This is a genomic window from Microbacterium sp. LWH11-1.2 (assembly GCF_038397745.1).
Lineage (GTDB): Bacteria > Actinomycetota > Actinomycetes > Actinomycetales > Microbacteriaceae > Microbacterium.
Map to the genome: position 1 here is coordinate 3688590 of NZ_CP151636.1, position 54871 is coordinate 3743460.

Below are 54871 nucleotides of genomic sequence, written 5' to 3' on the forward strand. Positions count from 1 at the left end.
CTCGTCGCGACCGACGTCGCCGCCCGCGGCGTGCACGTCGACAACGTCGACCTGGTCGTCCACGTCGACCCGCCCGTCGAGCACAAGGCGTACCTGCACCGCTCCGGTCGCACCGCTCGCGCCGGCGCCGCCGGAACCGTCGTCACGGTCGTGCTCCCCGAGCAGCGTCGCGACGTCAAGGACCTGCTGCGCAAGGCCGCGATCGACGCACCGCTCGAGAACGCGACGCAGGATGCCATCACCGGTCTCGTGCCCGAGCGCGCGGCTCACGTGCGTCCGGCTCCCGTCCAGGCGCAGCAGCCGCAGCGTCAGGCCAAGCAGCGTCCGGCCGGCGGAGAGCGTGCCGGCGCCTCCACGCCCCCGGCACGTCGCCGTCGTCCCCGCTCCGGCCAGGGCGGACAGGGCCAGGGCGGCCAGGCCCGTCAGGGCGGCGCCTCGCGCCAGGGCCAGGGCGGTCGCGGCTACCAGGGACGCTGAGTCTCCCCCACCTGATCCGCTCGCAGATCAGGTGACGCGAAAGGTCGCCGCGCATTCGCGCGGCGACCTTCTGCGTCCCCGTGGCCGGGCGTCAGCGCCGCACCGCATCCAGGACCACCGGGTCGGAGCACCCGCGGACGAAGCCCGCGAGACGTCGCCGGATCTCGAAGCCGAGCACCCGCGCGCCGAGCCACTCGGCGATCGGTGCGAGCCAGACCGGTCGGCAGGAGAAGTTGTACTTCCACACGGCCAGCGTGCCGCCTGCCACGGCCGTGAACCGCCACCCGCCGCCGAGCTTCTCGAAGAACCACGGCCCCGTCTCCATCACCATCCCGACGTTGGTCGGCGGCGCATAGGAGACGTAGCTGCTCACCATGGCGAAGCCGAGGCGCTGCCGGGTGAAGGTGCGCACACCCTTGGCCGGAGCATCCGCCTCGTCCAGGAAATGCTGTTCGCTGATGAACGGATCCCAGCGTCGACGGATCGCTCCCGTCGTCTGCGAGACGGCGAAGGCCGTCGCCGGGTCCACCGGCACGACGGCTTCGGCGCTGACGACGGGCATCGGACGCCGGTGTCAGCGGGTCTGGAACGTGCGCTCCGGAGACCCCGTATACAGCTGCTGCGGGCGACCGATCTTCGTCTGCGGGTCGAGCTGCAGCTCGCGCCACTGCGCGAGCCAGCCCGGCAGCCGGCCGATCGCGAAGAGCACCGTGAACATCCGGGTCGGGAAGCCCATCGCCTTGTAGATGACGCCGGTGTAGAAGTCGACGTTCGGGTACAGACGGCGCTCGCGGAAGTAGTCGTCGGCGAGCGCGAGCTCCTCGAGCTCCTTCGCGAGGTCCAGCAGCGGGTCGGTGACGCCCAGCGAGGACAGCACCTCGTCCGCGGCCTCCTTGACGAGCTTGGCGCGCGGGTCGTAGTTCTTGTAGACCCGGTGCCCGAAGCCCATCAGCTTCACGCCCTCTTCCTTGTTCTTCACCCGCTCGACGAAGCGCGAGACGCTCTGACCGGAGTCGCGGATCTGGCCGAGCATCGTGAGGACGGCCTCGTTCGCCCCGCCGTGGAGCGGACCGGAGAGGGCCTGGATGCCCGCCGAGATCGACGCGAACTGGTTCGCGCCCGTGGAACCCACCAGGCGCACGGTCGAGGTCGACGCGTTCTGCTCGTGGTCCTCGTGGAGGATGAGGAGCAGCTCGAGAGCCTTGGACATGACCGGGTTGATCTCGTAGGGCTCCGAGAGCACGCCGAAGTTCAGCTTGAGGAAGTTCTCCACGAACCCGAGCGAGTTGTCCGGGTAGAGGAAGGCCTGGCCGACGCTCTTCTTGTGCGCGTACGCCGCGATCACCGGAAGCTTCGCGAGCATGCGGATCATGTTCAGCTCGACGTGCTCGGGATTGTGCGGGTCGGTCTGGCCCTCGTAGTAGGTCGAGAGCGCGGCGACGGCCGAGGACAGCACCGACATCGGGTGCGCGGTGTGCGGCAGGGCCGAGAAGAACCGCTTGAGGTCTTCGTGCAGCAGCGTGTGACGACGGATCTTCTCGTCGAACTCGGCGAGCTCGGAGGCCGACGGCAGCTCACCGTAGATGAGGAGCCAGGCGACCTCGAGGTAGCTCGTGGAGTTGGCCAGCTGCTCGATCGGGTACCCGCGGTAGCGCAGGATGCCCTTGTCTCCGTCGATGAAGGTGATGTCCGACTTGGTCGACGCGGTGTTGACGAATCCGTAGTCCAGACCGGTGTAGCCGGTCTGCCGGGTCAGGGTCGAGAAGTCGATGCTGTCGTGGCCTGCCGTGCCGCGCACCAGCGGGAATTCGGCGGTCGTGTCGCCGATCGTCAGCTTCGCCGTCTGGTCTGCCGCTGCGCTCACGCGGACCTCCTCCTGGTGTCCGACCCCCGCTCGTCGCGTCGGTGTCGGACAAGATCTTGATCAAGCCGGAACTGGCGATCTCACGGCGCTGAGGCACCAGGTCGGTACCCGACCGAATCGCCTTTACAGCCTAGTAGGCACGCAGGCCTACTGTGACATCCGCCAAACGGACGGCGGATTTGACGAGGGAATCTACAGCTTTCCTTCATTCAGGCGTCGCGCGGCCTCCAGGACGCGGTCGGTCGCCGCGGTCAGCGCCAGCCGCACGTGCTGCCCGGACGCCGTCCCGTAGAACGGACCAGGACCCGCGAGGATGCCGAGATCGGCGAGCCGCCCCATCGATTCCCAGGCATCCCGCCCCTCGGTCGCCCAGAGGTACAGCCCCGCCTCGGAGCCGTCGATGCGGAAGCCCGCGGCCTCCAGCGCCGGACGCAGCGCATCGCGGCGTTCACGGTAGAGCTCCTTCTGGACCGCGACATGCTCGTCGTCGCCGAGTGCCGTCGCCATGGCGTGCTGCACGGGCGCAGGCGGCATCAGCCCCAGATGCTTCCGGGCCGTGAGGAGATCGCCGACGATGTGGGCGCAGCCCGCGACGAAGGCGGCGCGATACCCGGCGAGGTTCGACTGCTTGCTGAGCGAGTACACGCTGAGCAGGTTCGACCGCCGTCCGCCCGTCACGCGCGGGTCGAGGATCGACGGGATGGGCTCGGTCGCCCACGGCCCGTCCCAGCCCAGCTCCGCGTAGCACTCGTCGCTCGCGAGCACCGCGCCGAGCTCACGCGCACGCCGAACCGCCGCGGCCAACTCGTCGACGGTCCAGGTGCGTCCGTCGGGGTTGCCCGGCGTGTTGATCCAGATGAGCTTCGCACCCTCGGGCCACTCGGCGGGGTCGTCCGCGGCGACCGGCTCGGCACCGACCACGCGGGCACCGACCTCGTAGGTCGGGTAGGCGACGCGCGGATGCACGACGATGTCGCCCGCGCCGAGCCCGAGCAGCGTGGGCAGCAGGGCGACCAGCTCCTTGGAGCCGATCGTCGGGAGCACGTTGTCGACCGTGAGGTCGGGCACGCCGCGCCGACGCGCGTACCAGGTGACGATGGCCTCGCGCAGCGAGGGCGTGCCGAGAGTCTGCGGGTACGCGTGCGCGTCGGTCGCCTCGGCCAGAGCCCGGCGGATGATCTCCGGCGTCGGATCGACGGGAGAGCCGACGGACAGGTCGACCAGACCACCCGGATGCTGCGCGGCGCGGTCGCGGAACGGCACCACGGCGTCCCACGGGTAGTCGGCGAGGTCGCGGACGCTCACAGGGGCGCCTACTCGCCCTGAGGCGGCAGAGCGGCGATGATCGGGTGGTCGAACGTGTACACGCCGACCTTCGCGGCGCCGCCGGGCGATCCGATCTCGTCGAAGAACTCGACGTTGGCCTTGTAGTAGTCCTGCCATTCGTCGGGCAGGTCGTCCTCGTAGTAGATCGCCTCGACCGGGCACACCGGCTCGCAGGCACCGCAGTCGACGCACTCGTCCGGATGGATGTACAGGGAGCGTTCACCCTCGTAGATGCAGTCAACGGGGCACTCGTCGATGCAGGCGCGATCCTTGACATCGACGCACGGGAGGGCGATCACATACGTCACTCCCCCAGTCTACGACTCGCGGGCGACCGCTTCCTCCGCAGCGGGGGTCTCCGTGCGCACGGGAAGCCGCGAGAGCGACGGCCAGGCGACCACGAGCAGCACGAGGCCGGCGACCAGATAGGTCCAGATCCGTCCCGCGAGCGAGTCGGCCACGACGACCGAACCGCCGGGTCCGACGCCGGAGATCAGCACGAGCATCCCGATCATGCCGAGGCCGGCGGCGACGGCGGCGCCCCGATCGTGGGTGAGCGCGCGGACCGCGATGAGGATCGCCGCACACGCGATCGCCCCGACGATCAGCCCGACCGGGATCGGTCCCCACATGAGGCTGTGCCCGATCGTCCCGGCGACACCGTAGACGCCGCCCACGAGGGCGGCAGCGACCCACGACAGGACTCTCGACACCCAGCTCACACGCACCCCTCGATCCTACCGGCGAGGCCTGTGGATCCGGAGTGGGGCCTCGGCTTCACGCCGCGAGACCGAAGAGCCGCAGGAGCGCCGCGACGAGCGCGGCCGTGACCACGACGACGAGGAACGACTGTCGCAGCCAGAGGAGACCGCCGGCGACCAGCAGCGCGGGCACGCGCGCATCCACCGTGATCGCCTGGCCGTCGCCGAGAGTCTGCACCGCCACGAGAGCGGCGAGCAGTGCGACCGTCAGCAGATCCGAGATGCGCGCGGGCCGCGGCGCTTCGAGCAGCTTCGGCGGGACGAGGTACCCGACCGCCTTCAGCGCGAGACAGATCAGCGCGGCGAGCAGGATCGCGCTCCACAGGCTCATACGCCCTCCTCCGCTCCGGAGTCCGCCACGGGTGTCTGCTGCGGCGGGCGTCCGAGCCAGTTGAACCAGCCGACGACGATGGCCACCAGGGCGGCGATGAGCACAGGCAGCCCCGGCATGAGGAACGGGGTGAGCGCTGCCGCCACGACGGCGGCCGCCACGCCGACGGCGATCGCCTGGCGCTGCTTCAGTCGCGGCCAGAGCAGCGCGAGGAAGGCGGCGGCCGCCGCCGCATCCAGCCCCCAGGTGCGGGGGTCGCCGAGCACGTCGCCGACGAGCGCGCCGACCAGCGTCGTGATGTTCCAGCCCACGAAGATGCCGATGCCGGTCACCCAGAAGCCGACCTGCCGCAGGCGCGGGACGGTCTGCGAGATCGCCACTGCCGTCGACTCGTCGATCGTGAAATGCGCAGCGGCGGCTCGCCGCACGGGTCCGCCTCCGACGAGGGGCGACATGCGCATCCCGTAGGCGACGTTGCGCACCCCGAGCAGCGCGGCGGAGGCGACGGCCGAGGGCAGCGCGGCCAACCCGCCGGCGGTGAAGACCCCGACGAACGCGAACTGCGATCCGCCCGTGAACATGAGCAGACTCAGCACGCAGGTCTGCCAGACATCGAGACCGGATGCCACGGCGAGCGCCCCGAACGAGATGCCGTAGGCGCTCGTCGCCAGCACGACGCCGAGAGCTTCCCGCCAGACCTCACGCTCGGCGGTCATCGCGCCGATCCCAGGCTCGTTCGATCTGGTGAACACATGCCTATCATTCTGAACACCGAAGAACGGATAGTCAAGCGAACGATCGTTTGACATGATGAACACATGGAGGATCTCCGCACCCGCATCTCCCGCACTCTCCGCCGCGAGCGCGAGACCGTCGGCCTCTCGGTCTCCGAGCTCGCGCGGCGCGCCGGCGTGTCCAAGGCGACCGTGTCCCAGCTCGAGAGCGGTGCGGGCAACCCCAGCGTCGAGACGCTGTGGGCTCTCGGCGTCGCACTCGGCGTCCCCTTCGCGGTGCTCGTCGACCAGCAGTCCAACGCGCCGACGCTGATCCGTGCCGACGATCTCGCCGGCGTACCTTCGTCCGCCGCGGCCTACAGCGCGACGCTGCTGTCCGCCAGCCCTCCGGGGGCCCGCCGCGACGTCTACCTGATCCAGGCCGAGCCCGGCGACCCGCGGCTCTCCGACCCGCATCACGCCGGGACCATCGAGCACGTCATCCTGATCGCCGGACAGGCACAGGTCGGGCCGGTGACGGAGCCGATTCTGCTGAACCCCGGCGACTACCTGACGTACGCCGGCGACGCGCCGCACATCTTCGAGGCGACGGCATCCGGCACGAGCGCCGTGCTCATCTCCGAGCTGCGCTGATCGTCGCCTGCTCCCCACTCACTCGGCGCCGCCCGCGGGCGAGGGATCGGGGATCTCGTGCGGCCGGTACTGCGGCAGCCGCGACGCCGGGAGGATCGCGAGAGCGCTGATCCCGGCCAGCAGGAGCAGGCCGAGCTTGAGCGTCCCCAGGCGCGCCTCCTCGTTGACGACCACGGCCGCATCGACCTGCTCCGGCGTCGCATCCGTCGCTTCGAGCGCGGTCCGGAGATCGTCGTTGCTGACGAAGTTGAGGTTGTCCATGTCGACCTGGGCCACCAGCGCCGGCGGAAGCTCCGGATGCTCGACGACCGCGCGTCCGATGCTGAGACCGAGCAGCGACACCAGCAGGGCCCCGGCCAGCGCGGTTCCGACCGCCGAGGCGAGGTTCTGCGTGGTGCCGCGCAACGAGCCCACATCGCCCGCCAGCTCAGCGGGAGCCGCCGTCACCAGCACGTTGAACACCAGGGTCACGAGCGCTCCCTGGCCGATGCCGAACACGATGAGGCCGAGGATGGTCGGCAGCGTCTCCCAGTTGTTGCTCACGACGAACGAGAGCCAGACCAGAGCCGCCGTGGTGAGGATGAAGCCGAAGACGCCGATCGTGCGCGGCGGGAACCGCCTGTAGAACCGCACCACGAGCGTCGCCGTGATGAAGACGGTGAGGTTGAACGGCATCATGGCGATCGAGGTGTCGAACGGCGTGCGCCCCTGCACGATCTGGATGTAGAGCGGGATCGTGAAGTTCACGCACGCTTCCAGGGCCACGACGATGAACATCGCGTACACCGCGGCACGCTCCCGCGAAGAGCCGAGCACGCTCAGGTCGATCAGCGGGACCTTGCCCTCCGCCATCCGCTTCCTCGTCCACAGGAAGAAGCCCTGTCCGAGCACGAGACCGACGACGACGAAGACCGGAGCCGGCGAGAGCCCGACGATGCTGAAGGGTGCCGCGTCCGTCGCCGCGACCGCACCCCACGCGTTCAGGTTGTTGAACCCCAGCGTGAGCAGCACGATCGCCGCGCCGATCAGCAGCGAGGCGATCAGGTCGATGCGGATCGAGGCGTCGCCGCGGTCGCCACGCAGCGTGAAGCTGAGCGCGAAGACCAGCACGGCGATCCCGAGCACGATGAAGAACATGGGCCGCCACCCGACGAGGGTTCCCAGCGTGCCGCCGATCAGGAAGGCGCTGACGCCGGAGATCGCCCGCGCCGAGCCGATGGCGCCGATCGCGGTCGCCTGCTGCGCCCCGCGGTAGTTCTCGGCGATGAGGGCGACGATCGACGGCACGATGATCGCCGCAGCGGCCCCCGCGACCGCCTGACCCGCGATCGCCCATCCCACGGTCGGCGCGACCAGCATCATGATCGAGGATGCCGCGAACAGCGCGATCACGATCCGGAAGATGAGGACCCAGCCGATGCGCTGGCCGAGCTTCGCGCCCGTCATCACCAGTGCGGCCACCGCCAGGCCGTACATCACGATGGTCGTGCTCGCGACGGTCGGAGGCACCCCGAAGTCGCTCACCATCCCGCCGAGCGAGATCGGCAGTGCGGCCACGTTGAACGACATCAGCACCTGCGCGAGGAACAGGCTGACCATCGGCAGCCAGGAGGTCTTGGTCTCGGGCTGCTCTGTCTGCGTCATGGCTTCTCCTGCTCGGGGGATCGAGGAACAGCGGCGGAATGCTCCGGCGCGGGAGCCGAGGCGAAGAGGTTCAGACCGAGCGCTCGCGACAGGTAGCCGATCGCCATCTGCGCTCTCACGGAGTTGCCGGCATCGTCGAGTCGCGGCGAGAATCCGGCCACCGCGCCCTTGCCGGGTGCGACGGCCACGATCCCGCCGGCGACGCCGGACTTCGCCGGAAGCCCGATCTCGAAGAGCCAGTCCCCCGAGCGCTCGTAGAGCCCGCTCGACGCGACCACGGCGAGCGTGTCCCGGCACACCTCCGCCGAGACCACGCGCTCCCCCGTCACCGGGTTCACGCCGCCGTCGGCCAGCGTCGCCCCCATCACGGCGAGGTCGTGGGCGGTGACGCCGAGCGCGCACTGACGCGTGTAGACGTCGACGACCTCGTCGGGATCGCCGCTGAGCCGGCCGTAGCTGCGCAGCAGCCACCCGAGGGCGCGGTTGCGCTCGTTCGTCGCGGCCTCGGAGGCGTACACGACGCCGTCCAGGCTCAGCGAGCGCCCCGCGAAGGCCGAGAGCCCCTCGCGGACGCGCTCCCACTGCTCGGCCGTCGTCGATCCGGGCATCAGCGCGGTCGTCGCGATCGCCCCGGCGTTGACCATGGGATTCATCGGATGCCCGTCGTTGAGCTCGAGCGCGACGACGGAGTTGAAGGCGAGCCCCGTGTTGTTCACCCCGACGATGTCGCGCACACGCTCATGCCCGTGCTCCTGGATCGCCAGGGCATAGACGAACATCTTCGAGATCGACTGGATCGAGAACGGATGCAGCGCGTCGCCGGCGTCGTGGAGACCGCCGCCCACCTCGATGACCGCGAGGCCGAAGAGATCGGGGTCGGCCTCCGCGAGCACCGGGATGTAGTCGGCGACGCGTCCGCCGTGCTCACCGGAGAACCGGGAGTGCGCCTCTCGGACGATGTCCTCGACGCGGTCCCAGCCGGGCAGCGTGCCGGTGGACACCTGTTGCGGGACGTCGAGCCAGGCGGCGGGGTCGAGCACGTGTCCTCCTCGGATCGGAGACGTCCCCAGCCGTCAGTCACACCGTAGCGTTCGTGGGGCCCTCCGACCAGAGGATCAGTACCAGTTCGTGGCCTGCGAGTGCCCCCAGGCGCTGCACGGAGTGCCGTAGACGGACGAGATGTAGCCGAGACCCCAGGCGATCTGGGTCGTCGCGTTCGTCTCCCAGTCGCTGCCCTCCGACGCCATCTTGCTGCCGGGAAGGGCCTGCGGGATGCCCGTCGCGCCGCTGGGGTTGTACGCCTGGTAGTTCCAGCCGGACTCCTTGTTCCAGAGCGACTCCAGGCAGGAGAACTGGTCGCCTCCCCAGCCGTAGCGGCTCGACATCATCTGCTGCGCCGTGGCCTTCGCACCCTCGACCGTGTTCGCGGAGGCGAGAGCCGCGGCGGCGGCCTCTGCTTCGGCGGCGGCCGCGGCGGCGGCGTCATCCGCGGCCTTCTTCTCCTGCGCAGCGGTGAAGGCGCCCTGCAGCGCCACGGTCGCCGTGGCGAGCGCCTTCGTCTCGGCTTCCACCTCGCCCGCGAGGACCGTGACGACCAGGGGCGACATCGCGTCGCGGTCCTCGAGCGCGTCGATGTCGTCCTGCAGCTCCGACACGTCGACGGGCGGGGCGGCGCTCACGTCGAGACCCGAGGCGGTCACGTCGTACGTCAGGGCCTGCGCGCTGAGCACGGCATCCTTCGCATCGACCAGCGGCACCGCCGCGTCGTCCGCGACCTTCGCGTGGGGCTCGGTGCCGGCGACCAGCTGCGCGACGGCGGCAGTCGCGTCCGGCATCTCGGCGCCGGCGGCCGGGGCAGACACGATGCCGGCGGTGAGGGTGATGCCGAGGAGAGCGGCGGCGGCGGTCCCGAGGATCATCATCGGACGGCGGGCCGTGGCGCGGGCGGATGCCGCGGCGGAGGCGCGCCGAAGCGCACGGGTTTCATGGAGCATGGTTCGACTTTCGGGTCGTCGTACGCCCAATACAGGAGACTCATCGGGAGCTCGTCCCAGGCGCAAGTGTTCGAGCCTGCCATGCCTTCCTGAACGAAAATTGTGCCTCATCTGGGATTTACATGAGAAGAGGGCCCCGCACGCGCCTTTCGGCGGTGCGAGGCCCTCTGCAGAGCACTCTCGAACGAGGGTCAGGCGTTCGCGTCCTGACGCTTGATGCGGGCGGTCTCGCGAGCACGGGTGTTCTGATCCAGGTTCACCTTGCGGATGCGAACGACCTCCGGCGTCACCTCGACGCACTCGTCGTCACGGGCGAACTCGAGGCTCTCCTCGAGCGTCAGCTGACGCGGCGGAGTCATCGACTCGAACGTGTCGGAGCTCGCTGCACGCATGTTGGTGAGCTTCTTCTCCTTGGTGATGTTCACGTCCATGTCGTCGGCGCGCGAGTTCTCGCCGATGACCATGCCCTCGTAGACCTCCTGCGTGGGCTGCACGAAGAACGACATGCGCTCCTGCAGGGCGATCATCGCGAACGGGGTCACGACGCCCTGGCGGTCGGCGACGATCGAGCCGTTCTGGCGCGTGGTGATGTGTCCGGCCCACGGCTCGTAGCCGTGCGAGATCGCGTTGGCGATGCCGGTGCCACGGGTCGTGGTGAGGAACTCGCTGCGGAAGCCGATGAGGCCGCGCGACGGGACGATGAACTCCATGCGCACCCAGCCGGTGCCGTGGTTCGTCATGTTCTCCATGCGACCCTTGCGGCCGGCGAGCAGCTGCGTGATCGCGCCGAGGTGCTCCTCGGGCGTGTCGATCGTGAGGTGCTCGAACGGCTCGTGCGTCTTGCCGTCGATCTGCTTCGTGACGACCTGGGGCTTGCCCACCGTGAGCTCGAAGCCCTCGCGGCGCATGTTCTCGACGAGGATCGCGAGCGCGAGTTCGCCGCGTCCCTGCACCTCCCACGCGTCGGGGCGGCCGATGTCGACGACCTTGAGCGAGACGTTGCCGATGAGCTCGCGGTCGAGACGGTCCTTGACCATGCGGGCGGTCAGCTTGTGGCCCTTGACCTTGCCCATGAGGGGCGAGGTGTTCGTGCCGATCGTCATCGAGATGGCGGGGTCGTCGACCGTGATCGCCGGAAGCGGGCGGACGTCCTCGGGGTCGGCGATCGTCTCGCCGATCGTGATGTCCTCGAAGCCTGCGATGGCGACGATGTCACCGGGGGCCGCCGACTCCGCGGGGTAGCGCTCGAGGGCGCGGGTCTTCAGGAGCTCGGTGATGCGGGCGTTGCTGGTCGAGCCGTCGGCACGGACCCAGGCGACCGTCTGCCCCTTCTTGAGCGTGCCGTTGAAGACGCGGAGGAGAGCGAGGCGACCGAGGAACGGGCTCGAGTCGAGGTTCGTGACCCAGGCCTGCAGCGGGGCCTCGTCGTCGTAGGACGGCGCCGGGATGTGCTCGAGGATGGCGCCGAAGAGCGGCTCCAGGTTCTCGTTGTCCGGCAGCGTGCCGTTCTCGGGGCGGTTCAGCGATGCGGCACCGGCGCGGCCGGAGGCGTACACGATCGGCACGTCGAGCAGCGCGTCGACGTCGAGATCCGGCACGTCGTCGACGAGGTCGGACGCGAGACCCAGGAGCAGGTCGTGGGCCTCCTCCTCGACCTCGGCGATGCGCGCGTCGGGACGGTCGGTCTTGTTGACCAGCAGGATGACGGGCAGCTTCGCCTCGAGCGCCTTGCGGAGCACGAAGCGGGTCTGCGGGAGCGGGCCCTCGCTGGCGTCGACGAGCAGCACGACGCCGTCGACCATGGAGAGGCCGCGCTCGACCTCTCCGCCGAAGTCGGCGTGACCGGGGGTGTCGATGACGTTGATCGTCACCTCGCCGTCGGTGGCGTGCACGCCCTTGTAGGTGATCGCCGTGTTCTTGGCGAGGATCGTGATGCCCTTCTCACGCTCGAGGTCGTTCGAGTCCATGGCGCGTTCGTCCACGTGGGCGTGTTCGCCGAAGGAGCCCGTCTGACGCAGCATGGCGTCGACGAGAGTGGTCTTGCCGTGGTCGACGTGCGCGACGATTGCGACGTTGCGGAGGTCAGAGCGGAGGGCGTGCGCCATGCAGAAGTCCTAAAGAGGTGTGGGATTGCGCCGGGAAGCCGACGTTCCAGGATAACGCAAGCTGAGGGTCTGTTCCTGAGCGGACGTCGTAGCATCGGGATCGTGACTTCCCGACCTGTCCCGGACCCCCTCCCCTGGGACCCTCCTGCACCCTCCCGCGGCCGGATCGGGTGGGAGATCGCGATCGTGCTCGCGCTGGGCCTCGGTCAGTCCGCCGTGTACGCGATCGTGCAGCTCGCCTACCGGCTCACGGATGAGACGCCGCTGGCGGATCAGACCGCGACGCTCAACCCGTCGCGCAGCGACCGCGAGCTCTTCGATCTCATCTATCAGGTGCTGTCGATCGGATTCTCGCTCGTGCCGGTGCTGCTGGTGTGCTTCCTCCTCTGGCAGTCGCGCCGTCCGCACCTGGGCAGGCTGGGGCTGGACGGCACGAGGGTCGCAGCGGATGCCGGGCGCGGCATGCTGCTCGTCCTCGCCATCGGCATCCCCGGTCTGGCGCTCTACATCGCCGGACGCGCCTCGGGGCTCTTCGTTGCGGTGAATCCGGCGGGACTCGACGCGTACTGGTGGACTGTCCCCGTCCTGCTGCTCGCCGCCGCGCGGGCGTCGCTGCAGGAGGAGTTCGTCGTGCTCGGGTATCTCTTCGCGCGCCTCCGGCAGCTCGGATGGAGTCCGTGGACCATCATCGTCTCCACCTCGGTGCTGCGTGCGAGCTACCACCTGTACCAGGGGCCCGGCGCGTTCATCGGGAATCTGGCGATGGGGCTGCTGTTCGGCTGGCTCTTCCAGCGCAGCGGTCGTCTGCTGCCGTTCCTCGTCGCGCACTTCCTGATCGACGCGACCGTGTTCGTCGGCTATCCCTGGGCGGCGGCGACCTGGCCGGAGCTCTTCGGACTGCCGAGCTGAGACGGGGTCAGCCGGCGTTCGCGATGAACACGGCCACCGCGGCCCAGACCAGGATGACGGCCAGGGCGAGGAGAGCGGGACGATCCCAGCTCCGCCGGATGGGAGCATCGGCGGCGGGATCGGACGCCTCCCAGCGATCGCGGATGTCGGTCAGATCGCGCAGGCTGGTCGGGGCTTTGCGCTCCTCGTCCTGCCGACCCGCGGCGCGCCGCTGCCGCGCCCTGGCCGGCCCGCCGTAGCACGTGACGTCGCTGCCGTCATCGAGCGAGAAGACGAGCTGCCAGCGCAGATCGATGTCACGCACACGACGCCACCCGAAGGTCGTGCGTCGCAGCATGTTCTGCACGGTCGCCTCCGCGTCGTCAATGCGGACGAACGAGACGAAGGCGACCTCGTACACGACCCACAGCCCGAGGAGGATCCACGGTGCGAGCAGCAGCGCCTGCCCCCACCCCGCGCGCACGACGGCATCGCCGAGCAGGAACAGCGCGAGCAGCGAGCAGAGGACGAGGAAGACCGGACCGGAGGCCGCACGGAAAGTCCGTGCGGCCCCCGATCCTGGATCGGTCGGCACGTTCAGCGCCCGCCGAGCGGGATCGACGCCCCGGGGATCGCCTTGAGGAGCCGGTCGGTGTACTCCTGCTGGGGGTTGGCGAAGATCTCGTCGACAGTCCCCTGCTCGACGACCTTCCCCTTCTCCATGACGCAGACGAGGTCGCTCGACACGCGCACGACAGCGAGGTCGTGCGTGATGAACAGGTACGTCAGGTTCAGCTCCGACTGCAGCTCGGCGAGCAGCTTCAGGATCTGATCCTGCACCAGCACGTCGAGCGCCGAGACGGCCTCGTCGAGCACGACGATGTCCGGCTTGAGCGCGAGCGCCCGGGCGATCGCGACGCGCTGCCGCTGTCCGCCGGAGAGCTCGTTCGCGTATCGGGTCGCGAGCGTCCTCGGCAGCGCCACCTGGTCGAGAAGCTCCTCGACGCGTTCGCGCTGCGAAGCCCGATCCCCCACACCGTGGATCTGGAGCGGCTCGGAGATCGTGTTCCCGATGTTGCGCAGCGGGTCCAGCGATCCATACGGATCCTGGAACACGGGCTGCATGCGGCGGCGCAGCCCGAACGCCTGCGCGTTCGAGAGCTTCGACACATCCTGACCGTCGATCTCGATGGTGCCGCTCGTGGGCTCCTCGAGCTTGAGCACCATCTTGGCGACCGTCGACTTGCCGGAACCCGACTCGCCGACGAGGGCGAGCGTCTTCCCGCGCGGGATGTCGAAGGAGACGTCGTCGACCGCACGGAACGCCTCGCTGCGGAAGTTCCCCTGACGGATCTTGTAGTCCTTCGTGAGTCCCGCCACCCGTACGGTCGGCGGGATGTCCGCGAGGTCCTCGAGCGTCTCGATGCCGCGGTCCTCGACGACGGCCTGGATGCGCTGCGAGGCGACGCTCGGGGCTGCACCCACGAGTCGCTGCGTGTACGGATGCTGCGGATTCTCGAGGATCTGCCTGCTCGGGCCGGCCTCGACGATGTTGCCGTTGCTCATCACGATGATCTTCTCGGCGCGCTCGGCCGCGAGGCCGAGGTCGTGAGTGATGAGGAGCACCGAGGTGCCCTTGTCACGCGTGAGCGTCGCCATGTGATCGAGGATGACCCGCTGCACCGTCACGTCGAGCGCCGAGGTCGGCTCGTCGGCGATCAGGAGCTTCGGGTCGGCGGCCAGTCCGATGCCGATCAGCGCACGCTGGCGCATGCCGCCGGAGAACTGGTGCGGGAACTGGTGCAGGCGTCGCTCGGCGTCGCCGAGTCCTGCCTGCTGCAGCACCTCGATCGCCCGCGCCTTCACATCCGCCTTGCCACGGGCGATCCCGTTCGCGCGGATCGCCTCCTTGACCTGGAAGCCGATGCTCCACACCGGGTTGAGGTTCGACATCGGATCCTGCGGGACGAAGCCGATCTCGCGGCCGCGGACGGTCTCGATCTCGTGGCGCCCGAGCGTGGTGAGCTCGCGGCCGTCGAGGGTGATCGATCCGCCCGTGATCGTTCCGGTGCCGGGAAGCAGGTTCACGATGGCACTGGCGGTCGTGGACTTGCCCGAGCCGGACTCGCCCACGATGGCGACGGTCTCGCCGGGGAAGATGTCGAAGCTCGCGCCGTGCAGGACCTCGCGGAGACCCTCCTGTGTGCGGAACGCGACCTTGAGGTCGCGCACGCTCAGCAGCGGCACCTGTTCGGGAGTGCGCTCGCTCATCGGCGTGCCCTCGCTCTCGGATCGATGGCGTCTCGGATGAGCTCGCCCAGGGTCACGAACGCGAGCACGGCGAGCGTGAGCGCGATCGACGGATAGATGAGCGCCATCGGCGCCACCCGGAGCGACGACTGTGCCGCGCTGATGTCATTTCCCCACGACATGGTGTCGCTTCCCAGGCCGACGCCGAGGAACGACAGGGTCGCCTCGGCGACGATCGATGCCGCGAGCGACAGCGTCGAGACGACGAGCAGCGGCGCCAGGGCGTTCGGGATGACGTGTCCGACGAGCGTGCCGAACTTGGAGCGTCCGAGCGCACGAGAGGCGACCACGAAGTCCGCCTGACGGACCCGGAGGACCTCCGCACGCACGACACGCGCGGTGGACGCCCAGGCGAAACCACCGATCGCGAACGCGAGGACCGGAACGGAGCGGTACTGCGAGAAGACCGTCATGACGACCACGGCGGCGAGGATGTAGGGAATCGCGAAGAAGATGTCGCCGATGCGCGACAGCAGCGAGTCCAGCCATCCGCCGTAGAAGCCGGCGAGCGCACCCATGATGAGGCCGACGATCGAGCCGATCGCCGTGGCCAGCAGACCGACGGCGAGCGAGGTCTGCGCGCCCCAGACGATGCGGGCGTAGATGTCGCAGCCCTGGAACGTGAATCCGAGCGGATGCCCGTCCGTCGGTCCGGCATTGCTGTTGCCCAGTTCGCACCCGCTGTTCGGCGGGGTCGATGTGAACAGCGTCGGCCAGAGCGCCATCACCAGGAAGAAGAGTGCGAGCACGACCGAGAACCAGAACAGCGGACGCCGCCGGAGGTCGGTCCACGCATCGCGCCACAGGTTGCGCGGCTTCTCCGCGATGCGCACGGCGTCGACGGAGATGCTCTCCGTCTCGACGGGCGCGACGAAGTGATTCTGCGAGTTGGGGTCATGCATAGCGGATCCTTGGGTCGAGCAGACCGTAGAGCAGGTCGATGACGAGGTTGACCAGGACGTACAGGATCACGAACACCGTGACGAAGGAGACCACGGTGGGGCCCTCGTTGCGGATCGCGGCCTGGTACAGCGTGTTGCCGACGCCGGGGACGTTGAAGATCCCCTCGGTCACGGTCGCTCCGACCAGCAGCACACCGAAGTTGGTGGCCGAGTTGGTGATCACGGGGATCAGCGAGTTGCGCAGCACGTGCACCGGGATCACCCGACTGCGCGAGAGCCCCTTGCTGTAGGCGGTGCGCACCCAGTCCTGGTTGAGCGTGTCGATCACGGAGCTCCGCATCAGACGCATGCTGACCGCGAACAGACTGAAGCCGAGCACGATCGCCGGCAGCCACAGGCCGCCCCAGTCGTTGTCGGAGCCCACTGTGGGTTTGAACCAGCCGAGCTGGATCGCCAGGAAGTACTGCGCGAGGAACGCGACCACGAAGATCGGGATGGCGATGGCGACGAGGGCGATGCCGAGCATCGCGTGATCGAAGACCTTGCCCTTGCGCAGCGCCGAGATCGTGCCGATGACGATCGCGAGCGTGAACTCGATGGCGATCGCCATGACCGCCAGGCGCCCTGTGACCGGGAGGGTCTCTGCGAGGACCTCCGAGACCGGACGGCCGGAGAACGTGTTTCCGAGGTCGCCCTGGAACACACCGGTGATGTAGTACCAGTACTGCACGATGAACGGATCGTTCAGGTGGTACTGCTCACGCAGCTGCTCCACGACCGCAGGGTTCGGGGTGCGGTCGCCGAACAGGGCGAGGATCGGATCGCCGGGCATGGCGAACACGAGGAAGTAGATGAGCAGGGTGGCTCCGAAGAAAACCGGAATCACCTGCAGAAGACGTCTGAGGATGTAGCCGAACATCTGTGGTCCCGTTGCGAGGAGGCGGAAAAGCTTGTCGAACACAGCCCGCGAGGCGGTGACGACGAATCGTCACCGCCTCACAGGTGAGTGCCGTCCGGCTTACTCGCCGTCCTTCGTGACCTGGTAGAGGATCGGCCAGGTGTCCCAGCCGAACTCGACGTTGTCGACCGACTCGCCCCAGGCGCCCATGGCGTTGGTGTACCAGAGCGGGATGGCGGGCAGGTCCTTGAACAGGATCTCCTGCGCCTCCTGGAACTTCGTGATGCCCTCTTCGACGTCGGCAGCGGATGCGCCCTCATCGAGGAGTGCGTCGAACTCGGGGTTCGAGTAGTCGCCGTCGTTCGAACCGGCACCGGTGCCGAAGAGCGGGCCGAGGCCATTGAACATCGACGGGTAGTCGAACTGCCATCCGGTGCGGAAGGCGGTGGTCGACTGACGCTCGGTGATCAGCGTGCGGTGCTCGGCGAAGGTCGGGATCGGGTTGCCGGAGGCCTCGATGCCGAGGTTGTTCTTCAGCTGGTTGGCGATGGCGTCGACCCAGCCCTGGTTGGGGCCGTCCGCGTTGTACTGGATCTGGAACGATCCGGTCCACGGTGCGATGGCGTCGGCCTCGGCCCACAGCTCCTTCGCCTTCTCGGGGTCGAACTCGAGCACCTCGGAACCGGGGATGTCCTCGGAGTAGCCGTCGATCACCGGAGAGGTGAAGTCCTTCATCGGGGTGCGGGTGCCGCTGAAGACCACATCGGTGATCTCCTCACGGTTGATCGCGTGCGAGATCGCCGCACGTCGCAGCTGACCCTCTTCACCGCTGAAGTGCTCGAGGCGCTCCGGGATCGTGATGGTCGCGTTGGCCGCTGCCGGCTGGTTCACCGTGCGACCCTCGAAGTCGCTCTCGAACGTCTGCAGGGCGCTGTCCGGGATCTCCTGGAGGATGTCGAGGTTGCCGCCCTGGAGGTCGGCGTAGGCGGCATCGGTGCTGGCGTAGAGGATCATGTCCACGCCGCCGTTCACCGCCTCACGGGGACCGGTGTAGTCCTCGTTCTTGATGAGGTCGATGCTCTCGTTGTGCTTCCACGCGCCCTCTTCGGCGAAGACGTACGGGCCGTTGCCGATCGGGTTCTCGCCGAAGGCCTCGAGGTCGTCCCATGCCGCTGCGGGGAGCGGGAAGAACGCCGTGTAGCCGAGGCGCAGCGGGAAGTCGGACTCGGGCTGCTTCAGCTTCACCGTGAAGGTGAGGTCGTCGACGACCTTGAGGCCGGAGAGCTCCGGGACGTTCTCGTCGTAGGAGAAGCCCTCGATGGACTCGAAGAAGTAGCTCGAGAGCTGCTTGTTGTCGAGCGCCGAACCGTAGTTCCAGGCCTTGACGAACGACTCGGCGTCGACCGGGTCGCCGTTCGCGAAGGTCTGGTCGGCCTTGATCTTGATCGTGTAGGTCTGCGCGTCGTCGGTCTCGATGGACTCGGCGAGGTCGTTGTGCACGGCGCCCTCGGCGTCGTAGTACACGAGACCGGCGAAGATGCTCTGCAGCACGAGGCCGCCGCCGACCTCGTTGGTGTTCGTGGGGATCAGCGGGTTCTGCGGCTCGGTGTTGTTGACCGAGATGATCGCCGTGGCGTCACCGGACGACTCCTCGGCGGGCTCGTTGCCCCCGCCGCTCGCGCAGCCCGCGAGAGTCAGGGCCCCGATCAGGAAAAATGCGCTGCCCGCGAGGGCGATCTTGTTGCGCTTCACTTTGTGTCCTCCTGGACTGTTACTCAGACTGCGCGCTCACCGTTGAACACGTAGGGATAGTCGAGCGTAACCCGGGGTCGGGCTCGCGAACGCACTCAGCTAACGAACTGTTACTGAGTGGTGACCATCCGTAACATCCGCGAAACACCCGGAAAGACGCGACGGAGCCGCGCTCCCCGGCGAGGAGCGCGACTCCGTTCAGATGGGTCGATCCGGTGTCAGGCGAAGGCCTCCACGGGCGGGCAGGCGCAGACGAGGTTGCGGTCGCCGTAGGCCTGATCGATGCGGCGCACCGGCGGCCAGTACTTGCCGGCGACGAGCGCGTGCACGGGGTACGCGGCATCCTCCCGGGTGTAGGCGTGCGTCCACTCCCCCGCGATCAGCGAGACAGCGGTGTGCGGCGCGTGCACCAGGGGGTTGTCGTCGGCGGGCCAGCGCCCTGCCGCCACGGCATCCGCTTCCGCCTTGATCATGATCATCGCCTCGATGAAGCGGTCGATCTCGCCGAGGTCCTCCGACTCCGTCGGTTCGACCATGAGTGTCCCCGCCACGGGGAACGACATGGTCGGGGCGTGGAAGCCGTAGTCGATCAGGCGCTTGGCGACGTCGTCGACCGTGATGCCCGTGGCCTCCTTGAGCGGGCGGAGGTCGAGGATGCACTCGTGCGCCACTCGGCCGTTCTCGCCCGTGTAGAGCACGGGATAGTGCTCGCCCAGGCGGGCGGCGATGTAGTTCGCCGACAGCACGGCGGCCGCGGTCGCGCGCCGCAGGCCGTCTGCCCCCATCATGCGCACGTACGCCCAGGAGATCGGCAGGATGCCCGCCGACCCGTACGGCGCGGCCGAGACGGCTCCGCCCTCGAACGTGAAACCGCCGAAGTGCTCGCTGCGCTGCGCGAGCGGATGCGACGGGAGGAACGGCGCGAGGTGCGCCTTCGCCGCCACGGGTCCGACACCGGGTCCGCCGCCGCCGTGCGGGATCGCGAACGTCTTGTGCAGGTTGAGGTGCGAGACGTCGCCGCCGAGATCGCCGAAGCGCGCGTACCCGAGCAGAGCGTTGAGGTTGGCGCCGTCGACGTACACCTGGCCGCCCGCGTCGTGCACCGCGGTCGTGATCTCCACGACGTCGTGCTCGTACACGCCGTGCGTGGACGGGTAGGTGATCATGAGCGCCGACAGGGTGTCGGCGTGCGCGGCGATCTTGGCGCGGAGGTCGTCGAGATCGACGTTCCCGAGCTCGTCGCAGGCCACCACGACGACCTTCATGCCCGCGAGCACGGCGGATGCCGCGTTCGTGCCGTGCGCCGACGACGGGATCAGGCAGACGGTGCGCTGCGCGTCGCCGTTGGCGAGGTGGTAGCCGCGGATCGCCAGGAGCCCCGCCAGCTCGCCCTGCGAGCCGGCGTTCGGCTGCAGTGAGACGGCGTCGTACCCGGTGACCTCGGCGAGCCAGCCCTCGAGCTGCTCGATGAGATCGAGATAGCCCTGCACGTCGGATGGCGGCGCGAACGGGTGGATGCCGGCGAACTCGGGCCATGTGATGGCGGCCATCTCGGTCGCGGCGTTGAGCTTCATCGTGCAGGACCCGAGCGGGATCATGCCGCGGTCGAGCGCGTAGTCGCGGTCGGCGAGGCTCTTCAGGTAGCGCATCATGGCGGTCTCGCTGCGGTGCGCATGGAAGACCGGGTGGGTCAGGTACTCGTCCTGCCGGATGAGCGCGCCGGGAAGAGCGTGGTCGCCGTCGCCGAATCCGAAGACCCGCTCCTTCGTGCCGCCGAAGACGTGCGCGACCTGGTGCAGCTCCGCGGTCGTCGTGGTCTCGTCGACCGCGATGCTGAGCGTGTCGGCATCGACGACGTGGAGGAGGAGACCCGCACCGTCGTGCGCCTGGTTCGCGAGTTCGTCCGCACGGCCGGGGACACGCACGGAGACTGTGTCGAAGAAGGCGTCGTGCACGACCTCGGCTCCGGCCTCGACGAGCCAGTCGCGCAGCAGCGCGGCCTTCGTCGCGACCTCCGACGCGATGGCTTCGAGGCCGTCGGGCCCGTGGTACACCGCGTACATGGAGGCCATGACGGCGAGCAGCACCTGTGCGGTGCAGATGTTCGATGTCGCCTTCTCGCGACGGATGTGCTGCTCGCGGGTCTGCAGCGAGAGGCGGTAGGCGGGCTTGCCGTCAGCGTCCACCGAGACGCCGACGAGGCGCCCTGGCAGCTGACGCTCGAGGCCTGCGCGCACGGCCATGTACCCGGCGTGCGGACCGCCGAAGCCCATCGGCACACCGAAGCGCTGCGTCGTGCCGACAGCCACATCCGCGCCCAGCGAACCGGGCGACGCGATCAGGGTGAGGGCGAGGAGATCGGCGGCAGCGACCGCGAGACCGCCGGCGAGGTGTGCGGCGTCGATGACGGCCGAGGGGTCCCAGACCCGACCGGATGCTCCCGGATACTGCACGAAGACGCCGAACAGCTCCGCCGGGAGCTCCTCGCCCGCGGCGAAGTCCACGGAGACGAGCTCGATGCCGACGGCATCCGCACGGGTGGCGAGCAGCGCCTTCGTCTGCGGGAAGGCATCGGCGTCGACCGCGAAGACGTTCGACGCCGACTTCGAGGCACGCCGGGCGAGCAGCATGCCCTCCACGACCGCGGTCGACTCGTCGAGCATCGACGCGTTGGCGGTCGAGAGCCCGGTGAGCTCGGCGACCATCGTCTGGAAGTTGATGAGCGCTTCCAGACGGCCCTGCGAGATCTCGGGCTGGTACGGCGTGTAGGCCGTGTACCAGGACGGGTTCTCCAGTACACCCCGCTGGATGACCTGCGGAGTGATCGTGCCGTAGTAGCCGAGGCCGATCATCGGCCGGTTCACCGCGTTGCGCGACGCGAGGGCGCGCAACTCGGCGAGCGCTTCGGTCTCGCTCGCCGCTGCCGGGATGGTCGAGTCGAGCGAGCCCGTCGGTCCGGTGAAGATCGAGGACGGGACCGCCTGGCGCATCAGCGCCTCGACGGCATCTCCCTCCTGGGTCCCTGAGCTTGCCCCCTGGGTCCCTGAGCTTGCCCCCTGGGTCCCTGAGCTTGTCGAAGGGTGGATGCCGAGCGCGTCCAGCATGGTCCGCTGGGCGGCGTCGGTGGGTCCGATGTGACGATCGGCGAAGGAGACCACGGGTGGATCAGCCCTCCGTCAGTGCGACGTACGCGTCGCGGTCGAGCAGGCCGTCAGTGGCGCCGTCGGCCACGGCGACCTTGATCAGCCAGCCGCCCTCGAAGGGCTCGGCGTTGACGAGCGACGGGTCGTCGACGACGGCGTCGTTGATCTCGACGACCGTGCCGGCGACCGGGGCGTAGAGCTCTCCGACCGACTTCGTCGACTCGATCTCGCCGACGACCGCACCTGCGGTGAGCTCGGTGCCGACGGCGGGGAGCTCGACGAAGACGACGTCACCGAGCTTCTCGGCGGCGTAGTCGGTGATGCCGATGCTCACGGTCTGGGTTCCCGAGCCCGTCGAAGGACCGGTCGCGATCCACTCGTGCTCTTCGGTGTACTTCAGTGCGCTGAGGTCGGTCATTTGGTCCTCCGGTAGAAAGGCAGGGCGGTCACGGTCGCGGGGATCTTCGTCCCCCGCACATCAAGGAATACTGCTGTTCCCTCTTCCGCGGAAGAAGGATCGACGTAGGCCATCGCGATCGGGTGGCCGAGGGTCGGGCTGAGGGCGCCGCTGGTGATCTCGCCGAGCACCGTGCCATCGGCATCCACCACGGCGTAGCCGGCGCGCCCGGCGCGCTTGCCCTCGGCGGCGAGTCCGACGAGGACGGGAGCTTCCGGGGCCGCGTCGACGGCGTCCTTCCCGATGAAGCTCTCCTTGTCCGCCACCACCACTCGACCGAGGCCGGCCTGCGCCGGTCGGGTCTCGAGGGAGAGCTCGTGCCCGTAGAGCGGCATCCCGGCCTCGAGGCGGAGCGTGTCGCGAGCGGCGAGGCCTGCGGGAACGAGGCCGTGCGGCTCTCCGGCGGCGAGCAGGGCGTCCCACAGCGCGGGTGCGAGTGTGCTGGGGACGAGCAGCTCGAAGCCGTCCTCGCCGGTGTATCCGGTCCGGGCGAGGAGCAGGGGCTCACCGTGGAAGCGGGCGTCGGCCCAGGCGTAGTACCTCTGCTCGGCCCAGGGCGTACCGACCTCGGTGATGCCCTCGGTCGCCGCGACGATGGCCTCGGCCGCGGGGCCCTGGACGGCGAGGAGGGCGAAGGAGTCCGAGACGTCCTCGACGTCGACCCCTCGGTCGCCGAGGAACCCGGCGAAGCTGCGCTCCTCCCCTTCCGCCCGGGGAGGCCCCTCGCGTTCGATGAGGGACGGGAACGACCGCACGCGCGAGGCGAAGGCCGCGTCGACGTAGCCGCGGTTGCCGGCGTTCGCGATCACCAGATAGCGATCGTCGGCGAGCCGGTAGACGATCACGTCGTCGACGATCCCTCCGGACTCCGACAGGATCAGCGAGTACTTCGCCTTGCCCACGGCCATCGAGGACAGGCGACCCGCGAGCGCGTAGTCGAGGAACTCCGCGGCGCTCTCACCCGTGACGAGGAACTCCGCCATGTGCGAGATGTCGAAGAGACCGGCCGACCGGCGGACGGCGTGGTGCTCCGCGAGGTCGGAGGTGTAGCGCACCGGCATCTGCCAGCCGCCGAAGTCGGTGAACGACGCCCCGAGCGCCTCATGGCGCTCGCGGAGCGGGGTGTAGCGGGGGTCGGACATGGAGTTCTCCCGTGCGGATTCGGGCGGAACGACGACGTCGACGTTCCTCGGAACTCCCCCTCTGTCATGGGCCTGAGAGCTTCGCCCGCGCGGGGGCTTTCACCGTCGGCGGATCTCGAGCTTCGCTCGAGATCGCTTTTCAGAGTGGCCGGAACCGCGCGGTACGCGTTACCTGAGAGATTGGCGGGGAGGCTTGCTCCTTCGGTGCCCGGCTGCATTCGCCGGGGCTCTCCCGCGGGGGTCATTCGGCCTGTCTTCAGTTGTGGGGTTCAGTCTAGCCGGAGCCCTTCAGGATCGGATGCCGAGTTCGGCGCGGACCTCGTCACGGAGGCGTCCGAGGTTCTCGGGCTCGGGGGCCGCGCCGAGGAGCGTCTTGGTGTAGTCGTGCTGGGGGTGGAGGATGACCTCGTCGGCGGGTCCGCGTTCGACGACGTCACCCTTGTAGAGGACCATGATCTCGTCGGAGAAGTGCCGGGCGGTCGCGAGATCGTGCGTGATGTACAGCACCCCGAGGTTCTCCTCACGCTGCAGCTCGGCGAGGAGGTTCAGCACGCCGAGGCGGATCGACACGTCGAGCATCGACACCGGCTCGTCGGCGACGATGAACCGCGCCCCGGGCGCGAGCGCCCGGGCGATCGCGACACGCTGCCGCTGCCCACCCGAAAGCTCGTGCGGACGACGCTCCGCGAAGCTCTCCCCCGGTGTCAGCCGCACCCGCTCCAGCAGCTCGACGGCCCGCTCCCGCACCTGAGCACTGCTCAACTCGGGGTGATGCAGCCGGATCGGTCGCTCCAGGTGATGCACGATCGTGTGGAACGGGTTCAACGACGCGAACGGGTCCTGGAACACCATCTGCACATCCGACCGGTATCGCTCCAACGTGCGCCCGTGCGTCCCCGATGGCACCCCGTCGAGGAGGATGTCCCCGCTCGTGGGGGTCTCCAGCTTCATCAGCATCCGCGCGATCGTCGACTTGCCCGACCCGGACTCCCCCACCAGCGCGACCGTCCGCCCCGGCTCGAGCGTGAACGACACATCCTTCACCGCATGCAGGGTCGTCGTCTTGAACCCGGAACGCAGGTGGAAGTCCTTGGTCAGGTTCCGCGCCTCCAGCGTGCCCGTGCCGCGCGCGGCATCCGTCTTCGTGCTCATCGGGTCCCCTCCTGGCTCACGCCCGTGCGGACGAAGTCGCCCCGCTCGCCCTTCAGCGACGGGAAACTCGACAACAGCTTCTTCGTGTACTCGTGCTGCGGGGTCCGGTAGATCTCCTCCGCCGTCCCCTGCTCCACGATCTGTCCCTGCAGCATCACCGCGATCCGGTCGCTGATCTCGATCAGCATCGGCAGGTCGTGCGTGATGAAGATGACCGCGAACCCGAGTCGTTCACGCAGCCGCATGATCTCGCGGATGATGCCCCGCTGCACGACCACGTCGAGTGCGGTGGTCGGCTCGTCCATGATCATCACCTGCGGGTCCAGCGCGAGGGCCATCGCGATCATCATGCGCTGGCGCATGCCGCCGGAGAGCTCGTGCGGGAAGCTCGTCAGACGCGACGGGTCCACCCCGACCAGGGTCAGCAGCTCCTCGGCGCGCGCGGTCTTGTCCTTCTTCGACATCCCGGGGCGGTGCGTGTCGAAGATGTCGAAGATCTGCGCCTTCACATCGATCACCGGGTTGAGCGAGTTCATCGCCCCCTGGAACACCATCGAGATCTTGTCCCACCGGAACGCCCGCAGACCGTCGCCGTCGAGGCCCACGATGTCGATGTCGTGCCCATCGCGGTCGTGGAACACGATCTCGCCGCTCGTCATCAGCGCCGGCGGCTTGAGCAGACGATTCATCCCGTAGGCGAGCGTCGTCTTCCCGCAGCCGGACTCCCCCGCGAGTCCCAGGATCTCGCCGCGGTTCAAGGTGAGCGAGACATTGCGCACGGCCTTGACGGGCGGATCGACCTCGTACTCGATCGACACGTTCTTCGCTGTCAGCACGGCGTCGCTCATGCGGTGACCCCCTTGGTCTTGGCGGCCTTGCGCACGCGGCGGGCGGCATCCGGCGCGTTGCGGAGCTTCGGGTTGATGACCTCGTCGATCGCGAAGTTGATGAGGACGAGGCCTGCGCCGATGACGGCGATCATCAGTCCCGGCGGCACGAACCACCACCACGCCCCTCGTCCGAGAGCCTGACCGGACTGCGCATCATTGAGGATCGTCCCCCAGGTGATCGAGTCCGTGGGTCCGAGTCCCAGATACGAGAGTCCCGCCTCCCCGAGGATCGCGAAGATGAGGGCGAACAGGAACTGCGCGGTGAGAAGCGGGAGGAGGTTCGGCATGATCTCGACGAGGATCACACGCAGCGACCTCTCTCCGGCGACCTTCGAGGCGTAGACGTAGTCGCGGGTGCGCAGCGAGCGTGTCTGCAGACGCAGCACGTAGGCCGCGCCCGCCCAGGAGGTGATGCCGAGGAAGATCGCCACCAGCTGCCAGGTGCGCTGGGGGACGAAGGACGCGATCACCATGACCAGCGGCAATGCGGGGATCACGAGCATCACGTTGGTGATGAGCGCGAGTCCATCCTCGCGCCATCCGCCCAGGTAGCCGGCGAGAACGCCGAAGAGGAGCGACAGCACGATGGCGATGACGCTGGCGATCAGTCCGACGAGCAGCGAGCCCTGAGCGCCGATCGCGAGCTGGGCGAACATGTCGTTGCCGAGCTTCGTGGTGCCGAGCCAGTGCTCCGCCGACGGCGCCTGAAGAGCGGGATTCGCGGTGCTGCGCGGGTTCTGAGTGAAGATCGGCGCGATGATCGCGAACAGGACGGTCGCGAGCACCAGGATCGAGCCGACGATGAACTTCGGCGACGTGCTGGGAAGGATGCGACGGCGCTTGCGGTCCTGCTGCGTCGCCATCGCGATCGTGCTGGCGGGTGCCGTCGTGGGCGTCTCCTCGACGGAGAGGAGGCCGGCGGTGTTCTGCGGATCAGACATTCTGGCGAGCCCTCGGGTCGATGAAGCCATAGACGAGGTCCATGAAGAAGTTGGCCGCGAGCACCGTGATGGTGATCACGAGGAACAGCCCCTGCATCAGCGCGTAGTCGTTGTTGGTGACCGCCTGGAACATCAGCTTGCCGATGCCGGGGTAGGTGAACACCTGCTCCATCACGATGGAGCCCGAGACGACGAAGCCGAGGGTGATCGAGAAGCCGGCGATCGACGGGATCGCCGCATTCCGCGCGGCGTACGTGGTGAGGATGCGCCGCGGGCGAAGGCCCTTGGCCTCGGCGGTGAGGACGTAGTCCTCGGCGAGGGTCGCGACCATCATGTTGCGCATGCCGAACATCCAGCCGCCCACCGAGGAGATGACGATGGTGATCGCCGGAAGGAGAGCATGCGAGAAGGCATCGGAGAAGAACGCCCAGGTCGGCTCCGGCCCGTCGGGGAAGTCGAAGACGTCGTACCCGCCGAAGAGCGGGAACCAGCCGAGCCCCACGGAGAACACCGCGACCAGGATCAGCGCCAACCAGAAGTACGGGATCGACTGCAGCACGGTCGTGGCCGGGATCAGATGATCGACCCAGGTCCCGCGCTTCCACCCCGCCCAGGCGCCGAGCGCGATGCCGAGGATGAAGGAGATGACGGTCGCGGTACCCACCAGGACGAGGGTCCACGGGATCGCGCCCGCGATGAGCTCGGTCACCGGGGTCGGGTACTTCGTGACCGAGATGCCGAGGTCGCCGCGGAACATGCGCGCCCAGTAGGAGAGGTACTGCTCCCATAGCGCGGAGTCGTCGCCGCCCAGCAGTAGCTTGATGTTCCTGATGGTGGTCTCGGAGATCTCGCCGCCGGCCCGCTGCATCTTGGCGATCATGATGTCGGCGGGGTTCCCCGGCATGAGCCGGGGAAGCAGGAAGTTGAGAGAGATCGCGGCCCAGAGCGTGAACGCGTAGAACCCGATTCTTCGTGCATAGAACTTCATGTCACTGCTTCCTGCTTCCCCGTCCCTTCGTCCTACTTAGCCGGCTGGAGCTGCGTCAGGACGTAGCCTGCCGCGATCGCACCCCAGGACGGCGGGAAGGCGTACATCTCCTCCTCCGTCGGCCAACCCGTGAAGTCCTTCGTGTTGTAGAAGGTCTGGGTGGCGTTGATGACGAGCGGGATGTAGGGCAGGTCGCGGACGATCTCCGTCTGGATCGTGCCGTACAGCGCCTTCTTCTCGGCCTCGTCGTTCGTGCTGATCGCCGACTGGATCGCGGCGTCGACGACGGGGTTGTCGTAGCGGCTGAAGTTCCAGCGTCCCGCGGGGACCTCGGTGCCGACGGGGCTGGTCGACTGGACCGCGGTGCCACCGACCCAGTCGCGGTAGATCTGGAACGGGTCGGCCACCGAGGTGCCGATCATGCCGCCGACGATGAGCTGGTACTCGCCGCCCTGACGGGAGTCCGAGAACTCCTGCCACTGCACGGTCGACGCCGTGATCTTGATGCCCGCGGCCGCGGCCTGCTCGGCGATCAGCTTGGCTGCGTCGTTGTAGTCGGTCCAGCCGTCGACCGAGGTCAGAGTGAGCTCGAGCGGCACGCCGTCCTTCGCGTAGAAGTCGCCGTCCTTGACGTAGCCGGCGGCCTCGAGGATCTTGGCTGCCTCGGCGGCGTCCGCCTCCTGCGGGCTGACCTCGTTGGCGGCATCCGCGACCCACTTCTCGTCGCGCGGGAGCAGCGCGTAGGTCGGAGAGATGTCGCCGGTGAGACCGACGAACGCCTTGTCCTTGATCGCCGCGCGATCGATCGCGACGTTGAGCGCCTGGCGCACGGCGACATCCGTCTGCGGACCGGTGCAGCCGAGGTCGGCGTTCGAGCAGGTGTAGAGCACGGTCGGGTCCTGCGGGGTGTTGACCCAGCTGATCTTGCCGTTGGCCGTGACATCGTCCGGGTTCGGGATGAACATGCCCGTCCAGTCGAGCTCGCCGGCCGCGAGCAGATCCTGTGCGGTCTGGTTGTTGTCGACCGCGATGTACTGGACCTTCTTCACACCCAGCTTGTCGGCGTCGCGGAAGTTCTCGTTCGCGACGAGCGTGTACGACTCGCTGGTGGTCTTGTCGACGACGTAGGCGCCGGATCCGACCGGCTCCTCGTTCGCGAAGTTCGCGAAGTCGGCGACGTCGGCCCAGATGTGCTCGGGCAGGATGTACGTCGAGCCGAGGCGCTGGAACTCGGTGGTGTACTGCGCGGCCGCGTAGGTGAGCACCACGGTGGTGTCGTCGGTGGCCTCAGCGGACACGAGTCCGTTGCCCTCGGGATTGTTCGCCTCGTAGTTGAAGGAGAACGCGACGTCCGCAGCCGTGAGGGGCTCGCCGTCGCTCCACTTGAGGTCGGGCTTGATGGTGATGGTGATCACCGTGCCGTCCTCGTTGTACTCGTACGAGTCGCCGATCAGGCCCACGGGCTCGGAGTCGGACGTCTTGTTGAAGAAGAACAGCGGCTCGTAGATGGGGCCGAGCGCGCCATGGAGCACGGTCGGTGCGAACGGGTTGTAGTTCGCGGTGATCGGGGTCTGGCTACCGGCCCACACCCGAAGGGCCCGGTCGCCATCGGCGTTGCCGCCATCGCCGCTGCCGCCGGTGCCACAGGCGGTGAGGCCCAGGGCCAGGACGGATGCCCCTGCGACGGCGGTGAGCGCGATCTTGCGCTTTCCGTTACGGATCATTCTTCTGTTTCCTCTCGGTGCTGCACTGCAGGAGGGATTTCTCCGGATGGAGCAGAACCCCGTCTGGGGTTCGTGGAAACCCGGGAGGAGCTGTTGGGCCGACCTCACAGGGTTTGTTAGGACAGTAACCTAACAAACCCTGCCGCGGCGGACAAGCCTCCACCCGGTCGGGAGATAACGTTTCGGACTCGACGGGAACTCTCGTCATCTGCACTCACTAAGTGTCAGAAGGACACTAAGATCGATCTCGGAGGTTAAGGTACCCATGACTCAAACCCGCGGCATCCGGGTCGCCGGCTCGACGGTGATCCTCACGCTGCGCCGTGCGGAGAACGGCGCAGCGGTCCTGTCGCTGCCGCTGGTGCTGCGCACGCGCGAACCTTTCGCGCACCAGTGGGCACTGCCGGGCGGCTGGCTCACCGCCGACGAATCGCCCGTCGACGCCGCGGCCCGTACGCTCGCCGAGACCACAGGCCTCGCGCCCAGCTATCTCGAGCAGCTCTACGCCTTCGGCGCCGTCGACCGCTCCCCCACCCGCGTCGTGTCGATCGTGTACTGGGCGCTGCTCCGCCAGGACGATGTGGTGGCGCAGAGCGCGGCTCACATCGCCTCCGGACGCGCCCCGGAGAACGTGCAGTGGTTCGACGTCGACGCCCTGCCTCCGCTCGCGTTCGACCACGCGAAGATCATCGAGTACGCGCTCTGGCGCCTGCGCAACAAGGTCGGCTACAGCCGCGTCGCGCACGGGTTCCTCCCTGCCGAGTTCACGCTCGCCGATCTGCGAGAGGCCTACGAGGCGATCCTCGGCAGGCAGCTCGACCCCGCCAACTTCCGTCGCCAGGTGGAGGCGACGGGCAACCTGCTCCCCACCGAGCGCTTCCGCACCGGGAGCCACCGACCTGCACGTCTGTACCGCTACAACACCGATGTCGAGCTGGCCGACCGCGGCCCGCTCGGTTCCGAAGAAACGAGCACCCGATGAGCATCACCTTCGTCCCCACGCCCGCGGTTCCGGCACTCGATCCCTCGGTCGATCACGCGATCCAGGCGATCGTCGAGGGAGCGTCGACCGACGCCACCTGCGCGACCGACCTCGCCGCCGGCCCGTGGGACTTCGACGCCCGGCCCGGCTACGGCCCCGGCTCCTCGATGGGCGACGTCATCCCGACCGGCGCCCCGCGTCAGGGCGAGCTCCCCGCGGCCTACCGCGAGGCCGACGAGGACGCGCTCCACGCGCGCATCGAAGCCGCGAAGGCGACCCTCGGCGATCGCGTCGTCATCCTCGGCCACTTCTACCAGCGCGAGGAGGTGGTTCGGCACGCGGATTACGTGGGCGACTCGTTCCAGCTCGCGACGGCAGCCAAGGGCAGGACGGATGCCGAGGCGATCGTGTTCTGCGGCGTCCACTTCATGGCCGAGACCGCCGATCTGCTCTCGCAGCCCGAACAGGCCGTGATCCTGCCGAACCTGGCGGCGGGATGCTCGATGGCCGACATGGCCGACATCGATCAGGTCGAGGAGTGCTGGGAGCAGCTGGCCGACGTCCTCGGCGACCTGGACACCGCCGACGCCGACGGCCGGGTGCCCGTGATCCCCGTCACGTACATGAACTCCTCCGCAGCGATCAAGGGATTCGTGGGGCGCCACGGCGGCATCGTCTGCACGTCGTCGAACGCCGAGACGGTGCTCGAGTGGGCGTTCGAGCGCGGTCAGCGCGTCCTGTTCTTCCCCGACCAGCACCTCGGCCGCAACACGGCGAAGGCGATGGGCGTGCCTCTCGAGCAGATGCCGATGTGGAATCCGCGTCGGCCGCTGGGCGGCTCCTCTGCAGCCGAGCTCATCGGCTCCCGCGTCATCCTGTGGCACGGCTTCTGCTCCGTGCACCGTCGCTTCACCGTGGCGCAGATCGATCAGGCACGCGCGGAGCACCCCGGCGTGCGGGTGATCGTGCACCCGGAGTGCCCGATGGAGGTCGTCGACGCCGCCGACGAGGCCGGATCCACCGATTACATCCGCCGCGCGATCGATGGCGCCACGGAACCGACCACCTTCGCGATCGGGACCGAGATCAACCTCGTCCGCCGCCTCGCGGCCCAGTACCCTCAGCACGAGATCTTCTGCCTCGACCCGGTGGTGTGCCCGTGCTCCACGATGTACCGCATCCACCCCGGATACCTGGCCTGGGTGCTCGAGGAGCTCGTGGCCGGACGCACGCCCAACCGCATCACCGTGTCGGCCGACGTCGCGGATCCCGCGCGGGTGGCCCTGGAGCGGATGCTGGCGGCGAAGCCGCCCGTGACGGTCGGCGCGCGATGAACGTCCTGGTGGTCGGCTCCGGCATCGCCGGGCTCACCGCGGCTCTCCACGCACGGGAAGCCGGGCATGCGGTCACGATCGTCACGAAGGGCGCGCTCGGCGACGGCAGCACCGGCTATGCGCAGGGCGGCGTGGCCGGGGTCTACGGCACCGGCGACTCGGCGGAGCAGCACGCGGCCGACACGCTGGCCGCCGGCGCGGGCCTCTCGGAGGAGGCGGCAGTCGAAGCCCTCGTCGCAGACGGCGCCGACCGGATCGCCGAACTGATCACCCGCGGCGTCGGGTTCGACCGCGATGCGGACGGCGTGCTGCTGCTCGGCCGCGAAGCCGCGCACAGCCACGCCCGCATCGTGCACGCGGGCGGAGACGCCACGGGGGCGGCGATCTCCCGCGCACTCGTCGCCGCGGTGCGTCGCGCGACGATCGACGTGATCGAGCACGCGTTCGTGTCCGACCTCGTCGTGAGCGACCGTGCCGTCTGCGGCATCCGACTGCTCGTCGCCGATCCCTCGGGGAAGGTGACCGATTCCACGCTCACGGCCGACGCCGTGATCCTCGCCACCGGCGGAGCGGGGCATCTCTACGCGCACACGACGAACCCGGTCGGGACCACGGGTGACGGCATCGCCGCCGCCCTGCGTGCCGGTGCCGCGGTCGACGACCTCGAGTTCGTCCAGTTCCACCCGACGATCCTCGCCACCGGCCCCGCCTTCCTGATCTCCGAGGCCGTGCGCGGAGAAGGAGCGACGCTGATCGACGACGGCGGTCGCCGGTTCGTGTTCGACACCCACCCCGACGGCGAGCTGGCACCGCGCGACGTGGTCTCCCGGGCGATCGCCCGTCGGGCCGCGGCGCAGGGCGGCCCGGTGCGCCTGGATGCCACGATGCTCGGCGCCACGACCCTCGCGACGCGCTTCCCGACCATCGACAGGGTGACGCGAGAGCGCGGCTTCGACTGGTCGACCGAGCCCATCCCCGTGACGCCGGCCGCCCACTACCTGATGGGCGGCGTGGTCACCGATCTCGAGGGTCGGAGCACGCTCCCCGGGCTCTTCGCCGTCGGCGAGGTCGCGCGCACCGGTGTGCACGGGGCCAACCGCCTGGCGTCCAACTCCCTGCTCGAAGGTGCCGTCTTCGGCGCGCGGGCGGCGGCGGCGCTCGGTGATCCCTGGCCCGTATCCACCTCCCTCGGGTCGCAGGAATCGACCGATCCGGCGCCCTCATCCGTGGAGTATCGCGACGGAAGCGAGGTCCGGGACTTCTCCCGCGCAGCTCTGCAGCAGCTGATGTGGGACGAGGTCGGACTCCTGCGCACCGGCGAGGGCCTTCGGAACGCCCTCGACGCCGTGCGCGCGTGGCGCCTCGGTGCGCCCGCGCCCCGCACGGTCGGGGAGCACGAGGACGCGAACCTGCTGCTGCTGGCCGAGGCGACGGCATCCGCCGCTCTCGCCCGCGCCGGCTCGGTGGGCGCCCACTACCGGCTCACGGATGCCGAGACCCGCAGCGCCGCACCGATCCTGGAGACCGTCTGATGCTCACACCCGCCACCCTCACGCGCGTCGTCGGCGCGGCCCTCGAAGAGGACGCCCCCTGGGGCGATCTGACGAGCACGACCCTGCTCCCCGCGGAGGCGACGGCCACGGCCGACCTCGTCGCACGCGAAGCCGGCGTGTTCAGCGGCGGCGAGGTCTTCGCGACGGCCTTCGCCCTCACCGACCCCGCGCTGACGGTCGACCTGCACGTGGGCGACGGCGACGAGTTCGCCGCCGGCGACGTGCTCGCCTCGGTGTCCGGTTCGGCGCGCAGCATCCTCACCGCCGAGCGGGTGGCACTGAACTTCACGCAGCGGATGAGCGGCATCGCGACGCTCACCGCCGCCTACGTGCGCGCGATCGAGGGCACCGGCGCGCGCATCGCCGACACCCGCAAGACCACGCCGGGGCTCCGCGCCTTCGAGCGGCATGCGGTCGCATCGGGTGGAGCGCGCAATCACCGCTACTCGCTGTCGGATGCCGTGATGGCCAAGGACAACCACCTCGCGGTGCTGAAGCGCTCGGGCGCCGACCTCGCGACCTCGCTCCGCGATGCGCTGTCCCGACTGCCGCACACGACGCACGTCGTCGTCGAGGTCGATCGCCTGGATCAGATCCCTGCGGTCCTCGACGGCGGCGCGCACACAGTGCTGCTCGACAACTTCTCGCTCGACGACCTGCGCGCGGGCGTCGCGCTGATCGGCGACAGGGCGACGGTCGAGGCCTCCGGGGGCGTGAACCTCGACACCGTGCACGACATCGCCGCAACCGGTGTCGACGTCATCTCGGTCGGTGCGCTGACCCACTCGGCCAGAGCCCTCGACCTCGGCCTGGACCTGCGGATCGACTGAGCACCATGCTCTACCTCGACCACGCCGCCACGTCTCCGGTCCGGCCGGAGGTGCTCGCTGCGATGCATCCGTACCTCACGGCGGTGTTCGGGAACCCCTCCAGTCACCACACGGCAGGCGAGGCCGCGGCGAGCGCGCTCGACGACGCCAGAGGCCGGGTGGCGAGCGTGCTCGGCATGCGCCGCGGCGACGTGGTGTTCACCGCGGGAGGCACCGAGGCGAACAACCTGGCCCTCAAGGGCATCATGCTCGCGGCACTCGACGCCGGGCGGAGGCACCTCGTGGTGTCCCCCATCGAGCACGAGTCGATCCTCGAATCCGCCGACTACCTGAGCCGCTTCCACTCCGTCGCGGTCACGAGACTCCGTGTCGACGCCGCGGGACGCATCGAGCCGTCCGCCCTCGCGGAGGCGATCCGCGAGGACACGGCGCTCGTCTCCCTCGGCCACGCCAACAACGAGATCGGCACGGTGCAGGATGTCGCGGCTCTCACAGCGGTGGCCCGCGCGGCCGGCGTCCCGCTTCATCTCGACGCGGTGCAGTCGGCCGGATGGCTGCCGCTGCGAGATCTCGGCGCGGATGCCGTGTCGATCGCCGGACACAAGCTCGGCGCCCCGAAGGGCACCGGTGCGCTGGCGGTGCGCGGTCGGATTCCGTTGGAGCCGCTGCTGCACGGCGGCGGTCAGGAGCGCGGACGCCGCTCCGGCACCGAGAACGTCGCCGGCGCCGTCGGCCTGGCGACGGCCCTCGAACTCGCCGAGGCCGAGCGGGAGGTCGCGTCCGCCCGCGTCGGCGCCGCGACGGCGCGGTTCATCGCCGGCGTGCTGCGCGCCGTTCCGCAGGCGGCGCTCACCGGGGATCCCGACCACCGACTCCCGGGCACAGCGAGCTTCACGTTCGCGGGAACCAGTGGCGAGGCGGTGCTGCTGGAGCTGGAGCGCCGAGGGGTGATCTCGTCCAGCGGGTCGGCGTGCGCGGCGGGCAGCGACGAACCGTCTCCCGTGCTCCTCGCCTGCGGCATCCCGCCCGAGGTCGCGCAGACCTCCGTGCGCTTCACGTTCGGCCGGGAGCCCCTTCCCGACGACGCGCCGGAGCGCCTGACGGCCCTCGTCACAGAGTCCGTGCGAGCGGCCTCGGTCTGAGGCGCGGCCATAGACTCGGCTGGTGACTGCATCCGCCCCGATCGTGACGATGATCGTCCCCGGACGTGACATCGCCGCCTTCGCCCCGGCCGCCCTCGCCTCCCTGCGCGCCCAGACGGAGACCCGCTGGCGCGCGATCCTCATCGACGACGGCTCGGCCGACGAGACCGGAGCGATCTTCGCCGAGGCCGCAGGCACCGACCCCCGGTTCACCGTACTCAGACACGAGGCCTCCCGCGGACTCGGCGCGGCCCGCAACGTCGGACTCGCCCTCGTCGACACCCCGTATCTCGGCTTCCTCGACGGCGACGACGAACTCGCCCCGGAAGCCCTTTCACGCCTGACCGGGACGCTCGCCGAGACCGGGAGCGACTTCGTCGCGGGCGCGTACGTGCGACTGCGCCCGCACGGCGACTCGTACAACGCCGGTCGCGTGCAGCCGTGGATCTCGGCGGCGACCGATCCTGAACGGCTCGGCACGTCTCTCGCGCAGCACCCGCGAGCGGTGTCGAACATCGTGGCCTGGTCGAAGATCAGCCGCACCGGCTTCTGGCACGATCTCCGGTTCCCCGAAGGCGTCGCGTACGAGGATCAGATCGTCGCCCAGCTGATGTACACCCGGGCCCGTTCCTTCGACGTCATCCCCGACGTCGTCGTGCGCTGGCGGGTGCGCCCCGACGGCACCTCGATCACGCAGGGGAAGTCTCAGCTCCCGGTTCTGCGCGACTACCTCGCCGCCCTCCGCGGCGGCATCCGGGTTCTGCAGGACGCCGGCGAGCGCGCGGCCGTCACCGCGCGGCTCGACCTGATCCTCGCGATGGACATGCCCTCGCTGCTCGACATCGCCGCGACCCACGACGACCCCGCCTACGCTGCCGAGGTCGCCGTGTTCATCGACGAGCTCCGCGCGCTTCCGGAGTTCGCCGATGCCTCCCCCGATGAGGCGATCGCTGCGGCGCTCTCCTGGTGATTCGACGAAGGGTGATTCCATGAACGACTACCTCGACGCGCTCTTCTCACTCGAGGGCCGCACCGCCGTGGTGACCGGCGGCAGCTCGGGCATCGGCCGCGGCATCGCCACGGCATTGGCCCGTGCCGGAGCGTCGACCGTCATCGTCGCCCGAGGGGCCGAGCGCATCGACGAGACCGTGCGCGAGCTGCAGGAGAGCGGATGCCGCGTCGCCGGTGTCGTCGGCGATCTCGGCACCCGTGCGGGCATCCACGCCCTCGCCGAGGCGGCGGCCGAACCCTTCGGCGACCCGGACATCCTGGTGAACTCGGCCGGCATCAACATCCGGCCGCCCTACGCCGAGATCACCGAGGACGACTGGGATGCCACGATGACGGTGAACACCCTCGCTCCCTTCCTGCTCGGACAGCACTATGCCCGCGGAATGGTCGAGCGCGGGTACGGCCGGCTCATCCACATCAGCTCCCAGCAGGCGCACCGCGCGTTCGTCGGCAGCGGGATCTACGGCGCATCCAAGGGCGCGGTGGAGTCCCTCATGCGGTCCGAGGCCGAGGCCTGGGGCGGCACGGGGGTGACGAGCAACACCCTCGTCCCGGGGTTCGTCCTCACCCCGCTCAACGCGCGACTTCAGGAGGACCCCGAGAAGATCGCCGCCCTCGCCGCACGCACCATGATCGGTCGCAACGGTCTGCCGAGCGACTTCGCCGGTGCGGCGGTCTTCCTCGCCGGGGCAGGCTCCGGCTACGTCACCGGGCACTCGCTCTTCGTCGACGGGGGCCTCTCGGTGCACTGACCGGCACCCGCGCCACGCTCAGGTCTCGGCGGGATAGACCCGCTCGTCGACCCTCGGCTCGGCGAGCAGCGGGACCGCAGCCGTGAGCGCGGCCACCGCATCGGCGCCGGCGGAGTCCACGGGCGCACGGTCGGCCCTGCGATCGGTGAGCGCCGCCTGGATGCCGCCGGTCACCGCGTCCTCGACGACCGCCTCGGTCGCGAGCACGCGCGAGGCCGCGACCTGCTGGGCGGCGAGCTCGGCGTAGAGGCCGTCGTGGGCGAGCAGCTCGGCGTGCGTACCCGACTCGACGATCCGGCCGGCCTCGACGACGTGGATGACGTCGGCGCCCATGACCGTCGACAGCCGGTGGGCGATCGACAGCGTGGTGCGGCCCTTCGCGGCCTCGTCGAGCGCCTCCTGCACGACGCGCTCCGAGACGGTGTCGAGGGCCGAGGTCGCCTCGTCGAGGAGGAGGACCGGCGGGTCCTTCAGCAGCACGCGCGCGATCGCGATGCGCTGCTTCTCGCCGCCGGAGAGCCGATATCCGCGTTCGCCGACGACCGTGTCGTACCCGTCCTCGAATCCGGCGATGATGTGGTGGATGTTCGCCGCCGTGCACGCCGCGATCACCTCCTCCTCGCTCGCCCCGGGGCGGGCGTACAGGAGGTTGTCGCGGATCGTCGCGTGGAAGAGATACGTCTCCTGCGAGACGATGCCGACATTGTCGATGATCGACTCCTGCGTCAGCGCGCGCACGTCGGCGCCGGCGAAGAGCACCGAGCCGCCCTTCGCCTCGTAGAGCCGCGGTGCCAGGTAGAGGATCGTGGTCTTGCCGGCACCGGAAGGCCCGACGAAGGCGACGTGCTGTCCGGGCTCGGCGACGAAGGAGACGCCGTCCAGCGTGGGCCGGGCCTCCGCCGACGCGTCGGGATAGCGGAACACGACGTCGGCGAACTCGATGCGTCCGCGCGGACCAGGCGCATCGTCCACCGAGATCGCGTCCGGGGCGTCCTCGATCTCGGGGACCAGGTCGAGGTACTCGAAGATCCGCGCGAACAGCGCGGAGGAGGTCTGCAGGTCGAGCGAGACGCGCATGAGCCCCATCAGCGGCATCAGCAGCCGCGCCTGCACGGTGGTGAAGGCGACGACCGTGCCGGCGGTGATCGCGTCGGTCCCGCCGGTGATCAGGTAGCCCGAGACGAGGTAGATGACCGCCGGAACGCTGGCCATCAGCACCTGGACCACGGCGAAGAATCCCTGGCCGCTCATCGCCCTGCGCACCTGGAGTGTCACCTGGTTGCGGTTCTCCGCCTGATACCGCTGCGACTCGGTGCGCTGCCGGTTGAACGCCTTCGAGAGCAGCATGCCCGAGACGCTCAGCGTCTCCTGCGTGATCGAGGTCAGCTCCGACAACGACTCCTGCGTCTCCCCCGCGATCCGCGCGCGCACCTGGCCGACGCGACGCTGCACGAAGATCAGGAACGGCATCAGCACCACCGCGATGAGGGTCAGACGCCAGTCGATGAGGATCATGGCGACGAGCGACGCCACCACCGTCACGACGTTCCCGAGGATGCTGGTGACCGTGTTGGTCAGCACGCCGGAGACTCCGCCGACGTCGTTCTGCAGCCGCGACTGGATCACGCCGGTCTTGGTGCGGGTGAAGAAGCCGAGCTCCATCGCCTGGAGGTGCTCGAACAGTTTGACGCGCAGGTCGCCGGTGACGCTGTTGCCGACCGTCGCCGTCAGCCAGGTCTGCGCGACGCCCAGCACCGCGGAGAACAGGAACAGTCCCACCATGGCCGCGACCAGCCAGGCCAGCAGCTCGAGCTGCGGGCTGCCGCCGTCGACGGGGAAGAGCGCGTCGTCGAAGATGCGCTGGACGATCAGCGGAGGGATGACGGCGATGGCCGCACCCGCGACGACCAGGATGCCGGTGAAGAAGATCCGCCACCGGTACGGGCGGAACAGCGCGATCACGCGGGCGCCGAGACCGCTGATGCGCGGGGCCTCGGCGTTCAGCCTGCGCTGCGCGTCTTCGTCGACGCCGCGGAACCCGCCGCCGTGCCCACCACCTCTGCCACCGCCCATGCTCATGGCGCCAGCGTACTCAGCGCAGCGGACACCGAGGGCCGTGGGATCCGCTCTCGGCGGATTTCGTCGGGATCGGAATGAAATGTCCGACCCTGTGGTTACGCTGAGAGACTCGCGCGATCTCTCGCACATCCCCCTCATCTCGTCGCCCAGGAGGCCGCCTATGTCTGCCGTCGATACCGGCTCCATCCCGACCACCCGCACGCCCTCGTCCGGCGAGATCTCTCGCACCGACATGCGTGTCATCTGGCTGCTGCTCGTCGCCGCCTTCGTCGCCATCCTCAACGAGACGACCATGGGCATCGCGATCCCCCACCTGAACACCGATCTCGGCATCCCGCCCGAGCTCGGCCAGTGGCTGACCAGCGCCTTCATGCTGACCATGGCCGTCGTCATCCCGACGACCGGCTTCATCCTCCAGCGCTTCACGACGCGCCAGGTGTTCATCGCGGCGATGGTCGCGTTCTCGCTCGGCACGCTCGTGGCGCTCGCCGCGCCCGGATTCGGCGTGCTGCTGGTCGGCCGTGTCATCCAGGCCGCAGGAACCGGCATCATGATGCCCCTGCTGATGACGACGATCATGAACGTCGTGCCTCCGCAGTCGCGCGGCCGCATGATGGGCCGCGTCGGCATGGTCATCTCGCTCGCGCCCGCGATCGGCCCGACGCTCGCCGGTGCCGTGCTCGAGGCGTTCAACTGGCGTGCGCTCTTCGCCATCGTGCTCCCCATCGCGCTCATCGCCCTGGGTATGGGCGTCAAGTGGATGACGAACCTCGGCGAGACGCGTCGCGTCCCGCTCGACGTGCTGTCGATCCCGCTCGCGGCTCTCGGCTTCGGCGGGCTCGTGTTCGGCCTGAGCCAGTTCGGCGGCGAGGGCGGCTCCGGTGAGACGACCGGCATCATCGCCCTGGTCGTCGGAGCTGTGACACTCGGTCTGTTCGTCTGGCGTCAGCTCCTGCTGCAGCGCGTCGACGACGCGCTGCTCGATCTGCGAGTCTTCCGTGCCGGCAACTTCACCTTCGCGGTCATCATCATGACGATCCTCGCGCTGTCGATGTTCGGAACACTCACCCTGCTCCCGCAGTACCTGCAGAACGTCGCGGGACTCAATGCCCTGCAGTCCGGGCTGATCCTGCTGCCGGGTTCCGTGCTCATGGGTCTGCTCGGCCCGGTGATGGGGCGCGTCTACGACTCCCGCGGCACCCGCCCGCTGCTGATCCCGGGAACCATCCTGGTGTCCGCCGCGCTGTTCTACTACTCGACAGTCGGCGAGCACACCGTGTGGTGGGTGCTCATCATCGTGCAGGCCGCGATGTCGGTCGGACTGGCGATGTCGTTCACCCCGCTGTTCTCCGCCTCGCTGGGTTCGCTGCAGCGCTCGCTGTACTCGCACGGCTCCGCCGTGCTGAACACGCTGCAGCAGGTGGGTGGCGCCGCGGGCGTCGCACTTCTCACGGTGACGTACTCCGCGATCCTGCACGCCGGAGAGAGCGAAGGCCTCTCGACGGCGACCGCCGGTGCGCCGGGGGCGCGCATGGCGTTCCTGATCGCGGCGATCATCTCCCTGGCCGCGGTGGCGCTGAGCCCGTTCGTGCGCAAGCCCGCTGATGACGCGGGCGAGGGATTCCACGGCGGTCACTGACCGACACGGATCGCACCACTCGGTGGCGTCTGCCCGCTACTGCGTCTTCGGCGCAGGGAAGTGGCAGACGCCACCGCTGCAATAGCCCGCGGCATCGGCCTCGAGCAGGTTCAGAGCACCCGCGAGCGGCGGGGGCGCGAGAGGCGCATCCTGCTCTGCGGTGTCCTGCTGCGTCTTCTTCATCCTTCGATCGTACGCCTGCCGGAGGCCACCGGCGCCGCCCGCCCCTTCCCCGCGTGATACGCCCGGCGTATCGTTCGCTGTGATGCCGGGACGCGTGCGCGCTCCGGCGACCGCAGCGAAGGAGCCGCCGTGATCATCGAGACGCCGGGAGAGGCCGCGGCAACGGGCCATGTCGCCGAGATGTATGCGGGCGACATCGACGACGACGGCTTCGTCTTCGGGCACACACGCGCGATGGCTGTGAATCCCGACGCGCATGCCGCCTTCGAGGACCTGATCGGCGCGATCGTGCCGTCGATCGGCATCCGCGTGTACGAGGCGGCCACGCTCGGCGCGGCGCGGGCCATCGGCTCCACCCACTGCCTCCTCGCTCACGGCCGCAAGTCGCTGCGAGCCGACGTCCTCGACGAGGACGCCCTCGAAGCCTTCGCGGCGGGAGACGACGCCGGATTCACCCCCGCCGAGCAGGTGGTCGTCGAGTACGCCGCGCAGCTGTCGGACGACCCCGCCTCGATGACGGATGCCGACACGCAGGCCCTGCGCGACGTCGGCTATTCGGACCGGCAGATCGTGGACATCACCCTCGCGGCGGCGGCGCGGAACTTCTTCAGCCGGGCTCTGCTCGCCCTCGCCGTGCCGGTCGACGAGGTCCCCGGCCTGAATCCGACCATCGCCGCCGCGCTGACGCGCTCGAACGCCGCCGGCCGCTCGCAGCCGACAGCGGATGGATAGCCGGTCTCCCCTACGGTTGAGCCATGCTCAAACGACTCCTCGCCCGCTTGTTCTGGGCGTTCAGCCGCTGGACGCTCACGAGTGAAGGCGCACCGACGCGCCCGACGGTGCTGGTGGGCGCACCGCACACGTCCAACTGGGACTTCGTCCTGATGCTCGCCATCGCGTGGCGCCTCGGCATCGACGTGCACTGGCTCGGCAAGAAGAGTCTCTTCCGCGGGTGGCGGGGTCCGATCATGCGCGGACTCGGCGGCATCCCCGTCGATCGCGCCGACCCGGCGCGCGTGGTGAAGGACGTCGTGGGCCAGGTGCATGCCGGCACGGTCTTCGGACTGGTCGTGACGCCGGACGGAACCCGCGGCGGCAACGAGAACTGGAAGTCCGGTTTCTACCGGATCGCCCGCGAGACGGGGATGCCGGTGACCCTCGGGTTCGTCGACCGCACGACCATGACCTCGGGTCTGGGACCGACGATCGACCTCACCGGCGACGTGGCTGCCGACATGGACCGCATCCGGGCGTTCTACGCCGACAAGGCCGGCGTGCGGCCCGAGAGGCGGACAGAGCCGCGCCTGCGCGAGGAGGACCCGGCGGCTTCGCCCGACGCCGCCTGACGAACGGGCCGCTCCGGTCAGTGCTTCGACGCGGTGTGCGCCCGGGCGTAGGCCAGGTCCTTGTCGGAGAGCTGCTCCACCATCCCGACGACGGCTCCGGTCAGCACGCGGATCTCCTCTCGTACCGCCTCATCGAGAAGGTGTGAGTCGCTGTCGAGCACGGACTGCTGGGCATCGGGCGACAGGTCCGACCACCAGTCGTCGATCGGGGGAAGGGTCATCGTTCCTTCTTTCAGAGGGGTCGGGCAACGGGCTGGACATCACCGGATCACCGGCACAACACTGAGATCATGACAGCGGATCTGCCTCCTGACGAGCCCGACATCGACGATCGGGCCGACGGTCGCGACGAGACTCCCAACGAGAGGGCGGACCGGAACTGGCTCGAGCTCCTGCAGGAGCTGCGCGTCATGCAGACGGGTACGCAGATCCTCACCGGCTTCCTCCTCGCCGTGGCCTTCCAGCCGCGTTTCACCGACATGGACGAGCTCCAGCGCGATCTGTACGTCGTCCTCGTCGCTCTCGCGGCGATCGCGACGATTCTCGCGCTCGCGCCGGTCGGCATGCACCGCGCGCTGTTCGGGCATCGCCGCAAGCCCGACCTGGTGCGGATCGCCGCCCGCATCGTCCGGATCGACCTGGCCGTGATCGGAGCGCTGACCATCGGCGTGACCACCTTGATCGTCGACTTCACGGTGAACCGCACGGCCGGCATCATCGCGCTCGTGGCCGCGCTCGTGCTGGTCGTGGCGCTGTGGCTGGCCCTGCCGCGGGCGATGCGCGGGCGGCCCCGCTCCGACGACACCGGAGAGGAGTGATCCCGCGCACCTCGCTCAGCGGCCGGCGGGGCTGCGGTTCTCCGCGCTGACCATCCACGCGAACTGCTCCAGGCGCTCGATGACCGCGTGCAGGATGTCCGCCGATGTCGGGTCCGCCTCGTCGACGTCGTCGTGCACATCGCGCATCGTCGAGACGACGGCCTCGAGGCGGACGGTGATCAGGTCGATGGTCTCCGAGGTGGAGACCTCGCCGGCCGGGAACTCCGGCAGCGTCGTCGTGGCCGAAACCGTGACGCTGCGTCCATCGGGTACGGCGTGCAGTGCGCGCATGCGCTCGGCGACGGTGTCGCTGAAGGCGCGTGCGTCGTCGATGATCTCGTCGAGTTGGCGGTGCGTGTCGCGGAAGTTGCGTCCGACGACGTTCCAGTGCGCCTGCTTGCCCTGCGTCGCCAGCTCCAGCAGGTCGACGAGCACGGCCTGCAGGTTCGCTGCCAGATCGGGCGAGGCGGTGAAGCCCTTCTCGGCGTTCTGGCGCCGGGTCGTCTTCGCTCCGCCCTTCGGGGTACCGGCGGTCTTCTTGGTCGTCTTCGTGTCAGCCATGGGGCGACGCTAACGGGGGCGGAGACGCACGCCGAGGGGGTTGACACCGGTGCGCGCGCGCCTCGAATGTGGCCGGAGGACAGAGAGGCGGACCCGTGACCGACGACCAGCAGCAGAGATCGCAGATCGAGATCAGCACGATCCAGGACAGCGACGCCGGCGAGGTGCTGACGGTGCAGCGCGCCGCCTTCGTGTCGGAGGCGGCGATCTACGGCAGCGTCGACATGCCCCCGCTGACCCAGACGCTTCCCGAACTGCAGGCCGAGCTGCGCGCGGAATCGGGTTTCGTCGCACGGATCGGCGGACGACTCGTCGGCGCGATCCGTTTCGTCGAGCGCGACGGCCTGCTCTTGATCGGGCGGATAGCGATCGCGCCCGACATGCAGGGCGAGGGCATCGGACGGATGCTGCTCGACGCCGCCGAGGAGTCCTCCAGCGCCGATGTGGCCGAGCTCTTCACCGGCAGCCTGAGCGAGGCGAACCTGCGGCTCTACGAAGCCTGCGGCTACGAGGAGCATGAGCGCGTGCCGGACGGCGACGGGACCGCCCAGGTCTTCCTCCGGAAACGTCTGCGAGCTTGAGAGCCTCCTGACAATCGCGGCAAGGGGGTTGAGCCGATGGACGAGGTCCGGCATCGTGGCCCGGACGTGTCGCGACCGCGACATGCCCCAACCGGAAGGAGAGTCTCGTGCTCACCCTCACCGACAACGCCACCGCCATCGTCTCCACCCTCGTGAGCCGTCAGAGCGAAGCCCCGGATGCCGGTCTGCGCATCCACTCCACCACCGCGCCCGACGCGCAAGGCGGCGCCCGTCTGGCCGTCCTCGTGACCGCCGACCCGGAGCCGCAGGACCAGGTCGTGGAGATCTCCGGCACCCGCCTCTTCCTCGATGAGGGGGCCGCAACCGCGCTCGACGACAAGGTGCTCGACGCCGGTGTCGACGACGAGGGCGCCGTCTCGTTCGCGGTGATGCCCAAGGTCGCCTGACGACACAGGATTCCGGATGCCGCGGCCCTCAGGGGTCGCGGCATCCGTCGTCTTCGGGTCGAGGCGCGTGGCGCCACGGCACGCCTCGGGACCCGCCCCTAGCATCGAGGCATGCGAACTCGTGCGCCGCGTGTCCTGATCGTCTCCGCCCTCGCGATCCTCACCGTCATCGCCGCCGGGTGTGCGCCGACGGCGGCACCGCAGCCCACCAGCTCGTCGGGCTCCGCCTCGCCGTCATCGTCGCCGTCCGAGACACCGGAGACAGCGGACGCGCGGGTGACCATCGACGGTCTGTCGATCGACGAGGGCCCGCTGATCGCCTATACCGACCACGACGCCGTGCTCGCGGCGCTCGGAGAGGTCGTGGGGCCCGTCCCCGAGGCGCAGGGACCCGATGCGTACGGGTTCACGTCGTATGACTGGGACGGCGCCGTCCGGCTGAACGTCCCCGAGTCGGGGCCGGCCGCGCTCTGGATCGGGAGCGACGACACCCCCGGCGTCGTGTTCACCGTCGCCGACGGGATCGGCATCGGCTCGAGCCGCGCAGACGCTCTGGCGGCCGGCGCCGAAGAGCTCCCGATGGACGACGACGGCGACGGCGTGAACGACTATCTCGCGGTGGGCACCCGCGAGGTCCCCGGCACGATGTCGCTCGTCCGTCCGGGAGAGGTCGGCGTGCAGTACGTCATGCTCGCTCTCGACGGCGACACGGTGTCGAAGATCTTCGGTCTCGCCGACGACTTCAGCGATCTCTGAGTCGAGACCGCGCGTCAGAGCTCGGTGACGCGACCCGACTCGACACGCCACCGACGGTCGGTGTGCACCGTGGCGAGCATCCGTCGGTCGTGCGTCACCAGCAGCAGCGTCCCCTCGTACGATTCGAGCGCCTGCTCGAGCTGCTCGATCGCCGCGAGATCGAGGTGGTTCGTCGGCTCATCGAGCACCAGGACGTTGGTGCCGCGGGCCTGCAGCAGGGCGAGCCCCGCTCGCGTGCGCTCCCCCGGTGACAACTCGTCGACCGGGCGACCCACGTGGTCGGCTTTGAGTCCGAACTTGGCGAGAAGCGTGCGCACCTCACCGGTGGCCATCTCGGGCACGAGCTCCTCGAAAGCCGCCGCGAGCGGCTGGGAACCCGCCAGCAGGGAGCGCGCCTGGTCGATCTCGCCGATCTGCACGCTCGCTCCGAGACTCGCCGTGCCCTCGTCCGGATGCTGTTGCCCGAGCAGGGCGCGGAGGAGGGTCGACTTGCCCGCGCCGTTGGGACCCGTGATCCCGATGCGCTCCCCCGCGTTCACCTGCAGCGACACCGGGCCCAGAGCGAACTCACCCTGCCGGTACACCGCGGAGCTCAGCGTCGAGACGACCGAGCTGGAGCGCGGCGCCGCGGCGATGGTGAACTCGAGCTGCCACTCCTTGCGGGGTTCCTCGACCTCCTCGAGCCGCGCGATCCGACTCTCCATCTGTCGCACCTTCTGCGCCTGCTTCTCGCTGGACTCCGTCGAGGCCTTGCGCCGGATCTTGTCGTTGTCGGGTGCCTTCTTCATCGCGTTGCGCACGCCCTGACTCGACCATTCCCGCTGGGTCCTGGCGCGGCCGATGAGGTCGGCCTTCTTCTCGGCGAACTCGTCGTACTTCTCGCGCTGGTGGCGGCGCACCGTGGCCCGCTCCTCGAGGTAGGCGTCGTACCCGCCGCCGAACACACGGTTCGAGCCCTGCGCCAGGTCGAGCTCCAGCACCCGGGTCACGCAGCGCGCGAGGAACTCGCGATCATGGCTCACCAGGACCACGCCGCCGCGGAGTCCGCGTACGAAGGCCTCCAGCCGCTCGAGACCGTCGAGATCCAGATCGTTGGTCGGCTCGTCCAGCAGCGCGATGTCGAAGCGCGAGAGGAGCAGCGCCGCCAGCCCGACACGAGCCGCCTGACCGCCGGAGAGCGAGGTCATCAGGATCCCGTCGGCGTCGCCGCCGTCGAGTTCGAGACCCAGGTCGGCGAGCACGGCCGGGAGTCGCTCGTCCAGGTCGGCGGCGCCGCTGGCCAGCCACCGGTCGAGGGCGGTCGAGTAGGCGTCTGCCGGGTCGACGCCCGGGGCGGCGAGCGAAGGGTCGCCGAGCGCGGCCGCGGCGGCATCCATCGCGATGGTCGCCGCGGCGCATCCCGTGCGACGGGCGATGTAGGCGGCGATCGTCTCACCGGAGATGCGCTCATGCTCCTGCGGCAGCCATCCGACGAACGCGTCGGCCGGTGCCAGCGCGATCGTCCCCGCCTGCGGCTCGTCGATGCCCGCGAGCAGGCGGAGCAGGGTGGACTTCCCCGCCCCGTTCGCGCCGACGACTCCGACGACGTCTCCCGGCGCGACCGTCAGATCGAGCGAGTCGAAGAGGGTGCGGTGGCCGTATCCGCCGGCCAGGCCCTGGGCCACGAGAGTTGCGGTCATGACTCAATCCTGTCATCGCGCGGACGCCGGGCTCGCACCCGATCCGCCTGCGGGACTCAGTCGGAGTGATGCGCGCTGTGGTCCTCCAGGTCGGGTCTCGCCCGCAGCGCGTCGGCGATCTCCTCCTCCGGGCGCGGTGCGATCGTCTCGTCTTCTTCGAGTTCCGGAACGGTCGGCTCTCCCGGAGCGGGGATGTGCTCGTGCGAGGAGCGGTCGTTGTGGTCGGACACGGCGAACCCTTCGATCGGCGGCATGCCCAGAGTACGCCGACATCCCGATGGAAGACGCGTACGCTGAAGACCTGCCGCGACTCCTGCGGGAAAGGACTTCTCCCCCGTGAAACTCACTCAACTTCGGCGTTTCGTCGCCGTCGCCGAGACGCTGCATTTCCCCCGAGCGGCAGAATCCCTCGATGTGTCGCTGGCGGCTGTGTATTCGTCGATCGAGCAGCTCGAGGAGGAGGTCGGCCATCCGCTCTTCACGCGCGGAGGCGACACGCGCCTGACGAAAGCCGGCGAGCTTCTGCTCGAGGAGGCACGAGAGCGGATCGCCGCGGCGCCGGCACCGAGCGCGAAGCCGGTCGTCCCGGCGGGTGGCAAGGCCAAGGCGTCCAAGGGCAAGGGCCGCGCGCCCGTGGTGAAGGGTCAGCCGAAGCCGTACAAGAAGCGTCAGGGGCGCTGAACCCGAGACGGCGCCGAGGTCTACAGCTCGACGGCGTCGTGCCGGGCGACCGCGAAGGTCTGCCCGGGATACCGCAGCCCCGAGAAGTACATGTTGGTGTGGGCGACGATCTGCTCACCCGAGATCGGCACGCCGTCCCACTCCGCGTCGACCGTGGTGTGCGCGTCTCCCACGAGGGTGACGTCGTACCCCTCCGCCGCCGCGCGCTGCATCGTCGTGCGCACGCAGAAATCCGACTGCGCTCCGGCCAGGACGAGGTGCGTGGCCGCGAGACGATCGAGCGTCTCACGCAGGTCGGTCTCCGCGAAGGCATCGCGATAGCTCTTCCGGACCAGTGGCTCTCCGTCGTGACGAGCCAGCGGCGACGCGAGCTCCCATTCGGGCGTTCCGAGACCGACCGGATCGTGGTGCACCCACACGACAGGCACATCCGCGGCGCGGGCGCGTTCCACGAGAGTCGCGGTGCGCGCGAGGGTTCCGTGTTCGTCGAAGCAGCCCGGCATCACGCCGACCTGCGCGTCGATGACGATGACAGCGGTACGCGGCATCCGTGCGGATGTGTGCGCGGGGGTCGAGGTCATCTCAGTCCCAGTCGAGGTATTCCTCGATGTTCACCGCGGTCTCGATCGGGTGCGTCATCGGGAACAGGTGGTCGCCGCCGGCGATCATCTTCACGCTCGCGCGCTCGGGCACGGTCGACTGCAGACGCTCGCCGTTGGCCGGCGCCGTGGTGGTGTCGTCGGACCCCTGGATGATGAGCACGGGGATCACCGGAGCGACGGGGATCTCGTTCTCCTCCACGCCGAGCAGGAGCAGGCCGTTGACGCGCTCGTGGTGGGATGCGGCGAGCGCACGTGCGATGGTGCCTCCGAAGCCATGACCGCCGACCCAGGTGTCGGTGAGGCCGACGTGATCGATCACCGCGAGGACATCGTCGACGCGCTCCTCGAGTGAGATGTCGGCGTCGCCGGCGCGGTAGCCGATGCGCAGCACGTGGAATCCGGCTTCCTCGGCGAGGTAGTGCCCGACGACGCCCAGAACGTCGGCGGGGAGCCCCTGCTCCTGGATCAGCACGAGCTTGACGGGCCCGTCGCCTTCGTCGACGAAGGGAACGGCGCGGCCGTCGGGCTCGAAGGTCTGGGTGTCGGTCATCGGCGTCAGTCTCCTCGTGCCGTCGGGGTCGGAAGCGCAGGCGGAACGAACTCGGCGGACGCCTGCGGCCGGACCGCGGCTCACGCCGCCTCCGTCCAGCCTATCCGGATGCCGTGGGCGGCACAGAAGCCCGATGCTCCGCGTCGAGACGGCCCTCGGGATCGTGTCGTGGATTCAGCCGGGCTGCCCCGGGCCGAACGACTGCCCGTTGAATGCGGAGAAGAACAGGGTGAACCACACGATGAAGAAGATCAGCTGCGCCAGAGCGCCCAGGACTCCGATCACCATCGCCCAGCGAGCGAGCCCCGCCCCCGATTCAAGGTTGCCGGGCGCGCGCAGCTGCCGCAGCGCGAACACACCGAGAATGAGTCCGGCGACAGGGATCACGAACGCGGCGATGAAGCCGACGAGGGAGAGGGTGTTCGTGCGCGGTGCAGTGGTGGCCGTTGTCATCGGGACCTTCCGAGGCTTCGTGTCGCCAGGTGGGCCCATCGCGACGAGTCGACTATAGAAACATTCTGGTGGTTCGTCGCCTCTTTCCGCATGCGCGAGATGCTATAAGACACGCCAGGGGTCGAGCAGGTCGACCCCGGTATGAGCGAAGTCTTTGACGTTGCGTGTCGCGCACGTGGCCGAGTGGGCGAGGCAGATGGCAGCGATCTGGGCATCAGCCGTGCTGATCGGGCGCCCCGCCGCCTCTCGCGCGAGAAGGACTCTCGCGTAGTGAGCTGCGGAGGCGTCATCGAAGGCCAGGATGGAACGGGTACCGCGAAAGGGCTCGATCGCCGCGTCAACGCGAGCGGTCAGCTCCGCTTTCCGACGGCCGTCCGGGAGCCTTTCTAGGCCCGCCAACAGCTCAGCGAGTGTCACCGCAGTGATGGAGACTTCGTCGGTGCACGCCTCGAGCCAGGCGACGACTCGCTCATTCGGCGCGGATCGGAAGACCTCCGAGATGACGTTCGTGTCGAGGACGATCACTCGAAGTCCGCAGCCCGCGCGACGTCATCACGCTTCGGAAGCTCCAGGTCATCCGCAGCACCCCCTTGCTGGGCGGCGTGCATGAGAGCCAGCCCGATGTGCGGTCTCCGAGCGGCCCTGGTCAGAATCTCACGAACCTCGGCCTCCATGGAACGTCCATGGCTCTTCGCCTGCGCGGCGAGTTGCACTTTGACCGACTCATCGAGTCCACGAACGATGATCGATGCCACGGGACGACCACCTCCTTGCTTGATATCATGCACGATATCAGGCAACGCGGAGGATCTGTCTCGCATGCGTCGAGCCTGCACACGCACACGCCATCCTGGGAACAGATTCGAGCGATTGTGGACGACTCTCAGAGACGCGCTGGGAGTGCAGAGCAGGTGAGGCGAGTCTGCGGTTCACCCGAAGCAGTCCACGCCCAGGGGCGCCACGGCCACGCAGTCATGCTTGGCAGGGTCGTAGTACTCGACACCGTCCGGAAGCACAGGCCCCGGCTCGCCGAAGAACGCGCGATAGTCATTCGGGCACCCCTCGGTGCCGCCGCACTCGAAACCGTCCGGGTAGATGAGCCAAACCTGGTGACCCTGCGCCCACTCGGGCAGCTCCGGAGGGTACTCCTGGAGCGGTGTGGGGGCAGGCGTCGGCCAGGGAGGTGCCGCCTGTGGCGCTGTCGTGTCGGCGCACCCTGCAAGCGCGCCGATCGCGAGGACGAGAGCGGCGAGGGTCGTGGTGAGCGTGGCAGCGCGGCGCATGAGGACATGTTCGCAGATGAACGCTCACACCTGGAGGGTCCCGGCAGAACCCGAGCGTCGTCCGAATGAGTACGCTACCCGTACGGTGGCCGAATCCGACAGCTGCCATCGCACCGACCGCCAAGAGAACTCTGGAGACGAGCGTGACCGAGACGTACCCGATTCAAGCCGCATTCGCATCGGCACTCGGCACCGCACGCGCCGATGAACTGCTGACCAAGCTCGACAACTACTCCAATCAGCCGAATGCCGTCGCGGGTGCGGCGAAGAGGCCGAGCGACCCGGAGGTCGAAGCGAGCGCGCATGCGGCCTTCGCGGCGGCGACCCCGGAAGAAGTCGATCTGGAACTCGACTCGATCGGCATGTGGGGCCTCCTGACGCTCGCAGCTCGAGCCGACGCCACGATCCTCGACAGTCTTCCCGCAGAGCGTGCGGACAACCCGAAGGTGGCCTCGATCAGGCGTGCGGCCGCGAAGCATCGGAAGGGCCTGGCCGACGCCGAAGGTCGCCCCTGACTCGCCGAGCCGGATGGGCTAGTTGTTGAAGCGGAACTCCACGACGTCGCCGTCCTTCATGACGTAGTCCTTGCCCTCGAGGCGCGCCTTGCCCTTGGCACGGGCTTCGACGACCGAGCCCGTCTCGACGAGGTCGTCGAACGAGACGATCTCAGCCTTGATGAAGCCCTTCTCGAAGTCGGTATGGATGACGCCGGCGGCCTGCGGCGCCTTCGACCCCTTGGGGATCGTCCAGGCGCGAGCTTCCTTCGGACCAGCGGTGAGATACGTCTGGAGCCCGAGGGTGTCGAAGCCGATCCGCGCGAGCTGGTCGAGGCCCGACTCGTCCTGGCCGGTCGACGCCAGCAGCTCAGCGGCATCCTCCGGGTCGAGGTCGATCAGCTCGGACTCGATCTTGGCGTCGAGGAAGATGGCCTTCGCGGGCGCGACGAGAGCGGCGAGCTCGGCCTTGCGGGCATCATCCGTCAGCACCCCCTCGTCGACGTTGAAGACGAAGATGACGGGCTTCGCGGTGAGCAGCCCCAGCTCGCGGATCGGCGTCAGATCGATGCCGGCGACCGACAGCAGCACACCGCGCTCCAGAGCGTCCTTCGCGGCGATCGCGGTCTCGAGCACGACGGGCTCGATCTTCTTGCCGCGCACTTCCTTCTCGTAGCGGCTGATCGCCTTCTCGACGGTCTCGAGGTCGGCGAGCATGAGCTCGGCGTTGATCGTCTCCATGTCGGATGCCGGGTTCACGGCACCGTCCACGTGCACCACGTCGTCGTCGGCGAACCCGCGCACGACCTGGGCGATCGCGTCCGCCTCGCGGATGTTCGCCAGGAACTTGTTGCCCAGCCCCTCGCCCTCGCTCGCACCCCGCACGATGCCGGCGATGTCGACGAACGACACCGCTGCGGGGAGGATCCGCTCGCTGCCGAAGATCTCCGCGAGCTTGTCGAGACGCGGGTCGGGCAGGTTCACCACGCCGACGTTCGGCTCGATCGTCGCGAACGGATAGTTCGCCGCGAGCACGTCGTTCTTGGTGAGTGCGTTGAAGAGGGTGGACTTGCCGACGTTGGGCAGGCCGACGATGCCGATAGTGAGAGCCACGGAGGACGAGTCTACCTGTCGGTCCTCGCGTGGTCCTGCGAGTCAGTCGCGTACCGCGCGGAACGCCCTCGTCACGTAAGGGAGATCGATCGTGTCATCGCCGTGGAGGCCGAGCTCGTCGAACAGGGCATCCATGTCCCGCCGGATGCGTGCCTTCTCATCGTCGGATGCCGTGATCACGTAGCTGCGCGACGACGCCATGGTGTGCAGCAGTTCGCGGGTGATGGGTCGGACCCATTCCCAGCGCTGCTGCGCGAGCGGACCGAACGGCGCCGCGACGACGGGGTCTCCCGCGGCGAGCATGATCTCGGCATTGCTGCCGTGCATGATCTCGGTGAGCCGTCGCACCCAGTCCACGCGCTCGTCGCGGATGTTCCAGATGAGTCCGAGCACTCCCCCGCTGCGCACGACGCGCCCGATCTCGGCGGAGGCCGCCACCGGCTCGACCCAGTGCCACGCCTGGCCGAGCACGACCGCGTCGACGCTGTCATCCGGAAGCGGCAGGCGCTCGGCCGTCCCGACGAACGCGGGGACCCCGGGGACCGCGGTGCGCAGGGTCGCGAGCATCTCGGGGTCGGGATCGACGGCGACGACCTCGGCGTCCGGTGCACCGAGGAGGGTGCGCGTGAGCTTCCCGGTCCCGGCGCCCACATCGGCGATGCGACGCGAACCGTGCGGCAGGGCGTCGAGCATCCATGCGACCGCCGCGAAGGGGTACTCCGGCCGACCGACCTCGTAGCTGTGGGCCTGCACGCCGAAGGATGTCGCCTGCTCGTCCGTCATGTCGCCAGCCTACGGCGAGCCTGCGATCCGACGCCGAAATCGCGAGGGAGAGTGGATCCGTGCCACTGGACTTCACTGCGATCGACTTCGAAACCGCGAACTCCAGCCCGGCCTCCGCCTGCTCCGTCGGACTCGTCCGCGTGCGCGGCGGCGAGGTCGTCGCGACCGCCGGATGGCTGATCCAGCCTCCGCCCGGGCACGACGAGTTCCAGGAGTGGAACGTGCGCATCCACGGCATCCAACCGCAGGACGTGGTCTCCGCCGCCACCTGGGCGGACCAGTTCGACCGTCTCTGCGGCTTCGCGGGCGCCGACGTCCTGGTCGCCCACAACGCCGGGTTCGATCTCAACGTCCTGCGCCGGGCGGCTGAGGCCACCGACATGCTGTGCCCGCCGTACCGCTCGCTCTGCAGCCTGCAGGTCGCCCGCAAGACGTATCAGCTCGACTCGTACCGCCTGCCGGTGGCCGCAGCCGCCGCAGGGTTCGCGGAGTTCTCGCACCATGACGCCCTGGCCGATGCCCGCGCCTGCGCGCAGATCGTGATCGATGCCGCCCGCCGCCACGGCGCCGCCGACGTGTTCGCGCTCGCCGACGCGCTCAGCCTGCGGGTGACGGAGCCCGCGGTTCCTGCTCTGGAGCGCGCCGTCGCCTGACGGGGATCGCCGCGCCTGAGCGGGGCTGCCCCGCAATGTCGGATGCCGGCCGCATCATGAGAGACATGGATGCTCTCTCGCTCGTTCTGGTCCTCGCCGCACTCGCGGCGGGTGTCGCCGTGGGCTGGTTCCTGCGCGCAGGACGAGGGGCCGCCGACCTGGCACGGGCAGAGGCCGAGCTTGCAGCCGCGCGCGACGACCGGGATCGCCAGTACGACCTCTACCGCGACGCGGTCGAGCACGCCCGTACGGAGCAGCGCGCGGAGGCGCTGCGCGTCCAGCAGCAGAACGCCGTGCTCACCGCACTCGCGCCGGTGCGCGAGAGCCTGCAGCAGATGCAGTCGAAGGTGACGGCGATCGAGCAGGAGCGGCAGGCGCAGTTCGGCACCCTCGCCGAGCAGCTGCGGCGCGCGCAGGAGTCCGACGAGGCGCTGCGGGCCACGACCGAATCCCTGGCCGGGGCCCTGCGATCCACCGCGACGCGCGGCGTCTGGGGAGAGACGCAGCTGCGCCGGGTGGTCGAGGCGGCCGGCCTCACCCGCCATGTCGACTTCGACCTGCAGTCGACGATCTCGTCCGACCGTGGCACCGGTCGCCCCGACATGGTCGTCCGCCTGGCAGGCGGCACGTCGATCGCCGTCGATGCCAAGGTCCCGCTCGATGCGTATCTCGAGGCATCCGCTCTCCCCGCCGGAGATGCTCACGAGCCGCAGCGACGTGCGCACATGCAGAAGCACGTCAAGGCCGTGCGCGCCCACGTCGATGCGCTCGCGAAGAAGGCCTACTGGTCGGGCCTCGACGCCAGTCCGGAGTTCGTGATCTGCTTCCTGCCGAGCGAGTCCCTCCTCGCCGCGGCGATCGACGAAGACCCCACGCTGCTCGACTACGCCTTCAGCCGTCGTGTCGCGCTGGCCTCGCCCGTCAACCTCTGGGCCGTGCTGAAGACCGTCGCCTATGCCTGGACCCAGCAGGAGGTGTCGACCGAGGCACGGACCCTGCTCAATCTCGGAACCCAGCTCTACGAGCGGCTCGGCACTCTCTCCGGCCACGCCGACGAGCTGCGACGAGCACTGGAGCGCACCGTCGACAGCTACAACAAGTTCGCCGGTTCGCTCGAGACCCGTGTGCTCGTGACGGCGCGACAGTTCCCTGGCGTCGACGCCTCGGGCCTTCCCGCCGCGCCGGCGGTCACCGCAGGGGTCACCCGCCGCTTCACCGCACCGGAACTCGTCGGCATCGACGACGAGAAGTCCGACGCCCCGGTCCGCGCGGATGTGGGAGAGGTGCGCGCACGCCTCGGCGACGTGTGAGTCAGGCGGCGCCCGGAACGCCGCTCAGCAGCACGATGACCAGACCGCTGGTGGCGAGGAAGGCCCCGATCATCCACCATGCGCTGATCTCATGACCTTCGTCGAGACGCTTGCGGAAGAGCACGTCGGCTCGTCGAGCGGGGTCGCTGACCGCGGTCTGCGGTGGAGCCGTCGGAGCCGGAGCTATCACCTCGGCGTCGGCGCTCACCCGGAGGATGCGCCCCGTGTTGGTCGTGACAA

The 54871-nt window shown here is 69.1% G+C and carries 60 protein-coding genes and 1 riboswitch (2 of these 61 only partly in view); of the genes, 21 read left to right on the plus strand and 39 right to left on the minus strand.

The genetic code is table 11. From position 1 onward, the window contains the following. On the plus strand, nt 1–477 hold the 3' portion of the coding sequence (locus MRBLWH11_RS18045; RefSeq protein WP_341945811.1) for a DEAD/DEAH box helicase. It extends 903 nt beyond the left edge of the window; the window shows 477 of its 1380 coding nt (coding positions 904–1380); its start codon lies beyond the left edge, outside the window; its stop codon occupies nt 475–477. Nucleotides 478–568: 91 nt separating this feature from the next. On the opposite strand, the gene MRBLWH11_RS18050 is transcribed toward MRBLWH11_RS18045, so the two are convergent. The 7 genes from MRBLWH11_RS18050 to MRBLWH11_RS18080 all read right to left on the minus strand — a co-directional run bounded on the left by MRBLWH11_RS18050 (nt 569) and on the right by MRBLWH11_RS18080 (nt 5475). Then, nucleotides 569–1039, minus strand: a complete 471-nt coding sequence (locus tag MRBLWH11_RS18050; protein WP_116636562.1) for an SRPBCC family protein — start codon at nt 1037–1039, stop codon at nt 569–571. A 12-nt stretch (nt 1040–1051) separates the two neighbouring features. Next, nucleotides 1052–2341, minus strand: coding sequence for a citrate synthase (locus tag MRBLWH11_RS18055; RefSeq protein ID WP_116636563.1), 1290 nt, complete (start codon nt 2339–2341; stop codon nt 1052–1054). Nucleotides 2342–2533: 192 nt separating this feature from the next. After that, nucleotides 2534–3646: a succinyldiaminopimelate transaminase gene (gene dapC / locus MRBLWH11_RS18060; protein ID WP_341945812.1), complete on the minus strand. Its 1113-nt coding sequence runs from the start codon at nt 3644–3646 to the stop codon at nt 2534–2536. Nucleotides 3647–3654: 8 nt separating this feature from the next. Beyond that, nucleotides 3655–3975: a ferredoxin gene (gene fdxA / locus MRBLWH11_RS18065; RefSeq protein WP_046013877.1), complete on the minus strand. Its 321-nt coding sequence runs from the start codon at nt 3973–3975 to the stop codon at nt 3655–3657. Between the two features lie 9 nt (nt 3976–3984). Then, on the minus strand, nt 3985–4395 hold the full coding sequence (locus MRBLWH11_RS18070; protein ID WP_341945813.1) for a histidinol dehydrogenase: 411 nt from the start codon (nt 4393–4395) through the stop codon (nt 3985–3987). Between the two features lie 49 nt (nt 4396–4444). Continuing rightward, the gene (locus tag MRBLWH11_RS18075; RefSeq protein ID WP_341945814.1) at nt 4445–4759 is read right to left on the minus strand and encodes an AzlD domain-containing protein; all 315 of its coding nucleotides are present in this window, start codon (nt 4757–4759) and stop codon (nt 4445–4447) included. Continuing rightward, nucleotides 4756–5475, minus strand: coding sequence for an AzlC family ABC transporter permease (locus MRBLWH11_RS18080; protein WP_341945815.1), 720 nt, complete (start codon nt 5473–5475; stop codon nt 4756–4758). The genes MRBLWH11_RS18075 and MRBLWH11_RS18080 overlap by 4 nt, the downstream gene beginning before the upstream one ends. 102 nt (nt 5476–5577) lie before the next feature. Between MRBLWH11_RS18080 and MRBLWH11_RS18085 the strand changes: the two genes are divergently transcribed. Beyond that, nucleotides 5578–6126, plus strand: coding sequence for an XRE family transcriptional regulator (locus tag MRBLWH11_RS18085; RefSeq protein ID WP_116636567.1), 549 nt, complete (start codon nt 5578–5580; stop codon nt 6124–6126). Nucleotides 6127–6144: 18 nt separating this feature from the next. On the opposite strand, the gene MRBLWH11_RS18090 is transcribed toward MRBLWH11_RS18085, so the two are convergent. The 4 genes from MRBLWH11_RS18090 to typA form a co-directional block, all read right to left on the minus strand. Further along, nucleotides 6145–7770 carry an MFS transporter gene (locus MRBLWH11_RS18090; RefSeq protein WP_341945816.1) on the minus strand — a complete coding sequence of 542 codons (1626 nt, stop codon included), beginning with the start codon at nt 7768–7770 and terminating at the stop codon, nt 6145–6147. Continuing rightward, nucleotides 7767–8810 (minus strand): glutaminase A, encoded by a 1044-nt coding sequence (gene glsA, locus MRBLWH11_RS18095; RefSeq protein ID WP_341945817.1) that lies wholly within the window; start codon nt 8808–8810, stop codon nt 7767–7769. Before glsA ends, MRBLWH11_RS18090 begins: the two co-directional genes overlap by 4 nt. A gap of 75 nt (nt 8811–8885) precedes the next feature. Further along, nucleotides 8886–9764, minus strand: coding sequence for a phospholipase (locus MRBLWH11_RS18100; RefSeq protein ID WP_341945818.1), 879 nt, complete (start codon nt 9762–9764; stop codon nt 8886–8888). 191 nt (nt 9765–9955) lie between these two features. After that, complete coding sequence (gene typA, locus MRBLWH11_RS18105) at nt 9956–11869, minus strand: translational GTPase TypA (protein ID WP_116636571.1); 1914 nt, start codon at nt 11867–11869, stop codon at nt 9956–9958. Nucleotides 11870–11971: 102 nt separating this feature from the next. Between typA and MRBLWH11_RS18110 the strand changes: the two genes are divergently transcribed. Further along, nucleotides 11972–12778, plus strand: a complete 807-nt coding sequence (locus tag MRBLWH11_RS18110) for a type II CAAX endopeptidase family protein (protein WP_341945819.1) — start codon at nt 11972–11974, stop codon at nt 12776–12778. Between the two features lie 7 nt (nt 12779–12785). Here the strand turns inward: MRBLWH11_RS18110 and MRBLWH11_RS18115 are convergent, their stop codons facing one another. The 13 genes from MRBLWH11_RS18115 to MRBLWH11_RS18175 all read right to left on the minus strand — a co-directional run bounded on the left by MRBLWH11_RS18115 (nt 12786) and on the right by MRBLWH11_RS18175 (nt 29056). After that, entirely contained in the window at nt 12786–13352 is a 567-nt protein-coding gene (locus MRBLWH11_RS18115; protein ID WP_341945820.1) for a PH domain-containing protein, read from the minus strand. Nucleotides 13353–13354: 2 nt separating this feature from the next. Further along, complete coding sequence (locus MRBLWH11_RS18120; protein WP_116636574.1) at nt 13355–15028, minus strand: ABC transporter ATP-binding protein; 1674 nt, start codon at nt 15026–15028, stop codon at nt 13355–13357. Continuing rightward, entirely contained in the window at nt 15025–15969 is a 945-nt protein-coding gene (locus MRBLWH11_RS18125; protein ID WP_116636575.1) for an ABC transporter permease, read from the minus strand. Before MRBLWH11_RS18125 ends, MRBLWH11_RS18120 begins: the two co-directional genes overlap by 4 nt. After that, complete coding sequence (locus tag MRBLWH11_RS18130; protein WP_341945821.1) at nt 15962–16888, minus strand: ABC transporter permease; 927 nt, start codon at nt 16886–16888, stop codon at nt 15962–15964. The genes MRBLWH11_RS18125 and MRBLWH11_RS18130 overlap by 8 nt, the downstream gene beginning before the upstream one ends. 99 nt (nt 16889–16987) lie before the next feature. Continuing rightward, nucleotides 16988–18619 (minus strand): ABC transporter substrate-binding protein, encoded by a 1632-nt coding sequence (locus MRBLWH11_RS18135; protein WP_116636577.1) that lies wholly within the window; start codon nt 18617–18619, stop codon nt 16988–16990. A gap of 218 nt (nt 18620–18837) precedes the next feature. Beyond that, nucleotides 18838–21723 (minus strand): aminomethyl-transferring glycine dehydrogenase, encoded by a 2886-nt coding sequence (gene gcvP, locus MRBLWH11_RS18140; protein ID WP_341947854.1) that lies wholly within the window; start codon nt 21721–21723, stop codon nt 18838–18840. Between the two features lie 61 nt (nt 21724–21784). Further along, complete coding sequence (gcvH, locus tag MRBLWH11_RS18145; protein WP_341945822.1) at nt 21785–22180, minus strand: glycine cleavage system protein GcvH; 396 nt, start codon at nt 22178–22180, stop codon at nt 21785–21787. Continuing rightward, a complete protein-coding gene (locus MRBLWH11_RS18150; RefSeq protein ID WP_341945823.1) occupies nt 22177–23361 on the minus strand; it encodes a glycine cleavage system aminomethyltransferase GcvT in 1185 nt (394 codons plus the stop codon). Before MRBLWH11_RS18150 ends, gcvH begins: the two co-directional genes overlap by 4 nt. 149 nt (nt 23362–23510) lie before the next feature. Next, nucleotides 23511–23606, minus strand: a riboswitch (glycine riboswitch). A 43-nt stretch (nt 23607–23649) separates the two neighbouring features. After that, nucleotides 23650–24513 carry an ATP-binding cassette domain-containing protein gene (locus tag MRBLWH11_RS18155; protein WP_116636581.1) on the minus strand — a complete coding sequence of 288 codons (864 nt, stop codon included), beginning with the start codon at nt 24511–24513 and terminating at the stop codon, nt 23650–23652. Next, a complete protein-coding gene (locus tag MRBLWH11_RS18160) occupies nt 24510–25361 on the minus strand; it encodes an ABC transporter ATP-binding protein (RefSeq protein WP_341945824.1) in 852 nt (283 codons plus the stop codon). Before MRBLWH11_RS18160 ends, MRBLWH11_RS18155 begins: the two co-directional genes overlap by 4 nt. Beyond that, on the minus strand, nt 25358–26344 hold the full coding sequence (locus MRBLWH11_RS18165) for an ABC transporter permease (protein WP_116636583.1): 987 nt from the start codon (nt 26342–26344) through the stop codon (nt 25358–25360). Before MRBLWH11_RS18165 ends, MRBLWH11_RS18160 begins: the two co-directional genes overlap by 4 nt. Beyond that, nucleotides 26337–27332 (minus strand): ABC transporter permease, encoded by a 996-nt coding sequence (locus tag MRBLWH11_RS18170; protein WP_341945826.1) that lies wholly within the window; start codon nt 27330–27332, stop codon nt 26337–26339. The genes MRBLWH11_RS18165 and MRBLWH11_RS18170 overlap by 8 nt, the downstream gene beginning before the upstream one ends. Before the next feature lie 32 nt (nt 27333–27364). Continuing rightward, nucleotides 27365–29056 carry an ABC transporter substrate-binding protein gene (locus MRBLWH11_RS18175; RefSeq protein WP_116636585.1) on the minus strand — a complete coding sequence of 564 codons (1692 nt, stop codon included), beginning with the start codon at nt 29054–29056 and terminating at the stop codon, nt 27365–27367. A 265-nt stretch (nt 29057–29321) separates the two neighbouring features. On the opposite strand from MRBLWH11_RS18175, the gene MRBLWH11_RS18180 reads away from it, so the two are divergent. From MRBLWH11_RS18180 to MRBLWH11_RS18210, 7 genes are read left to right on the plus strand one after another with little or no spacing between them, the layout of a single operon-like run. Beyond that, entirely contained in the window at nt 29322–30038 is a 717-nt protein-coding gene (locus MRBLWH11_RS18180) for an NUDIX domain-containing protein (RefSeq protein WP_341945827.1), read from the plus strand. Continuing rightward, the gene (nadA, locus tag MRBLWH11_RS18185) at nt 30035–31372 is read left to right on the plus strand and encodes a quinolinate synthase NadA (RefSeq protein ID WP_341945828.1); all 1338 of its coding nucleotides are present in this window, start codon (nt 30035–30037) and stop codon (nt 31370–31372) included. The genes MRBLWH11_RS18180 and nadA overlap by 4 nt, the downstream gene beginning before the upstream one ends. Continuing rightward, the gene (nadB, locus tag MRBLWH11_RS18190; protein ID WP_341945829.1) at nt 31369–32904 is read left to right on the plus strand and encodes an L-aspartate oxidase; all 1536 of its coding nucleotides are present in this window, start codon (nt 31369–31371) and stop codon (nt 32902–32904) included. Before nadA ends, nadB begins: the two co-directional genes overlap by 4 nt. Continuing rightward, a complete protein-coding gene (gene nadC, locus MRBLWH11_RS18195; protein ID WP_341945830.1) occupies nt 32904–33755 on the plus strand; it encodes a carboxylating nicotinate-nucleotide diphosphorylase in 852 nt (283 codons plus the stop codon). The genes nadB and nadC overlap by 1 nt, the downstream gene beginning before the upstream one ends. A 5-nt stretch (nt 33756–33760) precedes the next feature. Then, entirely contained in the window at nt 33761–34897 is a 1137-nt protein-coding gene (locus MRBLWH11_RS18200; RefSeq protein ID WP_341945831.1) for a cysteine desulfurase family protein, read from the plus strand. Between the two features lie 22 nt (nt 34898–34919). After that, nucleotides 34920–35867, plus strand: coding sequence for a glycosyltransferase family 2 protein (locus MRBLWH11_RS18205; protein WP_243408996.1), 948 nt, complete (start codon nt 34920–34922; stop codon nt 35865–35867). A 19-nt stretch (nt 35868–35886) separates the two neighbouring features. Then, complete coding sequence (locus tag MRBLWH11_RS18210) at nt 35887–36660, plus strand: SDR family oxidoreductase (RefSeq protein ID WP_341945832.1); 774 nt, start codon at nt 35887–35889, stop codon at nt 36658–36660. An 18-nt stretch (nt 36661–36678) separates the two neighbouring features. Here the strand turns inward: MRBLWH11_RS18210 and MRBLWH11_RS18215 are convergent, their stop codons facing one another. After that, a complete protein-coding gene (locus MRBLWH11_RS18215; protein WP_341947856.1) occupies nt 36679–38733 on the minus strand; it encodes an ABC transporter ATP-binding protein in 2055 nt (684 codons plus the stop codon). A gap of 166 nt (nt 38734–38899) precedes the next feature. Here MRBLWH11_RS18215 and MRBLWH11_RS18220 point away from each other — a divergent pair, with 166 nt between their 5' ends. Next, nucleotides 38900–40378, plus strand: coding sequence for an MDR family MFS transporter (locus MRBLWH11_RS18220; RefSeq protein WP_341945833.1), 1479 nt, complete (start codon nt 38900–38902; stop codon nt 40376–40378). Between the two features lie 36 nt (nt 40379–40414). Here MRBLWH11_RS18220 and MRBLWH11_RS18225 read toward each other — a convergent pair whose 3' ends face one another. After that, complete coding sequence (locus MRBLWH11_RS18225; RefSeq protein ID WP_341945834.1) at nt 40415–40561, minus strand: hypothetical protein; 147 nt, start codon at nt 40559–40561, stop codon at nt 40415–40417. A 129-nt stretch (nt 40562–40690) separates the two neighbouring features. Here MRBLWH11_RS18225 and MRBLWH11_RS18230 point away from each other — a divergent pair, with 129 nt between their 5' ends. Both MRBLWH11_RS18230 and MRBLWH11_RS18235 read left to right on the plus strand, forming a co-directional pair. Continuing rightward, the gene (locus MRBLWH11_RS18230; RefSeq protein ID WP_341945835.1) at nt 40691–41293 is read left to right on the plus strand and encodes a carboxymuconolactone decarboxylase family protein; all 603 of its coding nucleotides are present in this window, start codon (nt 40691–40693) and stop codon (nt 41291–41293) included. Between the two features lie 23 nt (nt 41294–41316). Next, nucleotides 41317–41907, plus strand: a complete 591-nt coding sequence (locus MRBLWH11_RS18235; RefSeq protein WP_341945836.1) for a 1-acyl-sn-glycerol-3-phosphate acyltransferase — start codon at nt 41317–41319, stop codon at nt 41905–41907. A gap of 17 nt (nt 41908–41924) precedes the next feature. Here the strand turns inward: MRBLWH11_RS18235 and MRBLWH11_RS18240 are convergent, their stop codons facing one another. Continuing rightward, entirely contained in the window at nt 41925–42128 is a 204-nt protein-coding gene (locus tag MRBLWH11_RS18240) for a hypothetical protein (protein ID WP_341945838.1), read from the minus strand. Between the two features lie 69 nt (nt 42129–42197). Between MRBLWH11_RS18240 and MRBLWH11_RS18245 the strand changes: the two genes are divergently transcribed. Further along, nucleotides 42198–42725 carry a DUF6328 family protein gene (locus tag MRBLWH11_RS18245; protein ID WP_341945840.1) on the plus strand — a complete coding sequence of 176 codons (528 nt, stop codon included), beginning with the start codon at nt 42198–42200 and terminating at the stop codon, nt 42723–42725. 15 nt (nt 42726–42740) lie between these two features. Here the strand turns inward: MRBLWH11_RS18245 and MRBLWH11_RS18250 are convergent, their stop codons facing one another. Next, nucleotides 42741–43286 carry a DNA starvation/stationary phase protection protein gene (locus MRBLWH11_RS18250; protein WP_116636598.1) on the minus strand — a complete coding sequence of 182 codons (546 nt, stop codon included), beginning with the start codon at nt 43284–43286 and terminating at the stop codon, nt 42741–42743. 95 nt (nt 43287–43381) lie between these two features. On the opposite strand from MRBLWH11_RS18250, the gene MRBLWH11_RS18255 reads away from it, so the two are divergent. From MRBLWH11_RS18255 to MRBLWH11_RS18265, 3 genes are all read left to right on the plus strand, one after another. Then, nucleotides 43382–43867, plus strand: coding sequence for a GNAT family N-acetyltransferase (locus MRBLWH11_RS18255; RefSeq protein ID WP_341945841.1), 486 nt, complete (start codon nt 43382–43384; stop codon nt 43865–43867). Nucleotides 43868–43974: 107 nt separating this feature from the next. Continuing rightward, entirely contained in the window at nt 43975–44274 is a 300-nt protein-coding gene (locus tag MRBLWH11_RS18260; protein WP_116636600.1) for a Fe-S cluster assembly protein HesB, read from the plus strand. A gap of 111 nt (nt 44275–44385) precedes the next feature. Continuing rightward, a complete protein-coding gene (locus MRBLWH11_RS18265; protein ID WP_341945842.1) occupies nt 44386–45030 on the plus strand; it encodes a hypothetical protein in 645 nt (214 codons plus the stop codon). A 14-nt stretch (nt 45031–45044) separates the two neighbouring features. Here the strand turns inward: MRBLWH11_RS18265 and MRBLWH11_RS18270 are convergent, their stop codons facing one another. After that, on the minus strand, nt 45045–46709 hold the full coding sequence (locus MRBLWH11_RS18270; RefSeq protein WP_341945843.1) for an ABC-F family ATP-binding cassette domain-containing protein: 1665 nt from the start codon (nt 46707–46709) through the stop codon (nt 45045–45047). A 56-nt stretch (nt 46710–46765) separates the two neighbouring features. Next, entirely contained in the window at nt 46766–46939 is a 174-nt protein-coding gene (locus tag MRBLWH11_RS18275) for a hypothetical protein (protein WP_341945844.1), read from the minus strand. 106 nt (nt 46940–47045) lie between these two features. Here MRBLWH11_RS18275 and MRBLWH11_RS18280 point away from each other — a divergent pair, with 106 nt between their 5' ends. Then, complete coding sequence (locus tag MRBLWH11_RS18280) at nt 47046–47390, plus strand: LysR family transcriptional regulator (protein ID WP_116636604.1); 345 nt, start codon at nt 47046–47048, stop codon at nt 47388–47390. A gap of 20 nt (nt 47391–47410) precedes the next feature. Here the strand turns inward: MRBLWH11_RS18280 and MRBLWH11_RS18285 are convergent, their stop codons facing one another. The 6 genes from MRBLWH11_RS18285 to MRBLWH11_RS18310 all read right to left on the minus strand — a co-directional run bounded on the left by MRBLWH11_RS18285 (nt 47411) and on the right by MRBLWH11_RS18310 (nt 50278). Continuing rightward, nucleotides 47411–47971 (minus strand): isochorismatase family protein, encoded by a 561-nt coding sequence (locus tag MRBLWH11_RS18285; protein WP_341945845.1) that lies wholly within the window; start codon nt 47969–47971, stop codon nt 47411–47413. A gap of 1 nt (nt 47972) precedes the next feature. Next, on the minus strand, nt 47973–48542 hold the full coding sequence (locus MRBLWH11_RS18290) for an alpha/beta fold hydrolase (protein ID WP_341945847.1): 570 nt from the start codon (nt 48540–48542) through the stop codon (nt 47973–47975). 174 nt (nt 48543–48716) lie between these two features. Then, nucleotides 48717–48995, minus strand: a complete 279-nt coding sequence (locus tag MRBLWH11_RS18295) for a DUF4190 domain-containing protein (protein ID WP_116636607.1) — start codon at nt 48993–48995, stop codon at nt 48717–48719. Nucleotides 48996–49097: 102 nt separating this feature from the next. Next, nucleotides 49098–49520, minus strand: a complete 423-nt coding sequence (locus MRBLWH11_RS18300; RefSeq protein WP_341945848.1) for a type II toxin-antitoxin system VapC family toxin — start codon at nt 49518–49520, stop codon at nt 49098–49100. Further along, nucleotides 49517–49750 carry a toxin-antitoxin system gene (locus tag MRBLWH11_RS18305; protein ID WP_341945849.1) on the minus strand — a complete coding sequence of 78 codons (234 nt, stop codon included), beginning with the start codon at nt 49748–49750 and terminating at the stop codon, nt 49517–49519. The genes MRBLWH11_RS18300 and MRBLWH11_RS18305 overlap by 4 nt, the downstream gene beginning before the upstream one ends. Nucleotides 49751–49924: 174 nt before the next feature. Continuing rightward, entirely contained in the window at nt 49925–50278 is a 354-nt protein-coding gene (locus MRBLWH11_RS18310; RefSeq protein WP_341945850.1) for a hypothetical protein, read from the minus strand. A 143-nt stretch (nt 50279–50421) separates the two neighbouring features. On the opposite strand from MRBLWH11_RS18310, the gene MRBLWH11_RS18315 reads away from it, so the two are divergent. Beyond that, the gene (locus tag MRBLWH11_RS18315) at nt 50422–50793 is read left to right on the plus strand and encodes a hypothetical protein (protein ID WP_341945851.1); all 372 of its coding nucleotides are present in this window, start codon (nt 50422–50424) and stop codon (nt 50791–50793) included. An 18-nt stretch (nt 50794–50811) separates the two neighbouring features. On the opposite strand, the gene ychF is transcribed toward MRBLWH11_RS18315, so the two are convergent. Together ychF and MRBLWH11_RS18325 are read right to left on the minus strand one after the other, a co-directional pair. Beyond that, nucleotides 50812–51885 carry a redox-regulated ATPase YchF gene (gene ychF / locus MRBLWH11_RS18320; protein ID WP_341945852.1) on the minus strand — a complete coding sequence of 358 codons (1074 nt, stop codon included), beginning with the start codon at nt 51883–51885 and terminating at the stop codon, nt 50812–50814. Nucleotides 51886–51927: 42 nt separating this feature from the next. Next, complete coding sequence (locus MRBLWH11_RS18325; protein ID WP_116636612.1) at nt 51928–52668, minus strand: class I SAM-dependent methyltransferase; 741 nt, start codon at nt 52666–52668, stop codon at nt 51928–51930. A 59-nt stretch (nt 52669–52727) separates the two neighbouring features. On the opposite strand from MRBLWH11_RS18325, the gene MRBLWH11_RS18330 reads away from it, so the two are divergent. Next, a complete protein-coding gene (locus MRBLWH11_RS18330) occupies nt 52728–53321 on the plus strand; it encodes a 3'-5' exonuclease (protein ID WP_341945854.1) in 594 nt (197 codons plus the stop codon). 65 nt (nt 53322–53386) lie between these two features. Further along, on the plus strand, nt 53387–54631 hold the full coding sequence (locus MRBLWH11_RS18335; RefSeq protein WP_341945856.1) for a DNA recombination protein RmuC: 1245 nt from the start codon (nt 53387–53389) through the stop codon (nt 54629–54631). A gap of 1 nt (nt 54632) precedes the next feature. Here the strand turns inward: MRBLWH11_RS18335 and MRBLWH11_RS18340 are convergent, their stop codons facing one another. Next, a protein-coding gene (locus MRBLWH11_RS18340; protein ID WP_116636614.1) for a hypothetical protein crosses the window boundary here: on the minus strand, nt 54633–54871 show its 3' portion. It continues 46 nt past the right edge of the window; the window shows 239 of its 285 coding nt (coding positions 47–285); its start codon lies off the right edge, out of view; its stop codon occupies nt 54633–54635.

Excerpts from the sequence above, each read along its gene's own strand:
- MRBLWH11_RS18050 (WP_116636562.1), bottom strand. The coding sequence starts at position 1,039 with ATGCCCGTCGTCAGCGCCGAAGCCGTCGTGCCGGTGGACCCGGCGACG.
- MRBLWH11_RS18075 (WP_341945814.1), bottom strand. The coding sequence starts at position 4,759 with ATGAGCCTGTGGAGCGCGATCCTGCTCGCCGCGCTGATCTGTCTCGCG.
- MRBLWH11_RS18080 (WP_341945815.1), bottom strand. The coding sequence starts at position 5,475 with ATGACCGCCGAGCGTGAGGTCTGGCGGGAAGCTCTCGGCGTCGTGCTG.
- MRBLWH11_RS18085 (WP_116636567.1), top strand. The coding sequence starts at position 5,578 with ATGGAGGATCTCCGCACCCGCATCTCCCGCACTCTCCGCCGCGAGCGC.
- MRBLWH11_RS18090 (WP_341945816.1), bottom strand. The coding sequence starts at position 7,770 with ATGACGCAGACAGAGCAGCCCGAGACCAAGACCTCCTGGCTGCCGATG.
- MRBLWH11_RS18100 (WP_341945818.1), bottom strand. The coding sequence starts at position 9,764 with ATGCTCCATGAAACCCGTGCGCTTCGGCGCGCCTCCGCCGCGGCATCC.
- typA (WP_116636571.1), bottom strand. The coding sequence starts at position 11,869 with ATGGCGCACGCCCTCCGCTCTGACCTCCGCAACGTCGCAATCGTCGCG.
- MRBLWH11_RS18120 (WP_116636574.1), bottom strand. The coding sequence starts at position 15,028 with ATGAGCGAGCGCACTCCCGAACAGGTGCCGCTGCTGAGCGTGCGCGAC.
- MRBLWH11_RS18125 (WP_116636575.1), bottom strand. The coding sequence starts at position 15,969 with ATGCATGACCCCAACTCGCAGAATCACTTCGTCGCGCCCGTCGAGACG.
- MRBLWH11_RS18130 (WP_341945821.1), bottom strand. The coding sequence starts at position 16,888 with ATGTTCGGCTACATCCTCAGACGTCTTCTGCAGGTGATTCCGGTTTTC.
- gcvP (WP_341947854.1), bottom strand. The coding sequence starts at position 21,723 with ATGCTGGACGCGCTCGGCATCCACCCTTCGACAAGCTCAGGGACCCAG.
- gcvH (WP_341945822.1), bottom strand. The coding sequence starts at position 22,180 with ATGACCGACCTCAGCGCACTGAAGTACACCGAAGAGCACGAGTGGATC.
- MRBLWH11_RS18150 (WP_341945823.1), bottom strand. The coding sequence starts at position 23,361 with ATGTCCGACCCCCGCTACACCCCGCTCCGCGAGCGCCATGAGGCGCTC.
- MRBLWH11_RS18155 (WP_116636581.1), bottom strand. The coding sequence starts at position 24,513 with ATGAGCACGAAGACGGATGCCGCGCGCGGCACGGGCACGCTGGAGGCG.
- MRBLWH11_RS18160 (WP_341945824.1), bottom strand. The coding sequence starts at position 25,361 with ATGAGCGACGCCGTGCTGACAGCGAAGAACGTGTCGATCGAGTACGAG.
- MRBLWH11_RS18165 (WP_116636583.1), bottom strand. The coding sequence starts at position 26,344 with ATGTCTGATCCGCAGAACACCGCCGGCCTCCTCTCCGTCGAGGAGACG.
- MRBLWH11_RS18170 (WP_341945826.1), bottom strand. The coding sequence starts at position 27,332 with ATGAAGTTCTATGCACGAAGAATCGGGTTCTACGCGTTCACGCTCTGG.
- MRBLWH11_RS18175 (WP_116636585.1), bottom strand. The coding sequence starts at position 29,056 with ATGATCCGTAACGGAAAGCGCAAGATCGCGCTCACCGCCGTCGCAGGG.
- MRBLWH11_RS18180 (WP_341945827.1), top strand. The coding sequence starts at position 29,322 with ATGACTCAAACCCGCGGCATCCGGGTCGCCGGCTCGACGGTGATCCTC.
- nadA (WP_341945828.1), top strand. The coding sequence starts at position 30,035 with ATGAGCATCACCTTCGTCCCCACGCCCGCGGTTCCGGCACTCGATCCC.
- nadB (WP_341945829.1), top strand. The coding sequence starts at position 31,369 with ATGAACGTCCTGGTGGTCGGCTCCGGCATCGCCGGGCTCACCGCGGCT.
- nadC (WP_341945830.1), top strand. The coding sequence starts at position 32,904 with ATGCTCACACCCGCCACCCTCACGCGCGTCGTCGGCGCGGCCCTCGAA.
- MRBLWH11_RS18200 (WP_341945831.1), top strand. The coding sequence starts at position 33,761 with ATGCTCTACCTCGACCACGCCGCCACGTCTCCGGTCCGGCCGGAGGTG.
- MRBLWH11_RS18210 (WP_341945832.1), top strand. The coding sequence starts at position 35,887 with ATGAACGACTACCTCGACGCGCTCTTCTCACTCGAGGGCCGCACCGCC.
- MRBLWH11_RS18215 (WP_341947856.1), bottom strand. The coding sequence starts at position 38,733 with ATGGGCGGTGGCAGAGGTGGTGGGCACGGCGGCGGGTTCCGCGGCGTC.
- MRBLWH11_RS18220 (WP_341945833.1), top strand. The coding sequence starts at position 38,900 with ATGTCTGCCGTCGATACCGGCTCCATCCCGACCACCCGCACGCCCTCG.
- MRBLWH11_RS18225 (WP_341945834.1), bottom strand. The coding sequence starts at position 40,561 with ATGAAGAAGACGCAGCAGGACACCGCAGAGCAGGATGCGCCTCTCGCG.
- MRBLWH11_RS18235 (WP_341945836.1), top strand. The coding sequence starts at position 41,317 with ATGCTCAAACGACTCCTCGCCCGCTTGTTCTGGGCGTTCAGCCGCTGG.
- MRBLWH11_RS18240 (WP_341945838.1), bottom strand. The coding sequence starts at position 42,128 with ATGACCCTTCCCCCGATCGACGACTGGTGGTCGGACCTGTCGCCCGAT.
- MRBLWH11_RS18245 (WP_341945840.1), top strand. The coding sequence starts at position 42,198 with ATGACAGCGGATCTGCCTCCTGACGAGCCCGACATCGACGATCGGGCC.
- MRBLWH11_RS18250 (WP_116636598.1), bottom strand. The coding sequence starts at position 43,286 with ATGGCTGACACGAAGACGACCAAGAAGACCGCCGGTACCCCGAAGGGC.
- MRBLWH11_RS18265 (WP_341945842.1), top strand. The coding sequence starts at position 44,386 with ATGCGAACTCGTGCGCCGCGTGTCCTGATCGTCTCCGCCCTCGCGATC.
- MRBLWH11_RS18270 (WP_341945843.1), bottom strand. The coding sequence starts at position 46,709 with ATGACCGCAACTCTCGTGGCCCAGGGCCTGGCCGGCGGATACGGCCAC.
- MRBLWH11_RS18285 (WP_341945845.1), bottom strand. The coding sequence starts at position 47,971 with ATGACCTCGACCCCCGCGCACACATCCGCACGGATGCCGCGTACCGCT.
- MRBLWH11_RS18290 (WP_341945847.1), bottom strand. The coding sequence starts at position 48,542 with ATGACCGACACCCAGACCTTCGAGCCCGACGGCCGCGCCGTTCCCTTC.
- MRBLWH11_RS18295 (WP_116636607.1), bottom strand. The coding sequence starts at position 48,995 with ATGACAACGGCCACCACTGCACCGCGCACGAACACCCTCTCCCTCGTC.
- MRBLWH11_RS18310 (WP_341945850.1), bottom strand. The coding sequence starts at position 50,278 with ATGCGCCGCGCTGCCACGCTCACCACGACCCTCGCCGCTCTCGTCCTC.
- MRBLWH11_RS18325 (WP_116636612.1), bottom strand. The coding sequence starts at position 52,668 with ATGACGGACGAGCAGGCGACATCCTTCGGCGTGCAGGCCCACAGCTAC.
- MRBLWH11_RS18335 (WP_341945856.1), top strand. The coding sequence starts at position 53,387 with ATGGATGCTCTCTCGCTCGTTCTGGTCCTCGCCGCACTCGCGGCGGGT.